General features: G+C 49.3%; 55 protein-coding genes and 1 pseudogene (2 of these 56 cut by a window edge). 24 read left to right on the top strand and 32 right to left on the bottom strand.

Translation table 11 applies throughout. From position 1 onward, the window contains the following. The 5 genes from bla to IE064_RS11215 form a co-directional block, all read right to left on the bottom strand. A protein-coding gene (bla, locus tag IE064_RS11195; protein WP_189617892.1) for a class A beta-lactamase crosses the window boundary here: on the bottom strand, nucleotides 1-694 show its 5' portion. The gene continues 194 nt to the left of window position 1, outside the view; only the first 694 of its 888 coding nucleotides appear in the window; it begins with the start codon at nucleotides 692-694; the stop codon falls past the left edge of the window. Nucleotides 695-939: 245 nt separating this feature from the next. Further along, entirely contained in the window at nucleotides 940-1446 is a 507-nt protein-coding gene (locus IE064_RS11200; RefSeq protein ID WP_189617893.1) for a DUF8051 family protein, read from the bottom strand. A gap of 724 nt (nucleotides 1447-2170) precedes the next feature. Continuing rightward, complete coding sequence (locus tag IE064_RS11205; protein WP_229800003.1) at nucleotides 2171-3082, bottom strand: esterase-like activity of phytase family protein; 912 nt, start codon at nucleotides 3080-3082, stop codon at nucleotides 2171-2173. 132 nt (nucleotides 3083-3214) lie between these two features. Further along, on the bottom strand, nucleotides 3215-4870 hold the full coding sequence (locus IE064_RS11210; protein WP_189617895.1) for a DUF8614 domain-containing protein: 1656 nt from the start codon (nucleotides 4868-4870) through the stop codon (nucleotides 3215-3217). Nucleotides 4871-5468: 598 nt separating this feature from the next. Then, nucleotides 5469-6101, bottom strand: a complete 633-nt coding sequence (locus IE064_RS11215) for a TetR/AcrR family transcriptional regulator (protein WP_229799987.1) — start codon at nucleotides 6099-6101, stop codon at nucleotides 5469-5471. Between the two features lie 67 nt (nucleotides 6102-6168). Here IE064_RS11215 and IE064_RS11220 point away from each other — a divergent pair, with 67 nt between their 5' ends. Next, on the top strand, nucleotides 6169-6888 hold the full coding sequence (locus tag IE064_RS11220; RefSeq protein WP_189617896.1) for an SDR family oxidoreductase: 720 nt from the start codon (nucleotides 6169-6171) through the stop codon (nucleotides 6886-6888). A 326-nt stretch (nucleotides 6889-7214) separates the two neighbouring features. On the opposite strand, the gene IE064_RS11225 is transcribed toward IE064_RS11220, so the two are convergent. The 3 genes from IE064_RS11225 to IE064_RS11235 all read right to left on the bottom strand — a co-directional run bounded on the left by IE064_RS11225 (nucleotide 7215) and on the right by IE064_RS11235 (nucleotide 9446). Next, complete coding sequence (locus tag IE064_RS11225) at nucleotides 7215-7802, bottom strand: 3-keto-disaccharide hydrolase (protein ID WP_189617897.1); 588 nt, start codon at nucleotides 7800-7802, stop codon at nucleotides 7215-7217. 61 nt (nucleotides 7803-7863) lie between these two features. Beyond that, entirely contained in the window at nucleotides 7864-8187 is a 324-nt protein-coding gene (locus tag IE064_RS11230; RefSeq protein ID WP_133038812.1) for a c(7)-type cytochrome triheme domain-containing protein, read from the bottom strand. Beyond that, entirely contained in the window at nucleotides 8187-9446 is a 1260-nt protein-coding gene (locus IE064_RS11235) for an alpha-hydroxy-acid oxidizing protein (RefSeq protein ID WP_133038813.1), read from the bottom strand. The genes IE064_RS11230 and IE064_RS11235 overlap by 1 nt, the downstream gene beginning before the upstream one ends. A gap of 306 nt (nucleotides 9447-9752) precedes the next feature. Between IE064_RS11235 and IE064_RS11240 the strand changes: the two genes are divergently transcribed. The 4 genes from IE064_RS11240 (at nucleotide 9753) to IE064_RS11255 (ending at nucleotide 16196) form a co-directional block, all read left to right on the top strand. Next, on the top strand, nucleotides 9753-11723 hold the full coding sequence (locus tag IE064_RS11240; protein WP_189617898.1) for an ATP-binding protein: 1971 nt from the start codon (nucleotides 9753-9755) through the stop codon (nucleotides 11721-11723). Next, nucleotides 11720-13060 carry a sigma-54-dependent transcriptional regulator gene (locus IE064_RS11245; RefSeq protein ID WP_189617899.1) on the top strand — a complete coding sequence of 447 codons (1341 nt, stop codon included), beginning with the start codon at nucleotides 11720-11722 and terminating at the stop codon, nucleotides 13058-13060. Before IE064_RS11240 ends, IE064_RS11245 begins: the two co-directional genes overlap by 4 nt. A gap of 262 nt (nucleotides 13061-13322) precedes the next feature. Further along, the gene (locus IE064_RS11250; protein WP_189617900.1) at nucleotides 13323-15152 is read left to right on the top strand and encodes a methyl-accepting chemotaxis protein; all 1830 of its coding nucleotides are present in this window, start codon (nucleotides 13323-13325) and stop codon (nucleotides 15150-15152) included. Nucleotides 15153-15344: 192 nt separating this feature from the next. After that, nucleotides 15345-16196, top strand: coding sequence for an EamA family transporter (locus tag IE064_RS11255; RefSeq protein ID WP_189617901.1), 852 nt, complete (start codon nucleotides 15345-15347; stop codon nucleotides 16194-16196). Nucleotides 16197-16199: 3 nt separating this feature from the next. Here IE064_RS11255 and IE064_RS11260 read toward each other — a convergent pair whose 3' ends face one another. From IE064_RS11260 to IE064_RS11280, 5 genes are all read right to left on the bottom strand, one after another. After that, complete coding sequence (locus IE064_RS11260; RefSeq protein ID WP_189617902.1) at nucleotides 16200-19148, bottom strand: ligand-binding sensor domain-containing diguanylate cyclase; 2949 nt, start codon at nucleotides 19146-19148, stop codon at nucleotides 16200-16202. A 189-nt stretch (nucleotides 19149-19337) separates the two neighbouring features. Beyond that, complete coding sequence (locus IE064_RS11265) at nucleotides 19338-19763, bottom strand: hypothetical protein (protein WP_189617903.1); 426 nt, start codon at nucleotides 19761-19763, stop codon at nucleotides 19338-19340. A gap of 256 nt (nucleotides 19764-20019) precedes the next feature. Further along, a complete protein-coding gene (locus IE064_RS11270; protein WP_189617904.1) occupies nucleotides 20020-20463 on the bottom strand; it encodes a GNAT family N-acetyltransferase in 444 nt (147 codons plus the stop codon). Between the two features lie 83 nt (nucleotides 20464-20546). Next, nucleotides 20547-20966 carry a GFA family protein gene (locus tag IE064_RS11275; protein WP_189617905.1) on the bottom strand — a complete coding sequence of 140 codons (420 nt, stop codon included), beginning with the start codon at nucleotides 20964-20966 and terminating at the stop codon, nucleotides 20547-20549. A 69-nt stretch (nucleotides 20967-21035) separates the two neighbouring features. Further along, nucleotides 21036-23228, bottom strand: a complete 2193-nt coding sequence (locus IE064_RS11280) for a M3 family metallopeptidase (protein WP_189617906.1) — start codon at nucleotides 23226-23228, stop codon at nucleotides 21036-21038. A gap of 403 nt (nucleotides 23229-23631) precedes the next feature. Here IE064_RS11280 and IE064_RS11285 point away from each other — a divergent pair, with 403 nt between their 5' ends. Further along, complete coding sequence (locus IE064_RS11285) at nucleotides 23632-25671, top strand: bifunctional 2',3'-cyclic-nucleotide 2'-phosphodiesterase/3'-nucleotidase (protein ID WP_189617907.1); 2040 nt, start codon at nucleotides 23632-23634, stop codon at nucleotides 25669-25671. 55 nt (nucleotides 25672-25726) lie between these two features. Here the strand turns inward: IE064_RS11285 and IE064_RS11290 are convergent, their stop codons facing one another. Next, nucleotides 25727-26173: a winged helix-turn-helix transcriptional regulator gene (locus tag IE064_RS11290; RefSeq protein ID WP_229799988.1), complete on the bottom strand. Its 447-nt coding sequence runs from the start codon at nucleotides 26171-26173 to the stop codon at nucleotides 25727-25729. A gap of 97 nt (nucleotides 26174-26270) precedes the next feature. Here IE064_RS11290 and IE064_RS11295 point away from each other — a divergent pair, with 97 nt between their 5' ends. Next, nucleotides 26271-26825 carry a flavodoxin family protein gene (locus IE064_RS11295; protein WP_133038825.1) on the top strand — a complete coding sequence of 185 codons (555 nt, stop codon included), beginning with the start codon at nucleotides 26271-26273 and terminating at the stop codon, nucleotides 26823-26825. A 62-nt stretch (nucleotides 26826-26887) separates the two neighbouring features. Here the strand turns inward: IE064_RS11295 and IE064_RS11300 are convergent, their stop codons facing one another. Both IE064_RS11300 and IE064_RS11305 read right to left on the bottom strand, forming a co-directional pair. After that, entirely contained in the window at nucleotides 26888-27130 is a 243-nt protein-coding gene (locus IE064_RS11300) for a hypothetical protein (protein WP_189617908.1), read from the bottom strand. Nucleotides 27131-27261: 131 nt separating this feature from the next. Continuing rightward, nucleotides 27262-27687, bottom strand: a complete 426-nt coding sequence (locus IE064_RS11305) for an HIT family protein (RefSeq protein WP_229799990.1) — start codon at nucleotides 27685-27687, stop codon at nucleotides 27262-27264. Nucleotides 27688-27859: 172 nt separating this feature from the next. On the opposite strand from IE064_RS11305, the gene IE064_RS11310 reads away from it, so the two are divergent. From IE064_RS11310 to IE064_RS11325, 4 genes are read left to right on the top strand one after another with little or no spacing between them, the layout of a single operon-like run. Then, a complete protein-coding gene (locus tag IE064_RS11310; protein ID WP_189617944.1) occupies nucleotides 27860-28708 on the top strand; it encodes a D-hexose-6-phosphate mutarotase in 849 nt (282 codons plus the stop codon). 13 nt (nucleotides 28709-28721) lie between these two features. Then, complete coding sequence (locus IE064_RS11315; RefSeq protein ID WP_189617909.1) at nucleotides 28722-31817, top strand: intermembrane phospholipid transport protein YdbH family protein; 3096 nt, start codon at nucleotides 28722-28724, stop codon at nucleotides 31815-31817. 14 nt (nucleotides 31818-31831) lie between these two features. Then, on the top strand, nucleotides 31832-32026 hold the full coding sequence (locus IE064_RS11320; protein WP_189617910.1) for a YnbE family lipoprotein: 195 nt from the start codon (nucleotides 31832-31834) through the stop codon (nucleotides 32024-32026). Nucleotides 32027-32046: 20 nt separating this feature from the next. Continuing rightward, complete coding sequence (locus IE064_RS11325) at nucleotides 32047-32367, top strand: YdbL family probable chaperone protein (RefSeq protein WP_133038830.1); 321 nt, start codon at nucleotides 32047-32049, stop codon at nucleotides 32365-32367. 219 nt (nucleotides 32368-32586) lie between these two features. On the opposite strand, the gene IE064_RS11330 is transcribed toward IE064_RS11325, so the two are convergent. Continuing rightward, nucleotides 32587-33099 carry a GNAT family N-acetyltransferase gene (locus tag IE064_RS11330; RefSeq protein ID WP_229799992.1) on the bottom strand — a complete coding sequence of 171 codons (513 nt, stop codon included), beginning with the start codon at nucleotides 33097-33099 and terminating at the stop codon, nucleotides 32587-32589. A gap of 40 nt (nucleotides 33100-33139) precedes the next feature. Next, the gene (locus IE064_RS11335; protein WP_189617911.1) at nucleotides 33140-34048 is read right to left on the bottom strand and encodes a LysR family transcriptional regulator; all 909 of its coding nucleotides are present in this window, start codon (nucleotides 34046-34048) and stop codon (nucleotides 33140-33142) included. A 134-nt stretch (nucleotides 34049-34182) separates the two neighbouring features. Here IE064_RS11335 and aguB point away from each other — a divergent pair, with 134 nt between their 5' ends. Both aguB and aguA read left to right on the top strand, forming a co-directional pair. Further along, nucleotides 34183-35067: an N-carbamoylputrescine amidase gene (gene aguB, locus IE064_RS11340; RefSeq protein WP_133038832.1), complete on the top strand. Its 885-nt coding sequence runs from the start codon at nucleotides 34183-34185 to the stop codon at nucleotides 35065-35067. A gap of 10 nt (nucleotides 35068-35077) precedes the next feature. Further along, a complete protein-coding gene (aguA, locus tag IE064_RS11345) occupies nucleotides 35078-36172 on the top strand; it encodes an agmatine deiminase (RefSeq protein ID WP_189617912.1) in 1095 nt (364 codons plus the stop codon). Between the two features lie 74 nt (nucleotides 36173-36246). Here the strand turns inward: aguA and IE064_RS11350 are convergent, their stop codons facing one another. From IE064_RS11350 to IE064_RS11380, 7 genes are all read right to left on the bottom strand, one after another. Further along, nucleotides 36247-37011 carry an energy-coupling factor ABC transporter ATP-binding protein gene (locus IE064_RS11350; RefSeq protein WP_229799994.1) on the bottom strand — a complete coding sequence of 255 codons (765 nt, stop codon included), beginning with the start codon at nucleotides 37009-37011 and terminating at the stop codon, nucleotides 36247-36249. A gap of 25 nt (nucleotides 37012-37036) precedes the next feature. Beyond that, a complete protein-coding gene (cbiQ, locus tag IE064_RS11355; RefSeq protein WP_189617914.1) occupies nucleotides 37037-37807 on the bottom strand; it encodes a cobalt ECF transporter T component CbiQ in 771 nt (256 codons plus the stop codon). Beyond that, complete coding sequence (locus tag IE064_RS11360; RefSeq protein ID WP_189617915.1) at nucleotides 37804-38409, bottom strand: NikL family nickel/cobalt ECF transporter subunit; 606 nt, start codon at nucleotides 38407-38409, stop codon at nucleotides 37804-37806. Before IE064_RS11360 ends, cbiQ begins: the two co-directional genes overlap by 4 nt. Further along, on the bottom strand, nucleotides 38396-39055 hold the full coding sequence (gene cbiM, locus IE064_RS11365) for a cobalt transporter CbiM (protein ID WP_189617916.1): 660 nt from the start codon (nucleotides 39053-39055) through the stop codon (nucleotides 38396-38398). Before cbiM ends, IE064_RS11360 begins: the two co-directional genes overlap by 14 nt. Nucleotides 39056-39068: 13 nt before the next feature. Continuing rightward, entirely contained in the window at nucleotides 39069-39839 is a 771-nt protein-coding gene (locus tag IE064_RS11370) for a DUF4198 domain-containing protein (protein WP_189617917.1), read from the bottom strand. Nucleotides 39840-40055: 216 nt separating this feature from the next. After that, on the bottom strand, nucleotides 40056-40949 hold the full coding sequence (locus IE064_RS11375) for a DMT family transporter (protein WP_229799996.1): 894 nt from the start codon (nucleotides 40947-40949) through the stop codon (nucleotides 40056-40058). Between the two features lie 113 nt (nucleotides 40950-41062). Then, on the bottom strand, nucleotides 41063-41551 hold the full coding sequence (locus tag IE064_RS11380) for a CreA family protein (protein ID WP_189617919.1): 489 nt from the start codon (nucleotides 41549-41551) through the stop codon (nucleotides 41063-41065). Nucleotides 41552-41860: 309 nt separating this feature from the next. Here IE064_RS11380 and ppk1 point away from each other — a divergent pair, with 309 nt between their 5' ends. Both ppk1 and IE064_RS11390 read left to right on the top strand, forming a co-directional pair. Then, nucleotides 41861-43969 (top strand): polyphosphate kinase 1, encoded by a 2109-nt coding sequence (gene ppk1 / locus IE064_RS11385; protein ID WP_189617920.1) that lies wholly within the window; start codon nucleotides 41861-41863, stop codon nucleotides 43967-43969. A 50-nt stretch (nucleotides 43970-44019) separates the two neighbouring features. After that, nucleotides 44020-45468, top strand: a complete 1449-nt coding sequence (locus IE064_RS11390; protein ID WP_189617945.1) for a Ppx/GppA phosphatase family protein — start codon at nucleotides 44020-44022, stop codon at nucleotides 45466-45468. Nucleotides 45469-45509: 41 nt separating this feature from the next. On the opposite strand, the gene IE064_RS11395 is transcribed toward IE064_RS11390, so the two are convergent. Further along, the gene (locus IE064_RS11395; protein ID WP_189617921.1) at nucleotides 45510-45851 is read right to left on the bottom strand and encodes an FKBP-type peptidyl-prolyl cis-trans isomerase; all 342 of its coding nucleotides are present in this window, start codon (nucleotides 45849-45851) and stop codon (nucleotides 45510-45512) included. A gap of 91 nt (nucleotides 45852-45942) precedes the next feature. Beyond that, nucleotides 45943-46068, bottom strand: coding sequence for a group II intron maturase-specific domain-containing protein (locus tag IE064_RS11400; protein ID WP_189617946.1), 126 nt, complete (start codon nucleotides 46066-46068; stop codon nucleotides 45943-45945). Nucleotides 46069-46187: 119 nt separating this feature from the next. On the opposite strand from IE064_RS11400, the gene IE064_RS11405 reads away from it, so the two are divergent. The 6 genes from IE064_RS11405 to IE064_RS11430 are packed head-to-tail and all read left to right on the top strand — an operon-like array spanning nucleotide 46188 to nucleotide 49444. Next, the gene (locus IE064_RS11405; RefSeq protein ID WP_189617922.1) at nucleotides 46188-46604 is read left to right on the top strand and encodes a GFA family protein; all 417 of its coding nucleotides are present in this window, start codon (nucleotides 46188-46190) and stop codon (nucleotides 46602-46604) included. Further along, entirely contained in the window at nucleotides 46604-47080 is a 477-nt protein-coding gene (locus IE064_RS11410) for a GNAT family N-acetyltransferase (protein ID WP_229799997.1), read from the top strand. The genes IE064_RS11405 and IE064_RS11410 overlap by 1 nt, the downstream gene beginning before the upstream one ends. A gap of 49 nt (nucleotides 47081-47129) precedes the next feature. After that, nucleotides 47130-47666 carry a DinB family protein gene (locus tag IE064_RS11415; protein WP_189617923.1) on the top strand — a complete coding sequence of 179 codons (537 nt, stop codon included), beginning with the start codon at nucleotides 47130-47132 and terminating at the stop codon, nucleotides 47664-47666. Between the two features lie 48 nt (nucleotides 47667-47714). Further along, on the top strand, nucleotides 47715-48323 hold the full coding sequence (locus IE064_RS11420) for a class I SAM-dependent methyltransferase (protein WP_189617924.1): 609 nt from the start codon (nucleotides 47715-47717) through the stop codon (nucleotides 48321-48323). 5 nt (nucleotides 48324-48328) lie between these two features. Continuing rightward, entirely contained in the window at nucleotides 48329-48868 is a 540-nt protein-coding gene (locus IE064_RS11425; RefSeq protein WP_189617925.1) for a GNAT family N-acetyltransferase, read from the top strand. Between the two features lie 30 nt (nucleotides 48869-48898). Further along, entirely contained in the window at nucleotides 48899-49444 is a 546-nt protein-coding gene (locus tag IE064_RS11430; RefSeq protein ID WP_189617926.1) for a GNAT family N-acetyltransferase, read from the top strand. 49 nt (nucleotides 49445-49493) lie between these two features. On the opposite strand, the gene IE064_RS11435 is transcribed toward IE064_RS11430, so the two are convergent. The 5 genes from IE064_RS11435 to IE064_RS11455 all read right to left on the bottom strand — a co-directional run bounded on the left by IE064_RS11435 (nucleotide 49494) and on the right by IE064_RS11455 (nucleotide 54716). Further along, complete coding sequence (locus IE064_RS11435; RefSeq protein WP_189617927.1) at nucleotides 49494-50645, bottom strand: GGDEF domain-containing protein; 1152 nt, start codon at nucleotides 50643-50645, stop codon at nucleotides 49494-49496. Then, on the bottom strand, nucleotides 50572-51603 hold the full coding sequence (locus tag IE064_RS11440) for an IS630-like element ISSen5 family transposase (protein ID WP_189617928.1): 1032 nt from the start codon (nucleotides 51601-51603) through the stop codon (nucleotides 50572-50574). The genes IE064_RS11435 and IE064_RS11440 overlap by 74 nt, the downstream gene beginning before the upstream one ends. Before the next feature lie 82 nt (nucleotides 51604-51685). Further along, entirely contained in the window at nucleotides 51686-52372 is a 687-nt protein-coding gene (locus tag IE064_RS11445) for a 7TMR-DISMED2 domain-containing protein (RefSeq protein WP_189617929.1), read from the bottom strand. Between the two features lie 236 nt (nucleotides 52373-52608). Continuing rightward, nucleotides 52609-52899: a cytochrome c3 family protein gene (locus tag IE064_RS11450; RefSeq protein WP_229799998.1), complete on the bottom strand. Its 291-nt coding sequence runs from the start codon at nucleotides 52897-52899 to the stop codon at nucleotides 52609-52611. A 137-nt stretch (nucleotides 52900-53036) separates the two neighbouring features. Then, entirely contained in the window at nucleotides 53037-54716 is a 1680-nt protein-coding gene (locus IE064_RS11455) for an FAD-dependent oxidoreductase (RefSeq protein WP_189617930.1), read from the bottom strand. 586 nt (nucleotides 54717-55302) lie between these two features. On the opposite strand from IE064_RS11455, the pseudogene IE064_RS11460 reads away from it, so the two are divergent. The 3 genes and pseudogenes from IE064_RS11460 to IE064_RS11470 form a co-directional block, all read left to right on the top strand. Then, a pseudogene (locus IE064_RS11460) lies at nucleotides 55303-56014 on the top strand (aspartate/glutamate racemase family protein). A gap of 9 nt (nucleotides 56015-56023) precedes the next feature. Then, entirely contained in the window at nucleotides 56024-56668 is a 645-nt protein-coding gene (locus IE064_RS11465; RefSeq protein WP_189617931.1) for a LysE family translocator, read from the top strand. 101 nt (nucleotides 56669-56769) lie between these two features. Beyond that, on the top strand, nucleotides 56770-57671 hold the 5' portion of the coding sequence (locus IE064_RS11470; RefSeq protein WP_189617932.1) for a carboxylesterase/lipase family protein. Its footprint extends 640 nt past the window's final position; only the first 902 of its 1542 coding nucleotides appear in the window; its start codon is at nucleotides 56770-56772; its stop codon lies beyond the right edge, outside the window.

Here is a 57671-nt window from a genome sequence, read left to right on the forward strand (position 1 = left end):
GAGGCAACCCGGCGCGAATGCTGGCGGCACCGGTTGTATTACCTTTCAGCCATTCAACCAGTTGCAGACGCTGCGGAGCTGCAAGCTCGGAGCCTAATGTCAGTTGCCGCAGACTTTGAGCCATAGCCAAAGGCGAAGTGCTATCTCGCTCATCGCCTGGAATAGCCGTATTTAGTTCAGGCTCGATACGATCCAGACGAAACACCGGGTCGCCAATGCCACGGGCAAACTGTGTCACACGCGCCGTGCCTCCAAGCAAACTCAGCAATTTATTCATCGCGGTATTGTCGCTGTACTGCAGCGCCGCAGCACTTAGTTCAGCCACGGTCATCTCTGAATTGACATGCTTTTCTGTGACCGGATTATAGTTCACCAAATCTGTTGGTTTTATCGCCAGCTTGTGTGTCAATAACGTCTGTTGCTGCTCACTTTGTTTTAAGACCGCGGCAACAACCATCACCTTACTGGTACTGCACATCGGAAACTGTTCATCAGCGCGATAGAGTAGTTGTGCGTTAGTGCCGGTATCAATCAGCGCTACACCTAAACGCCCACCTGTTGTCGCCTCAAGAGCAGAAAGCTGCTGCTGAATCGCCTGCTGGGGAAGGTTTTGTGCTCTTATCGACACAGAGCTTATTAACAAAGCAACAGCGGCTAACATGGCCAACGTTTTATTCAAGCTGATTTTTTCCATTACATTTCTCTTTTGATACTAAAGGGTTATTGTCCGTAACGACACCTAAGCTTATTGGCGCTAGCGCAGTTATACAGACATTCACCTGAATAAACGCTTACTGCTTGGGAGCTGTTCCACCCAACCTGATAATGACGGTGTTTTGTGGAGCTACTGCCATTTTGCTGGTAATGCACTCAGCACGGCTACGGAGAAATATCCTCAAGGAAGCCCTTTATACTGAATATGTTATGGCGTTTTGACCGTTATTTTCGCATAGCGGATTTGGTAGCAAAGATAACAATGCCCAGCCCCAAAACCACCATCAAAACTAACACGCTGATAATAGTGGTCGCAGACATATTGATTGTCGCTGCACCACGGTTTGGCATCGCCATTTCGAGCAGCGACAGCAGTGTCAGAGGAATAGCTAGGATGAGCCCGCTAACTTCTATCACGAATAATGCACGAGGCATCTTATCTGGCGAGATCGGAAATATTTTGCCTAAATCCAGTGCATATACCAAAAAAAACGAGATGCCACATATCACCGATATCACAGCAGCCACGCCACTACCGACCACAGAAAAATAGGCTGAAGCCAAGCTGGCTATTCCTAACAAGGTCAGAAAAATATTGAACATTGCTAACACCCAAGGGGAGATATGTGAAAAATTTCTGTTTTCAATGGGGCCTCCGGGGATCAACATTGCCAGTAATCCGGTTGAGAGTAACAGCAGACCCGCTACTGCATAATTCAGGTAATTTTCCATGGAGCATTCTCCTGCTAAATAGCAGCGCATTGGGCAATGACCCATCCCCTTAAACACCAGCGGGACAACAAGCACTTTAGAATGATGCGTCTCTATTCCGATGCTTTAAAGGCGCTTACTGCTGCAATGACACAATATGTAAGTTGAAGCCGTTCCATAATACACTAAATTTCCTACATATTTTGTACAAAAAATCGCAAAATGTGCAGTGTCACTGTGCTGGTTTCACGCCCTTCCCTAACAGCGCTATGATGGTACGAAATAACGGCGACATGCCGCACCTTGAGGGGACGAACTGAAACCGGTTCTCCCCCACAAGGTGCGATAGCGTCATTGCAAATTAACACTGAGTTGGCGGGAAGCCAGACATTTTAGAGCGCCAAACTACCGTAAAAGTTATCGTCAGCAGCAGCGACAGCGTAGGTGGAAACACCTCGGCGCTGAAACTATCCAGCAATAGGCCACCAACTATGCCGCCCCCCGCAATCGCAAGATTCCAAGCGGTGACCTGGCCAACACGCCAAGCGAAAGCGTCAGAGGTCTACCGACCATAGCGTTAGCCGATGGCCGGTTGCAGTCTGTTCTGTCCGACTATGTGGAACGAACCGGCATCTTTCATGTGCTTTGGCCCGCGAGTAAGCATCCGTCGCCAAAGGTGCGAGCATTAGTGGATTTCCTTTGCGAGCGAGTGTTTCCGGTGCCGTTGTCCCACAACATTGGATAGTTATTTGGATGGCGCAAACAATGGTCGCCAACTGCCGCCATAGTTTTCATCTTCGGTGCCGATGCTCATATAACTGTTGGGAACGTTGGCAGCAGGCCCCGCCAGTGACTCCACTTTGAAGCCATCCACGATCCATTGGGCTTTAGAGTAGCGTACGGCAGTGACTTTTAACTGTTCAGCTGGCCCTGAAACCGTTGCAGCCTGATAAATAACCGATCTAAAAGGTCCTTGGTCGCCACCATCTTCAGTTGCCACGGCCCAAATCACGCCTTGTTTATCCAGATACAGGTCTGAAATCGTGCGTTTTTTATTGGCGTCAGTTTTCGGAGCCGTGATTTCAACAGGATGGTCAGCATATTGCTGCCACGATAATTGACCCGCCGCAGTGTCAAGGACCCCCAGACGCAAATAACCCCGTTTATAGCGTTTATTGCCTCCGCGTTCACCTAATACCACCAGCACGGAATCCCCCTGGGCGATACAGGCCATGCCTTCGAAATTGTCACCATGAATACCTTTGCCACCCGCCACAATTTTGGGCACATGGTAAACCTGCTTAACTATGGCTACATCGCTGCTGACAGCCACCTGAAATATCCGGCCAAATTTGCCGTCCCAATAACCAGATTCCGCCAGCAAGTATTCATTCGTCTGCCCGGGTAAATGACAGACAGATTCCAGATCGCTTGATTGACCATCTTGGTCTTTCCAGTCTGAAATCGTTAGCGGCGTATAGTTTAATATACCGTCAGGTTTTACCTGTAGCACCCCGAGGCGACTGCCTGGCTCATCCACTTTCTTATCCTGCACCACCAAGTAGGAATTAGCATCCATCTGCGCCATACCACTAAAGCCAAGTTCCACGGCGGTGGCAATCTTGGTACTTCCCAGCAGCACAACTGCTAATAGCATCCTGTTCAATGAAATTACCTCTATACACTTATATCAGTACGTTTGTTATTGCCTATCGCTAGGTATCAGCCCTAGACAATAAAAATCCGGATGTATTGAACACCCGGATTTTTAAAACTCGCCCAGAATAACTCAGATTTTCGCTGGATAAATCGGCTGAATATCAACAGGAACATCGCCTAAGCTAGCATTAACAGCACGTACACCGTCATCAATATGACCATACTTTGCCAGAAAAGCTTTGGCCGCGTTGTAATCACCGTCACCTTGTACCACAACCACGTCATGTACTAGGCTGGTTATCGCCTGTTCCAATTTGGCAAAATCAATCTTGTACAAACCATCAGCCTGACGGGTCAACGCACCTTTATCCACATAGTAACTGTACTGGAACGCCGCGCCGATACCGTGGGCTTCATGCACACCAAAACGCATAGAACGGAACAAGCCAGCAGCATACGTGGCTAACAGATTGTTCTTTTCCGCGACTGGCAGCTCACCTTTTTGCATTAGGAACAAAATATTATAAGCGCCCATCACGTCAGCTTTGCCTTCTTCAATACCGGAGTAAAGTTCCTGCAACTCGGCGGCAACCGTGGTGGCTTTGCCATTTTTTACGATGGAACCTGGGCCTAAAGAGTGAGACATTTCATGGAACAGCGTCTCATAACCGAAGTACTTTTGATCCAGCAGTTGCGCCTGTTCCGGCACCAGAATATGTGCAGCCATCGGCTTCATAATACGTTCAAACTTGGCTGCCATCACATTGTTCAACAGGACTTTCTTGGCACCTTTGGCTTCACGGACTTTTTCATCATTTGGTAGGTTGAAGGCGATAGTCTGCACACCTGGTACATTGTCACCACCGCCCTGGATCTGGTCCGCAACGGCAATTGGGGATGCAAAGCCACGTTTAAAATTCTTGTAGCTGTCAGGCACTGGCAGATTAGCTTCCATGTCGCGCAGATATTTCTTGAAGCGATCCAGCTTGGCAGAGGCTTCTGGGTCCTTAATGGTAACAAAAGCTTCAAAGGCGGTCTTATAACCGAACAGACCATCGGTATAGGTTTCATAAGGGCCGATGGCGACCTCGATTGGTGTGTCCTTGAGATCCATCCAGGCGATTTCAGAGGCAAAATAGTTGTCGGTACGGAAAGCATGTGCCCGTAATACCAGGAATTTTTTAAGACTAGGGTTATGGGTGATCAGCGCCGCATCTTCTAGCAACTTGGCGGCGGGCTCCAGCCATTGCCGATAATATTCAGAATAAGGAATGGCGACTAGCTTGTCTCCTTGACGACGGATGACCGTATAAAGGCTGGTAAAGGCGGCTTTATCTTCTGGATGTTTGGCGATCCAAGCGTTAAATTCCGCTTTGGTGAGATCTTCTGGATAAAACCCAGAGCCCAACGCATTGGTTTTGCCGCCAAAAAATGGATGCCCCGCGGCTAAGCTATCCCAAGGGCCAAAATGCTCATCAAACATGTTCAGCACTAAGGCTTTATCTTTGAGATTGCTGGAAGCAATCTGTTCGCGGATCTGCGGGTTATGCTCGTTTACCTGCCGCAGATAAATCTCGCTCATTAGTTTGGCAGCCTGGATAAGCTTGTTGACCACCTGTTTTTGCTCATCACTGAGAAAAGCGGTATTGGCGGTCATTTGCACCGGTACAATTTTATCGCGCTGTTGCTGCAGATTATAAATTTGCGGTTGCTCTGCAGTGGCGGCAGCCAGTGCCGGGAGTGCCAACAAACTGGTAAGCGCCAAGGCGATCAGGGACTTCTTCATGAATAACTTCCTCTCATACCTGTCGGTGACGTCTATCACCGACAACTGTCAAAAGTGACAGCACATTTATAGTTATGAATTGTCAGCAGCCATTGCCAACATTACTGCAACAGCAACTGCGTGCAGCAAGGGCTTCATTATTGAAAAAGCACAGACGACTGTCCAGTTTGGAAGATTAATGACGAGGCAAGAAAGTAACAACAGGATAGATAAAACACTGCCGGGAAAGCAGCGTTCTAGGCTATGACCTTATGCAGCAATAGTGAATAATTATTAATTAGTGATAAAACCATTTACTGAGCACTTTTTCAACTGGTGGTTTTAGGACGCCAGCGAATAAATTATCCTCCGGGCGCAGTCTGCCAGTATTCGAACATGTCTCTTTGGTGCCTGAGCGGACGTTACTAACGCAACGGTGAGTAAAAATGCGGGGAGCCGGTCAGGACAGCATTTATAGCAGCCATGCATGCTGAGCATGTCATCTTTCGCTTTAATTTCATATATTACTGATTTTCCATGTGTCCGAAATGCGATATGAAAGCCGCCCACAGTAGCGTCCGGCTTGCCGGATCTGGTGCCATTTCCGCAGAAAGGTATTTTAACGGGTCCTGAAGGTATCCAGATAGGCGTTACACATGATGGTGAGCTGCCGGAGCACGCTTTCGGTGTGTGGCGGAGCCAGATTCTGCTCAAAAACATTACGCACGGTGCCAAATATGACAGTAATAAGCGTCAGGTTGACGCTGCTGACATCCTGAAACGTCATGTCACTGGCGCTCTCAAACATCACCATCGTCGCACGGTTTACCCGGCTGGCAAACGTGTCAATCAGCGGCTGGTTATCCAGTTCTGCCACCGAGCGATAGAGCGCTTTTGTCACTTCAATGCGCTCTGTTTTGGCCTGCCAGTAGGTTGTGATTAATGCCTCGGTCATGGCGCTAACCGTCGCGCCACGATGGTTCCGACAGGTGATTTCAATCCTGTCGGCAAGCGCTGCTAAATAACGTTCATTCAGGGCATAAACCAGAGATTCTTTGTGGGCAAAGTACTGATACATCGTTCCTACGGACACGCCTGCCCGCTCGGCGACGCGAGTGGTGGTGAGACGATGTATGCCATCCGCTACCAGAAGCTGAATGGTGGCTTCAAAAATGGCATCCATCGTCACTGTTGCACGGGCCTGACGCGGCGTTCTGCGAGGCTTCAGGGAGTTGTGGTTGGAGATGGCCAAAAAGCGAATTCCAATGTGAATGATGCTTCATATATTAACTCTTCACTGCATACGGAGGAAATATTGGATGAATGAGCAACGCATCGCTCTGGTTACCGGAGCTAATAAAGGCATTGGTTTTGAAATTGCGCGTCAGTTGGCGCAGGCAGGCGTGGTTGTCATCATGGGAGCTCGAGACTTTGGACGCGGTAACGCTGCTGCAGAAGTGCTGAAGACGCAAGGCTTGCCCGTGCAACACTGTGAACTCGATATCACCCGGCATGACAGTATTGCCGCTGCGGTTTCATCAATTAAAGCTGAATTTGGCAGGCTGGACATTCTGGTCAACAACGCCGGTGTATTTGATCATGCAGATGGTCCTCCGGGTAAAGCTGCCATCGAGGCAGTCCGTTATGTGATGGAAACGAATTTTATCTCGACCCTGGCAGTCACCCAGGCAATGCTACCGCTGCTACGGGCCGCACCTGTTGCCCGGATAGTCAACGTGTCGAGTTCTTTAGGTTCGCTTACGCTTAACGGTGACCCGACCTCCACATATTATTCCTCACAATTTATTGGCTACAATGCCTCCAAGGCAGCTCTGAACATGCTTACTGTTCAACTGAGCGAAGAGTTGAGGGACACAGGTATAAAAATAAATTCTGTCAGCCCTGGGTTTGTAAAAACGGACCTTACGGGCTATGGCACAATGACGCCAGCAGAGGGGGCGCGGCTGCCGGTTAAATATGCCCTGGAAGGGGATGAATCCGGTGCGTTTATAGAGCCTGACGGCAGAACCCCCTGGTAAGTTGTGGGCCGGAAATATCGCAGTACTCTGTTTTCCGGCTCACCTGTCGAGCTTTCCTGGAGAGGATGGTTTTCTCATTTATAGTTATGAATTGTCAGCAACCATTCGTGCAGCAAGGGCTTCATTATTGAAAAAACACAGACGACTGTCCGGTTTGAAAAATTAGTGACGAGGCAAGAAAGTAACAGCAGGATAGAAAAAACTGCCGATACCCGAGCACCGGATATCGGCAGTCTCACCGCCGGGAAAGCAGCGACCTAGGCCACAAGTGCCTGAGCTACCACCTCCATTTCCCGACTGTGATCTGTAGGATTTAAATGGCGACTTTAGCGTGTTTTTAGCCGCACGTCCTTGATTTCTATAGTACCACTGCCCTTGTGCTGAAAGCCAATAAAGCCTTGGCTCAATTGTTTGTCTTTCAGGATCGCGGTCACATTCCCATTGAGTTTTACCTCAATGGTGTCGCCTTGCAGCGTCAATTGATAATGATTCCACTTACCCACAGTGTCCTGAATCGCTGTGACGGGCTGACGTTGTACGATAGCACCCGTGCGAAATTGAGCATTTTTGCTTTTATCCCAAATATTAGCTTCATAGCAGCTGTCGGCCTTAATCCGCTGTTCATCCTGACAGCGCATATACACCCCGGCGTTAATGTCATCACTGGGCTTGAAATCCAAATCCAGCACAAAATCACCGTAAGCCTTTTGGGTGATAAGGTAACTTTCACCTTTGCCACTGCTGATCAGTACACCGTCTTTTTCTGTCCAAGAAGAACCCGGCGTCACATCAACAAATTTTAGATCGGTCATGCCTGTTTCAGGAGCCATCTTAAAAAGATGGCCGGGCTCAAGTGCACTCGCTCCGGCCATTAATCCCAAACCAAGCATCAATAAACTTATTTGCAGTTTCATTACACACTCCCAACGGGCACCACTGTGGCAATGCCCGGAAAGTTATTCGTGGGTAACCATATTAGTAATGGCAAGTTTTGCAGTCGCGTTCAGCAGTTTTCCCGTCATGGCAGGCCCAGCAGTATTTGCCACTACTGTGATCTTTCAGGGTAAAGCTGTAACGGATAGGCTCAAATAATGCCTCACCATCTTTGGTACTGTGACAGTCGTTGCAGGTGTAAAAGCCTTCTCGTGCGTGAGTTTCATAAGAAAACACCACAGCGCCCTTACCTCCGCCACCGTATTGCCGATCCTGTCCGGCCGGGGTTGCCAGCGCTTGTGGCAACACCAGCCCAGAGGCAACCACAGCGGCCAACAGACCTGTATATGCTGTGGTAAATTTCATTACACCTCCTGCGTCAGGATGGCGGGATCGACGTTATTTACGTCAGCTACGCCTGTCAGCACCATGCTGGAGACCAGTTCGGTGTGGAAACGGTTGAATAGCATTTCAACCCCTTTTACGCCGCCGCCAAGGCTGGCGCGTAACATCGGACGTCCCACCAGCACTGCCTGAGCACCACAAGCCAGCGCTTTAAGCACATCGCCGCCGTCACGCACGCCACCATCCACCAGAATGGGCATCTTATAACCACGGTCACGAACGGCTTTTACAATGGCTGGCAGCACATGCATGCTGGCTGGAGTGGAGCTGAGAACACGGCCACCATGGTTGGAAACGATGATCGCACCGCAACCTGCTTCAGCACACATCAGCGCTTCATCAACCGTCATGATACCTTTGGCAACAAAGGGGATTTTGGCGTAATTAACGATTTCCTTGAGCTTTTTCAGATCCTTGGGCTCCACAGTTTTACCGGGTAATGCCCTGGCTGCACGTCCCGCGGAGTCAATATCAATAGCGAAGAAAGGTGCCCCCGCCTGCTGCACAATATCTAGACGTTCAAAGATCTCCTGCTGGGTACGCGGTTTAATCTGTGCCACGGCACGGCCTTTGAACTCACTCACCACTGTCATGCGGCGTTTGTAAGTTTCCAGTGGATCACCGATACCGTCAGCTGCCCAGCCGAGGCAGCCAGCGTTGGCGGCGCCTTCAATAATGCCACGGGCGTATTTTTCTTCGGTCATCAGTTCGCCGTCAAACGCCAGCTTATTGGCCGCACCCATGTTGTATGTCAGACCACCAGTGATACCAGTAAGAACTGGCATTGCCAGTTTTACACCAAGCAGGTTAATTTCGGTTTTCGGGTGAGAAATGTTGTGCACGGTACGCATGTTCAAACTCATGCCTTCGAATGCTTCGATATTGCGCACAAAGCTCTGGCGTTTACCGCCCATCCCTGGAACCGATTCACCGCAAGGTCCCTTACCATTACAGCGGCCGGCGCCCGCGATATCACAGGCAGCACAGGTATCCATGATCTTACGGGCATTACTGAGGACATCTTTGAGGTTTTTGGGTTCTTTAACATAACCGGCAACAGCTTTGGGGGCTTCCGCCGTAGCAGCGGCAGCCACTGCAATACCCTCTGCTGCATGGGCGGGAGAGGTTGCAGAAATGGCCAACGTACCAGCGGCAGCGGCCAGTGCTGCACCTTTAGTCAGAAACTCGCGACGATCCGCATTCAGCGCTTTGTTATTCATGTTTTGGTTCCTATGGTTGCTTATTAGCTCACGGCAGCCAATCTACCCCAGCGAACATTTTTCAGCGCAATAACAAAATGCAAAATCCGGCCAAAGATCCACTGTCTGGCAAAACTTTGATTCCCGCACATTGCTTTATGCATTTTTGCATAACGCTTTAGAACCAATAACTTAAATCCAATTTTTGCAAGGTATATGCACAATTACTGACATTCTGTGAGTTCATTGGCACAACCAAACAAAAAGGCTGCCAATTACGGCTGTTGCCGCTTAAGGTAGCGGGGAGTTGAAAGGTGGAGCCAAGTAATGCGGGTGATGTGTGCGGTATGGCAATGGTTAAAATACCTTGGACTGTGGCTGATTATGGTTTTGCTTAGCGCTGCCGCGCAGGCATCGCCACAAATCACCTTAAATGTGCACAGTAATACCCCGCCATTTGAGTGGCAAAATGAAAATGGTGAAGAAAGCGGCTTTAACGTTGAGCTGGCGCGTTATATTGCTCAACAACTGCATTACTCACTTAAAGTGAAACGACAAACGCTGAAGCAATCATTACATTCAGTGACCAACGACCGCTGGCAGTTGGCCGTGATTGCGGTACCCGCCGGACGTCAGCTCGATATCAATACAGCATTGCCACTACTTCCCACCTATGTCAGTGCCTACAACCGGCGTGGTGAAGGCGATGCCGATACCTGGGAAGCCCTTAAAGGTAAAAGGGTTGCCATCAAACAGGCGTCGTCGGTAGCCATGTACCTGCTGCAGTCGCCACAGGATTTCATCATGGTGCCAGTCGTGACCAATGAGCAAGGGTTTGCATTGCTAACCGCGGGTAAAGTGGACTATGTGGTGTCCGAGTTCTATTGCTCACGACGCATGCTGAGTAAATATCCACTAGCCAAAACTGCTGGCAAGCCGCTGCTTTACAGCCAGTTTTATCTCATCATGTCGAATAAAGACCCCGCCTTTGTCACTGCAGTCAACAATGTGATCAAGCACAGTTATAACAATGGTTACTTTGATGATTTATTGAATAAATGGGTGGGCTTCGGTAAAGAGAAAATTGAACTGGGTCAGGTACGCAGTGACTTTTTTCAGGGAGCGCTGCTTACCGCCATCATCTCCAGCATGGGAATGTTGATTACGCTGTATATCAGCTTGGTGCTGCGGCAAAAAACCAAATCGCTGAAACAAGAACTGGTGAATCGCCGTAAGGCAGAAGCAGAGATAAAACGGGTGTCAGCACAATTTCATTCAGTGCTGGATGGTTTGCCCCACGGCGTGTGCCTGCTGGCACGGGATCAGCACTTGATTTGGCACAATGGTAAATATCCCTGGGTGTTACAACCGCAACAACTGGTTCAAGCACAACCGGCGCTGGAACTGGCGCAGTTGGTGACCGCCACTTTTACTGGCGAGGACTCGCAAAATTGCGAGTTTACCCTCGACAATAAACGTTGGAAGCTGCAACTGCACCGTATTTCGGAGGAAATGCTGGTGCTGTTTATCGAAGACTGTACCGAGCAATACGAGCTGAAACAGACTACCGAGCTGTCTGCCCGCTTAGCGTCTTTGGGTGAACTATCGGCAGGAATTGCCCATGAGATTAATAATCCGGTGGGACTTATCACTCAGTCGGTGACCCTGATGCGCGATCTGCTGGAAGATCTGCGACTGAGCAGTGCCGATGGTAATTCATCAACAACCGCGTTTAACACACTGATTGCCGAACTGGATTACAGTTGCGAGTCGGTGGACGATGCCGCGGCCCGTATCGGCCGTATTGTGCGCGATCTTAAAAATTTCGCCCAGCCTGGATTGGAGATGCACCCCAAAGCCGTCAGCATCAACAAAGTGGTGGAAACAGCGCTACGGCTGACCCATAACAACGTCAAACGGCTGCAATTAACGCTACAACTGGATGATTCACTACCCAAAGTTGAAGGTGACGAACTGCAACTACAACTCGTGTTAGTCAACCTGATCCAAAATGCCTGCCTGGCGATGGACAAAGCCGAACCACAGTTGCAGATCTGTACCGGTGTTGAAAATGGCAGTATCTATGTCACGGTGGCTGATAACGGCTGTGGTATGGACCCACAAACATTGGCGCGCATCCGCGAACCCTTCTTCACCACCCGGCGCAGTCAGGGCGGCACCGGTCTGGGGCTATCTACCAGCAACAAGATCCTCGCCGAGCATCAAGCACAGTGGCAAATCCGTTCCCGTCCGGGAACGGGCACCGAAATGAAATTGTTGTTCAGGAGTATTGGATGAAACTGTGTCGTAATATTCTGGTCATCGATGACGAAACCCGTTGGCTGCGTACCATCGCCATGGTGCTCAATCGCCATATTCCCGAGGCTCAGACGCATACCTGTGAAAACAGTCGTCAGGCGCTGCAACTGATCCGTGATCTGGATATTGCACTGGTGCTACTGGATCTGAATATGCCCTACCTGGACGGCCGCCAGCTACTGCGTGACATCCGCGAACACACGCCATATGTCAGAGTGATTGTGGTGACCGGACTCAATGAAACCGAAGTTGCAGTGGAGTGTATGAAGCAAGGCGCCTATGACTTTATTGCCAAAACCAGCTCTACTGAGCAACTGTTGTTGTGTGTACGTCGGGCCATGGAGGTGATTACACTGGAGCGCAGTTATCACCGTATCAAGGATGGTTTTTTTAATCGTCGCAGCCTCAGCGCTTTTAGCGACATACTGACGACCGATGTCAAAATGCACGATTGCTTCACTTATGCGGCAACGCTGGGTGACAGCAATGACCCTATCCTGCTGGAGGGTGAAAGTGGAACGGGCAAACGTCTGTTCTGCCAAGCATTGCAACAACTGTTTTGTCCAGAAATGCCGCTGCTGGAACTGTCGTTGGCGGAGTTAACACTGACCCAACTGGAGCAGCGGCTGTTTGGCGACAGCGAACACCCCGGACTGTTACAGGCATGCGGCAACGGCATGTTATTACTGACACAATTGGAGGACGCATCACCTCAAATCCAAAGTGTTATCACCCGTTTGTGCCAACTGAAACGTTATTTTCCGCGCGGCTCGCTACGAGAGAAATCGCTAGCCTGTCGTCTGCTACTTAGCAGCCATCTGTCGCTGGAGCAATTGGAACAACAAGGATTTTCTCAGGGGTTGGTCTACACCCTACGCCCCCAGCGGATAAAACTGCCACCGCTACGAGAACGTCAGGCAGATATCGGTTTACTATTACAGCACTTTACCGAACAGGCCTGTCAGGCGCAGGGGCGAGATTATCTGGCGTTACCGCATGAACTGGCACAGCGTTTAGAACGCTATCTGTTCCCGGGCAATATCAGTGAGCTGAAATCCTTGGTATACAGTGCTGTCAATGTCAGCAGTGGTAGCGAACTGGCGATGGCACCATTTTTTCAGGTATTAGAACAACCCGCACAGTCGCCGCTAATACAACGCCTGACATTTCCAGAAAATCTGCCCACCATCGGCGAAGCCACACAACAGCTGATCCATGAGGCGCTAATACGCACCAATAACAATCAGAGTGCTGCCGCTAAACTGTTGGGGATCACCCAAAGCGCCCTCAGCCGCCGATTGAGTAAATCCACCTAATAAAGCACAACTATCGCCTTTTAATTAATGCTATATTATCAACCACTAAATAAACATGTGTCACAAAAGTTACCAAAAACATTAAATCACAAGATAATTTGGATAACACGCACATTTACCCGTTAATGGCACAGTTAATATTAAACTCACCCTAGTAACAAAAAATAATATAAGTATATGTAATTAATAATTTTTTAGGGGATATTCGATGTTTAATGACTGGAGCGTAAAGCTTAAATTAGGAACAGGTTTTGGAGCCGTATTGTTATTGACCCTCCTCGTTGGTGGCATCGGTCTGATGGTGATAAATCAAATTGAGAGTCAGACTGAAAAACAGCAACATATCATCATTTTTAACAATCATATCAGTCAATTGGCGAGCGGTCGCTTAGGCTACCTCAAAGACTTTAATGGCGACATCGCCGCTCATATCGCCACTGAATTACAGGCCGCTAAGACGCTGGTAGATCATGACTTGCAACTAAAACGTAGCAGTGACAGCAGCCAACGTCTCAATCACTTGGCGCAACAACTACAGCTATATGATGATTCTTTCACGCAACTTAAACAATCTGTGAGCGCCAGGATTACCGCTGAAAACCAGTTACAAACGCACATCAATCATGCCAGTGAACTATTGCGGCAGTTAACAGCCGCAATTCCTGCCAGTGATGACAGCCTGCAACATCTGGCCGCGCAACTTGGTAAGCGCTTTTATCAGGCGCGCTTTTTAGTGATAGAACTGCTACGAGGGGATGATATACAGGGAAAACTGCAAGATACCGCGGCTGAGTTTGACACCTATATCACCCAGTTACAGACTCAAGCATCTTCACAGCAACAGTTACTTACTGATATCAGTGACAGTTTCAAACAATACGTGGCAATTGCCAGTACCCTACCCGGCCTGATGAGCTCACTGGCAAAAAACAGTGCCGCACTGGAGCAAGATGAGCAGACACTGGTGGACACCGCCAATCAGGAGAGCGTAGCGCAGGCTAATCTGCAACAAAGTATCACGCACTCTGCCTATATTTACGTGACCATCGCCACTTTGGCCGCCTTGTTTGTCGGCTTCAGCGCTACCTTGGTGATAAGTCGCGGCATCAACCAACCCTTACAGCAGGTATTGGACGTTGCCAAACGCATTGGTGAAGGCGATCTGACGGCGCAGAGCAACGCCAAACGCAAAGATGAAATGGGGCAACTGATGCAGGCAATTGCTGCCATGACTCAGAGTCTACGGCAGCTTATTAGTCAGGTGAAAGAAAGCGCGGTACAGCTAGCATCATCGGCTACCGAGTTATCGGCAGTTACCGAGCAAACCAGCATTGGCGCGCAACAACAGAAACAGGAAACCGATCAGGTTGCCACCGCCATCAACGAAATGACCCTGACAGTTGCCGAAGTCGCCCGCAACGCGGAAGAATCTGCCAGTGCCGTAGAGCGAACTGACCAGCAAACCGCCGCTGCGAATCAGGAACTGGACAACACCATCGCGCAGATGCAGCTGCTAAGCCAAAAAATGCAGCAATCATCGCAGGCGATGGATCATGTGGTGAGCAGCAGCGAGCAAATTGGCAGCATCATGGATGTGATTAAAGGGATTGCCGAGCAAACTAACCTGCTAGCGCTGAACGCCGCGATTGAAGCCGCCCGAGCCGGTGAATCTGGTCGTGGTTTTGCCGTGGTTGCTGATGAAGTACGGAATCTGGCACAACGCACGCACAATTCGACCTCAGAGATTGAATCGCTGATTTTAGGGCTGCAACAAGGTGCCCGTGAAGCGGCTACCCAAGTGAACGACAGCCATGAAAGCACGCAAAGCGTCGTACAGCATGTGAATGTGGTCGGTTCAGCGTTGCATACTATTACCGAGCTGACCCATCACATCCGCGATATGGGGCAACAGATTGCGACCGCAGCTGAGGAACAGACCACCGTGGCAGAAGATATTAACCACAATATTCTGAACGTCCGTGATGCGGCCGATCAGGCTGCGGCGGCCAGTGAACAAACAGTGGCCTCCAGCAATGAATTAGCGCGGCTTAGCAATGAGTTGCAGCGAATGGTGGCAGGCTTCAGGGTGTAATGTCAGTTAGCAGTGAATGACTGTCATGGTCATTCACTGTTTTACCTCAGTGGAAGTGCCGACAATTTCGCCATTAGTCAATCATGAATGCCAATCACTTCTGTTAAACTGCCCCCACTTGTGTGGTTCTGTTCGATACAACAAAATCGAGGCTTTAGGCCGACAGCCCACTGACTTTTTCAGGACGTTAACATGGCATTGCTGTGGCTGATCACTGCACTCTGGGCTGTTTCCTTTTCATTGATAGGCGCTTGTCTCTCAGGACAGGTAGATGATTACATTGCGGTTACCTCTAGAATGTTGTTAGCGCTAATGATATTTCTACCGTTCTGGCGGCCAGTTCACTGGCGTCAGGCGTTGATAATGATGGCCACCGGTGCTATTGAAATTGGTATGACTTACCTGTTTCTGTATCGCAGCTATCACTATCTAAGTGTGCCAGAGCTGCTGTTATTTACCATTTTCACGCCAATTTACGTGAGTTTATTTGCCGACCTGTTTGCCAAACGCTGGCCCAAACAGTTATGGGCTCCGGCTTTGCTCGCAGTAGCGGGTGCGGCAGTGATCCGCTGGACCGAACTCAGTGAAGATTACTGGAAAGGGTTTTTGCTAATCCAGGCCGCAAACGCCTGTTTTGCCTTTGGTCAGGTGTGGTATCGCCACCAAAGCCTGCAAAATCAGCTGCCCCATCGCGCGCGTTTTTTTTGGTTTTTTCTCGGCGCCGCCGTCATCACCAGTGCCGCCATGTTAGGGCTGGCAGACTGGTCAAAACTGCCATGGACGCCGCAGCAGCAAGGCGTATTGCTATGGTTGGGCGTTGTCACTTCTGGGCTGGGTTATCTGGGCTGGAGCTATGGTTCAACCTTAGTGAATGCTCAGCAACTGGCGGTGATGAATAATATGCTGATCCCTGCCGGGATCATGGTAAACGTGTGGTTCTGGCACGGACAAGTTAACGACTGGCCAAGATTAGTGTTGGGATGTCTCTGCATGGCGGTCGCATTGTGGCTTTGTCGGCAACGTCAAAGCGCGATAACCAAATGACGGTTAAAGATAACTTTCAACACGGTTACGACCGTTATTCTTGGCGCGATATAGTGCATCATCGGCGGCATTTAACAGCTGCCACGATTCCGTAATATCATCAGAACAGGCGAGCCCAATACTGACTGTCAATCTCAGCCCTGGGGCAATATCACTGCAGTCCATCGATTCCACTGCAATACGCAACCGTTCACAAACCTGCAACGCCTGCTGACTGGTAGTGGTTGGCAGCAACAAGGAGAACTCCTCGCCGCCCCAACGCGCGGCGATGTCAATGCCGCGGCAGGATAACTGCAGCTGTTTTGCCAAACGGATCAGCGCCTTATCACCAACACTATGGGAATACTTGTCGTTGATCCATTTAAAATGGTCAATATCGATAAATGCCAGCGTCAAAGGCTGCACCAGTCGTTTTGCCCGCATAAATTCCTGTGCTAGGTGTTCATCGAAGGCTCGGCGATTGGCTAATCCCGTCAGTGAGTCCTGCTTGGCTTGAATTTCTAACGCCAGCGTTTGCTGCTGCAACTTATCGAGCAATACCGACTTTTCCTGGTTGGCGCTTGCCAGATTTTCAGCCTGCCGCTGCAGTTCTGCGGTTTTGTTGGCCACCTGCTGTAATAGATACTGCTTGGAACGCCGCAAACTAGCGGTACGCCAGTAAGTGAACCCAACAATCAACAATATTGCTACTGCTAATGCGATATATTTGGCGGGTAATGTCTGCCACCAGAATGGCAATTTCACTATGGTCAATTTTGCTGACGGACTCCAGTGTCCACCAGGATTGGCGGCCTGAATATCCAACACATAGGTCCCAGGTGCCAAGTTGGTAAATTCCACTTGGTTCTGGCCGGTTTTATCGCGCCATTCCTGCTCGAAACCCTCCAGTTTAGTGCGATAACGCAGCCGGGTTGGCATAATGAAACTGAGGCCGGCATATTGAATTTCCAAACGTTGTACCGCAGCCGCCACCGTCAACTCGGCACTCAGTGGTACCGATTCGCTATCCAGGGTGATGTGCTCTATCACGACCTGCGGTATATGTTCAGCAAACTGTTGCAAGCGCTGGGGTCTTACTGAGGTAACGCCCATGGCGGTCGCCATCCACAAAGTACCGTCACGACTCGCCACCATTGTAGGATTTGAACCACCGTTAGCCTGCGCACTCAGCATGCCATCACTTTCGCCATACAGCACAGTTGCCAACGTTGCCATCCGGCCATCGGCCACCGCATTGGCATCCGCTTCATTAAAGCGCAAAATGCCACGATTACTGGTCATCCAGATATTGCCAAATCCATCGATCAGCAGTTGGAAAAATTTGTCAAAGGGCAACCCACTGCGACGACCAATCAGGTTGATTTCACCGGTGTCCAGCCGCAAACGTAATAAGCCACGGTCAGTGGCAACCCAAAGCAATCGCTTCTCTGGCTGCGGATAAAGGCCAAAAGCATATTCTGCCTGATCAAATTGATGGATAGGCATTTCAGTGAACTTGCCATGCTGATAGATGGCAATGCCAGTGCCGGTACCAATCCACATTTTGTCGTCACAGCGCAGTAATTCCACTACAAAGTTGCCCGGTAAACCATCCTGAGTCGTGAGGTTATCAATTTTACCGTCGTGCCAATGCGCCAGACCTTGTGCCGTGCCGATCCAGACGCTGCCATCAGGGTCTTGCAGGAGCGCCCTCACCTCGTTGGAAACTAATCCAGAGTTACGATCAGCAAGCAAGTGAGTTTTGCCATTCTCATAAATAAATACCCCCGCAGTATAGGTGCCAATCAGTAATCTCTGCTTATCCATGGGCGCCAAACTGAGGATAGATTCGCCTGCCAGCACATTGTCAACGACTTGGCCTTTTTCGGGGGAATAGCGACTCAATCCGCGGGAACTGCCCACCCAGATATCACCATTTTCAGCTTCTAGCAACGCTCGAATATAGTTACCGACCAAACCCTGCTTGGTGGTAATCGTTGAAAACGGTGCATCCCGCAAGCGAAATAAACCGCCATTAGTACCAATCCAGATGCTTTGTTCCTTGTCCTCAAAGATATCCAGCACCCGGTTACTAGGCATACCTTGACTCGCATCCAGATGTTCTAACCCATAAGTCTGACTCAAGCGGAAAATACCCTGCTGGACCGTGCCCATCCACAGGCTTCCCTGATGATCGAGTAACAACTTGGACACCGCCACATTTTGTAATTGCGGATGCAGAAACTCGAAGTTTTCTCCCACCTTGCGACGTACACCAGTTTCGCTGGCAACAATAAGTCCTTCTGCGGTATTCAATAGATCAAAAATAGGCGTTTCATGCAGCGCCGCGATAGAGGTAAATTTTTTGTGGTCCCATAGCACCAAGCCTCCAGCAGTACCAATCCAGATACTGTCATCTGCGGCCTTAGCAAAACTATAAATTGTGTTGCTGGGGAGTCCCTGCGCCGTCGTCCACTGCTGACGGGTCCCATCAGCATCCTGACGGAACATTCCGCCACCCTCGGTGCCAATCCACATGGTGTTGTGTTGGTCCACCCAAATACGGTTGATCAACACGCCGACAGGTGGCAACGGAAGCCATTTGCCATTTGTTACTGTCGTCAGCCCACCTCTGGCACCCCCGATAATCAACCTTCCGTGCTGATCCAGATAGGAGGTCCGAGTGCCAACATCCGGTAATCCAGTGGTGTTATCACGACCAAACATCTTGAATTTATTACCATTAAAACGGGCAACGCCTTCCCAGCTAGTCAACCATAAGTAACCTTCAGGGGTCTGAACTATGCTGTTAACAGTGTTATGGGGTAACCCTTGGCGCGTCGTCCAGATCTCGTTGAAATAACGATTCAGGGGGGCAATATTGCTGGCGTCAACAGTCTCTGCTGCGGCAGCCAGTAATTCAAAAGCAAAAAATAGCGTGGCAAATGCCAACAAACGGATACAGTTTGTCATGGTTGGAGATGACCTGTTCTGCTCATGGAGTGAGTCCGTTTACATCTTTGCAACTTCCACTAACAATACCTTTTTTTGCCCCATTGGCATAGGCAATTACTTGTCATTAAACGCAATTATTTTGAGAAAAAAACCATAAAAAAAGCTGCAGTGCAGCTCTTTTTGTACTACGACCATTATCCACCAGTGCTATTTAATCGTTGCCGGAACCATAATGAAGATAATAGCCCCAAACAGATCTATCAACAGAAACGAAAAAAACAGAATGCCATTTAACTGCCTTCCTTTCAGGGGCGCGCCTTTTGAACATTTAGGGCTGAAGGTGAATTGAGGATGCAACGTTTTCAATAACGGCAAGTTAGCATCACGGATCACTTCATCACGCCGCATCATCAACAACAGGATCACCGTAACAAAAGCACAAAGGCACAGAACAACAGCAGAATTATGTGGATCAGATTTTAAGGCATATGCCCCGCCAATGGCCGCCGTCTGAATCGCTATCAACCACTGCACACGGTTCCACATGACCTGATCCAGATGAATAAAATGCGACATCATGATCGACAAAGTACTGTCATCGGGTCTGGTTGTTTGCTGCGGTTCGATCATCATTTTCTCCTGCATGTATCCCCTATATCGCTAGTCAGCTAGTCACGTTGCGCCACCAGACAGTGCTAACAGCTCATTTCTTTCACGACATTGTATCCGAGCCAAAGGTTTTGAGAAGCCAGGATTTAGTGAAATTATTGATGAATCACAAGTGATTGCCATTAAGTCATCGGCTACGGCAACACCACTGCATTACAGACATACTGTCGATAAACTCATTTCAAGATTGGTGATAACGGCAATCTTTGTAACTCACGGCTTACAGGTGTAGAACCATCGGCTGATAGATTAATCCGGCTTTCTCCGCCACCTCGCCGTGACACTCAAAACCCGCTTTGCGATACACAGGAATAGAATAGAGTGATGCGTTCACTGTGACCGCCTTGGCGGTGGCATGTTGCAGTATTGCCTTCAATAACTGCTTACCTATTCCTTGTAGCTGAAAATCAGGATCAACAAAAAACATCACCACATGACTAGTAGCGCTAAGCTCTATCACGCCGGTAATATGTGCCGCATCTGTTGCCACCAAAATAATGCTTCCCTGTTGGAGCCGCTGTAAAAAAGCTGTAGCAGCGGCCACGGTAGCAAAGGTCTGCACTCCAGCTGGCGGCAATGAGGCCGCAACGGTTTTACTGAATGAACGCATACAAACAGCGCTGACGGCATCAACATCTGCCGCCGTCATACGTCGAATCAACATGTTTACTCCTTTTTTCACCAGCGCCGTTTTTACGCCAACATTAACACTTGAGTCCATACGCCAACCGCTGGAAATCGCGTTAATTACTCTGGCTGACGGGGAAACTGTTTCACACCCGCGGGGATCTGGAACCAGTCCTGTTTTTCGCTAATCCAGGCGTGTATTGTCGGTTGGAGAATGCGCGTGTCATCCAGATTCGCCGCTTTCAATTTGATTTGCTCTGGATGTGCTGGGTTAACGTGATATATGCGGTTGCCACAAACGGGACAAAACATGGCAGCATTAATATTACCGCTGTCGGCTTTACGCTCCCAACGTTTCATCTCGCCGTGAAAGACCACGTCTTTTGCGTTGACCAAAGCGGTAATGCTAAAGGCGCTGGTAGACAGCTTTTGACACGCTTTGCAATGACAAGCCACAACCCGTTGTGGTGGTGCCAGCAATTCGTAAGTTACATTACCGCACTGACAGCTTCCGTGAATCGGATACTGAACTTCATCCATGATAACTCCTTAATCAGAATACAAAAAAACACCCGCCATCAGGCGGGTGTCGATACCTTTAAGGCGATATCAGTCTACCAGACCACGACGCTTCAGTAATGCATCAATAGTAGGCTGCTGACCACGGAAGTTGATGTAATCCTGCATCAGATCCTGACTATTGCCTTTTGACAGCACATCCTCGCGGAATTTGTCGCCATTTTCGCGAGTCAAACCACCATGCTCCTTCATGTAAGAGAAGGCATCAGCGGCAAATACCTCTGTCCACAGGTAAGCGTAGTAACCTGCAGAGTAGCCACCAGAAAACGCATGGCTAAAGTAGCAGGAACGGTAACGCGGCATTATGGGTGCATAGTAGATACCGTGTTTTTCCAGAGCGGCTTTTTCAAACGCGTTGACATCGGTGATTTTGCTGCCAGCCTTCACTGAGTGCCATTCCATATCCAACAACGCGGCACCTAAGTATTCCACGGTGTTGAAGCCTTGATTGAAAGTGGCGGCATCACGGATTTTCTTCAGCAGATCCGCGGGAATTGGCTCGCCAGTTTTGTAGTTTTTGGCGTAATTTGCCAATACTTCTGGATTGATGGCCCAATCTTCATTGAACTGTGACGGGAACTCCACAAAGTCACGAGCAGTAGACGTTCCTGCCAAGCTCGGATATTTCACTTTGGAGAAGATACCATGTGCGGCGTGACCAAATTCGTGGAACATGGTCACCACTTCGTCAAAGGTCAGTAGCGTTGGCTGTCCGGCTGCGGGTTTTGGAATGTTGAGTGCGTTATATACGACAGGCTTGCCATCCAGCAGATAGTTCTGGGTGACAATCTCATCCATCCAAGCACCACCATTTTTACCCACGCGGGCATAAGGGTCCAGATAGAACAACGCCAACGGGCTACCGTCTTTATCAAACACCTGCCATACCTTGACATCTTCCTGCCATACGGGCAGATCGGTACGTGGCTTGAAGGTAATGCCATACAGTTTGTTCATGGCAAAGAACAGGCCATCATTCAGTACGCGGTTAAACTCAAAGTAAGGTTTGATCTGTGCTTCATCGAGATCATATTTGGCCTTACGCACTTTCTCGGCGTAGTAGTTCCAGTCCCATGGTTTGAGTTCAAAATTACCACCTTCGGCTTTGATCTCCTTCTGGATATCTGCAGCTTCATGCTCAGCCTTAGCAACAGCTTTAGGTGCCAGATTGTCCAGCATGCTGTATACCGCGGCAGGCTTACCGGCCATCTGATCAGCCAGCACATAGTCGGCCCAAGTGTCATAACCCAGCAGTTTGGCTTTCTCGGCACGCAGCTCAGCCAACTTCAATACGATTGGACCGTTAGTGCTCTGTGCCCGATTTGCTGAGGTTTCCCAGATTTTCTGGCGCAGTTCGCGGTTATCTAAGTGCATCAGTAATGGCTGACGGGTGGTATTCACCAAAGAGATCAGATATCCCTCTTTACCTGCTGTTTTGGCAGCGGCAGCGAGACCATCTATCTCATCGTCACTCAGACCTTTGAGCTGTGCTTTGTCGGTAACCAGAATTGTGTCGTCTTTAAATGACTTCAGAATATTCTGTGAAAACTCGGTTGCCAGCTTGGACAGTTCGCCATTGAGGTCACGCAGTTTAGCCTTATCCTGATCGTTCAGTTTGGCACCAGCACGGACAAACTGGTCGTAATAATGCTGGACTAAGCGCTGATCCACTTTGTCAGTGAGCTTATCCTTAGCGTCATATACCGCCTGCACACGGGCAAACAGTTTTGGGTCCATATAGATGTTGTCAGAGTGCTCGGTGAGCATTGGCATTGCCTGCTCTTCGATCTTCTGTACTTCATCATCAGCTAACAGGCCGGAATACTGGAAGAACGCCCGGCTGGTACGATCCAGAATGGCACCGGTTTTTTCCATCGCCACAATAGTATTAGCAAAAGTTGGCGCTTCTGGATTATTGGCAATTGCCGCAATCTCTTCGCTGTGTTCTTTGATGCCCGCCTTGAATGCTGGCATAAAATCCGCTTTGGTGATCAGGTCATACTGCGGCGCCTGGAATGTCAGCGGACTTGGTTCAAGCAATACGTTTCCCACTTTCTTAGTGTCTTTTTTGGTATCAGCCGGTGCGGCAATCTTACTGGCATCACTTGCCAGTTGCTGTGCTGCAACCTTAGCTGCTGTTTTGGGTTCCTGCGCTTTCTGCTCACCACAAGCGCTGAGGATCAGCGCTGCGCCGATGGCAGTAGCAATTACTGTTTTATGCATTGTGACTCCGTTTTTCTTATGCTGTCGCCTGTTTATGATTATGAAAAGCCACTCATCGCGGCCGGGCACGACAACCTAGATTGATTCCCGCACCAACCTTACCAAGTTTTGCCAAGTAGGAACAATCACTGAACTGTAAGAATTTTCTGTCCAACACGGTCGCCGATATCCCATGCCGCCGACATTAGCCTATTATGCTGAAAATTCTCAACAAAACCGAAGAACATACCGTGTTTATAGGGATGACTGTAAAACAGCGATTCCTATGTCAGCTTCTGTTACAAAAATTCCGGTAATTTTAAGAAATAACCGCTAAGTTTACCTACCTCTGGTCACGTTTCATCGGCAAACTACGCCCCTTGAGCGAGCATCCATCCGTCTAACATAATTGATAAGACTTTTTATGTATAAAACATCACTACTGACACTGGCGATTGCCTTTAGTTTTACAGCCTTCGCACAGCAGACCGAGCAGTTCCCAACCGTCAAACTGCGAGTATTGGAAACCTCTGATCTGCACGCCAATATCATGGATTACAACTATTATGCGGGCAAAGAAGATCCAACCATTGGTCTAGCACGCACCGCCAGCTTGATAGACGCGGCCCGTAAAACCGCCGACAATGCAGTGCTGGTAGATAATGGTGACCTGTTACAAGGCAGTCCGATGGGAGATTACATGGCCCATACCGGCTTGCAACCTGGGCAGATACATCCGGTATATAAGGCAATGAATCTGTTGGATTACACCGTAGGTAATATTGGTAACCATGAATTCAACTATGGTTTGGATTTTCTGCATAAGTCGCTGTCTGGCGCCCGTTTTCCCTATATCAACGCTAACGTTTACTGTGCGGCAGCACAGTGCTGGGATGGCATTAAGCAAGGTCAACATCTGTTCACACCTTATTTGATTAAAGCTACGCAGGTGACGGATACTGCGGGTCACAGTCACACATTGAATATCGGCTATATTGGGTTTGTGCCGCCACAAATTCTGCAGTGGGATCAACAGAATTTGCGCGGAAAAGTGCGCGCCGACAGCATTATTGAGACCGCTAAAAAGCTGGTGCCCGAGATGAAGGCTAAAGGTGCGGATATCATTATTGCCATTCCGCATTCGGGGATTGGTTCAACTGAGAATCCGGGAGATCCAATGGCTGAAAATGCGGTTTATGCCATCACGCAAGTACCCGGCATAGATGCAGTACTCTTTGGTCACAGCCATTCGATTTTCCCGGCGCCCCGTTACAGTGGTTTGCCCAATACTGATATCAGTAAAGGCCTGATGAACGGTATTCCTGCCGTTATGCCAGGGCGTTGGGGGGATAACATGGGACAGGTCGATTTTACCCTGCAGTTACAGCAGAACCGCTGGCAGATTGTCGATGCCCGCGCCCAAGCCATCCCAATCTACGATGGCATTCGCAAACAAGCGTTAGTCACCGCCGATGAACATATTCATCAGGCCGTGGCTGCCGAGCACCAAGGGACTCAAGCGTATATGGAGCGCCCTATTGGCGCGGCGGCCACGGATATGTACAGTTATCTGGCGCAAGTGCAGGATGATCCTTCCGTCCAAATCGTGGCGGATGCGCAGATAGCAGAGGTGAAAGCACAGTTACCAGAAACACTAAAAGGATTGCCGGTATTATCTGCCGCCGCGCCATTTAAAGCGGGTGGGCGTCACGGCACCACCAGTGATGCTGATCAGTACATCCAAGTTGCCAAGGGCACCTTGACCTTCAAAAATGCCGCCGATCTTTATCTGTTTCCCAACACCATGGTTGCCGTCAAAGTCACTGGTGCCGAATTAAAAGACTGGCTGGAATGTGCGGCGAATCAGTTCAACCGTATTGACCCTCATAGCAGCAAGCCGCAGCAACTGATCAACTACAATCATCCCACATACAATTTCGATATTATCGATGGCGTCAGTTACCGAATTGACGTAACGCAGCCAAGCAAATTCGACCGCGAATGCCAGGTTGTAGATCCACACGCATCTAGGATTGTTGACTTAAGTTATCGTACAGACAGCGGCAAACTGCTGACGGGAAAAGCAATGGCTGAACAAACGTTTATTGTGGCAACGAACAACTATCGGGCATTTGGCGGAAAGTTTGCCGGCACTGGCAGCCAACATGTGGTGATGGAGTTACCAAGCAGTAACCGCGAAGCCCTAGTGAATTACATCAGTACACAGTCCAAGTTTGATGCCGACAGCGGTCAGTATCAAACCATGGTTAATCCGGCGGCAGACTACAACTGGGACTTTGCCGATATTCGCAGCGATATCCCGCTAGATATCCGCTTTACCACTCAAAACAGCGACAAGGCCGATCATTTTATCAACGCCCATCGACATCGCCCCATGCGCAAACTGCAGGTTGATGAACTGGGATTTGCCGTGTATCAAATTGATTTGAGCGCTAAGCGCTGATAAAACAGACAACGCCCGTTATACGGGCGTTTTTCTACTACCAACAACCGTCAATTCAGCCAAGATAACGCATTGACGGACGTGGTGTCATGGCGTCTGTCTGGGCATCATATTGCTGCTGCGCCTGGAACATCTGCTCCACGTTAGCCTCTGCCCACTGCGACACCTTTTCAATGGTGTCGGCAAAAGACAACCCCAATTGAGTTAACTGGTATTCAACTGTCACCGGCACAGTGGCGTAGACCTGCCGCACAATCAACCCATCACGCTCCAACTGTTTCAATTTCTGCGACAACACTTTCTGCGAGATACCGTCCACTTGTCGTTTTAATTCATTGAAGCGCAACGGTTTACCATCACGGAGTAATCCTATAATCAATAACACCCATCGCTCCGCCAACCGTTCAAAAAACCAGCGAGCCGGGCAGTTGCGAGAATAGACATTATAGGAAAGTGCTTCGGTCATGGTTTCCTCCAGATAACCAACATACTTTAAAGCCACTTATTGTATACCTGGTTTCCAAAATATACCATGAGGCTGGCCAAAGGTTTCTGAGTCCTAGGCACTGTCGAATAACCGAGAACAAAGTGAGGAAGTTATGGCGTTAACTGCAGTAGTGTTCTTTTCAGGGTATGGTCATACCAAACGGGTTGCAGAATATGTTGCTAAAGGCGCCAACGCGCAATTGATCGCAATTAATGAGCAGGGAGAAATCAGCGATGCTGATTTTGACACCCTCAATGCTGCCGATGCCATCATTTTTGGTGCGCCCACCTATATGGGAGGAGTGCCGTGGCAATTCAAGAAATTTGCCGATGCAACATCTAAAATCTGGTTCACCAGCGGCTGGAAAGATAAAGTTTTCGGCGGATTTACCAACAGTGCCAGCCTGAATGGTGACAAGCAAGTCACACTGATCTCACTACAAACGCTAGCGTCTCAGCATGGTGGCTTGTGGGTAAGTCTCGGTCAATTGCCGTCTAATACCATGGCCGCTACCCGTAACGATATTAATAATCTCGGCGGTTCAGTGGGACTGTTGGTGCAATCACCTTCTGATGCTGGCGCAGACAAAATCCCTGAGGGTGATTTAGAAAGTGCCCGTCTATATGGTGAACGCGTTGCAAATATTGCAGCCAGATTGAAGAAATAGTTTATTAAGGTTCATGCCAATAAAAACCGGGACTGGCACTATGCGCCCGGTTTTTATTGGCTTCAGTCAGCAAAACGCTGTTGATAATCCTGCTGCGCAAACTGCAACAACGCTTCAGCACTGTCGATGACTTTCGCCGCCCGCAACAACTGCAGCCTGCCAGGCTGAGCGTAATCAGTAAAATGCACTTCGTCATCACCTTCTATCACCACATAATCACAGCGTTCGTGTTGCGCACACCAGAGCGTTCTGGCTTCAGCGCTGTGTTCCCGTTGCGAATGCTCGATTTTAAACACAGGTTTCATCGGTTTCCCCTGCCCGTCTGTTATTCCCCGATTATTGTAAAAAATGATCGCACTAACTCGAAGGAGGGTTTAGTTACCAAAGTCACCAGGAGCCAATCAGCAACGGATTCTGTGAGCTGTGACATTGTTTATCATTCAGCCAACAGTGCCCGGATACGGGCAGCAATGGCTTCAATTTCGGTGTGGTCACCGGAGACTTGCGCATGTGGCTTTAATCCCTTCAACGGCCCTGGCAGCAGATGGAAGTGGACATGTGGCACACTTTGCCCGGCATAACTCCCATTGTGTTGCACTAAACTACTGCCTGAGACCCCCATGGCCTGTTGCAAGGCGGTGCCCACTTTTTTAATGGTCCGGAAACAGGCCAGAGCCGCGTCATCCGGCAACTGGTATAGCGTTACCGCCGGAGCCTTTGGTAATACCAACAGATGCCCTGACATTTGCGGCATAATATCCATAAATGCCAAAGTTTCGGCATCTTCATACACTTTGATACAAGGGAGTTCACCCCGGATAATCCGAGCAAACACGTTGTTGTTGTCGTAAGTCAAATCCATCTCAAGTGATTCCATTAGCAACTGAAGGCATGCAGGTTTACCAGATCTTTAACCATTTGCCCAGCCCATAAAGATCAAATGCTTAAAGGATGCAGCAAAAGTCGTTAAGCTATAAGGAGTAATCATGACGGCGACCTTAGGCAGTTATAGGCAGTTAATAGAGGGAAATGCTATGGCGGTGATAACAACCAGCGTCCACGCTAACGGACTTGAGTATATCGAAGTAAACAGCAAGCTGTGCTACGCCAGGATACTGTTGCAAGGTGCGCAAATTGACAGCTTTATTCCTAAAGGCCAGGCACCATTGTTATGGGTTTCCAGCGCTGATGACTACCAGCCTGGGAACGGCATTCGTGGCGGCATACCCGTATGCTGGCCATGGTTTGGTCAGCACCCAAATGCCGATTGGCCACAACATGGTTTTGCCAGAAATCGCCAATGGCACCACTTCAGCACAGAGGTTCAGGATGAGATAGTCACGCTGAAATTGGTATTGCCGCTGGCAGCGGCTGACCGGCGTTTTTGGCCACATAACACCCGCGTAGAATTACACTGCCGATTTGGCCAACAATTGCGCGTCAGTCTGGTTAACATCAATTTGGATGATCACCCGGTTACGCTGACGCAAGCACTTCACAGTTATTTTCCAATTGGTGATATTCATCAGTTGATTGCTAAAGGGTTTAAAGGCGCACACTACATCGAGTTTGGCAAAGGCCCTTATGTGCAAACCGAAGACAACGTTCACTTTGAGCGGGAAACTGACCGGGTTTATAACGGTCTGGGAGCGGTGCAGCAATTGCATACTCCGCATGGCACCATCGTGGTTAAAAGAGAGCATAGCCACTCCGCCGTGTTATGGAATCCTTGGGTAGAAAAGTCACGGCGATTGGCGCGTTTTAACGATGATGATTACCTACAGATGGTCTGTCTAGAAGCGGCTAATGTACTGGAGGACGCGGTAACGCTCGCCCCTGGTGAGCGTCATGAGTTGACCACTGAAATCAGTTGGCAAGCATAAGCGGTCATCAGCCATGATGAGCGGTAAGCGTCTGCTTTACCTATTGATAAGGTTGTTGATAGGTGGCTTTTTGCTACTCTCGCTGATGTTGGCAACAGGCTGGTGGTTGCTCACGCAGAAGCAGACTTGGTGGTTACCGCAACTCAACCAGCAGTTACAAGGGAAAGGACTGCAAATCACCCAACTTAGTTGGCAAATACCGGCTTTAGATACACTGACACTGCCGCAACTAACACTCAATTATCAAGGCAACCAGCTGCACTTTGAGCAGTTGCAGATCCGTCTGCAACATCCAGTAACCCTTCCGTTACTATGGCAATGGTATTGGCAAGATGATCCGCTGTTAGCTATGGGCAGCTCACAATGGCTGTTAGAAAATATCCGCGCAGTAAGCTACCAGCGCGCCAGACTGTTATTGACGCCACAACTGCTGTTACCGGAAGATGGTAACAATGCGCTGCCATTACCTGTTGCCGCTGGGGTACCAGACATCCAGCTCAATAACACTGAAGTGGCTTTTACTAATGCCACATCTAATAGTTTACGACTGCGACTGCCACAGGTGACGTTAACCCGTGACGGAAAATTTGCCAGTCAACTGCAATGGCAGCAGCAAACACAATGGCAACAACTCATGGCGATTAGAGGTGATCTGCAGGCGCAGCTAGCAACAGATGGCGGCGCACCACAACACTCCTGGCACGCTCAATTATTCCTCACCACTGATGCGCTGCAATCAGCGGTTGCACAGTTGGCTGATGACGAAAATGTCCAAGCATTGCAGACCGCATACCCTTGGTTACAGACAGATTTCCTGCAAAAGTTACCACGTATTGGCGGTAGGCTTGAGGCAGACGTTCAACTGGGGTTACAGCAAGGTAATAGTCTGATGTCCGTCTGTTGGTCAGCACCACAGTTATGGTTGCCAGCAGTTGGTCGTTTAAACCTCACCCCCCAAGCAACGGCAGAATGCCCGGAAAATAGTGTATCGTTAACCCTTAACGCCACGGATAAACAACAGCAATTAACATTGGCTCCCATGCAACTATCGCTGCAAACCTCAGCACCGCAGCGACAGGCGCTAATTGAGTGGCTCGCAAGCTGGCAAGCGGCGCCGGAATTGTCAGACAGCCGGCAGACTGTCGAATCGTTATTATCACAACTAAGCCAAGTTATCCAGCAACCCACCACCGCGCCTACGGCAGGCTTAACGCTGGATATCCCCGAGGGCGCATCGCTGGATCTAACGCAACACGCACTGACACTGCCAGCAGTGCAGCTAGTTCCTTCATTGGCAAGTGCCAGCGACTGGCTGACACTCAATATCAAACACCTGATATTAGCGCCAGCCACCCGCCCATCCATAGGCCTGATGCCGCAAGATAGCGATACCCTGCAGCATCAGCTGTACCAACTGTTGCCGAAGTTACCGCCGCTGCAGTTACAGGCCGATTGGCAACTACAGCTTAACTTGCCACAAGGGTTACGGTGGCAACAAGCGGATTTTAGCGTGCGCAGCCAAAGCACTCACGCCAGCTTAGCGGGCAAACTACAACTCAAAGGTGACAGCGCTGAACTCTTGGTTTCTATCGCTGAAGATGCGCACTTACAAACCCAAAAGTTACAGATCAAAACCGATAAACTGGAGATGAATATCGCCAGCAGCGATAGCCGCAGCACGCAACCCCTACAATTCAAACTGACACCGCAGCAATTACAGTTGACCTGGCCGGAACTTAAGCAACAATTGACCGCGTTGAATGCCGCTGCCGATACGCTTCAGGCCAGTATCGGCGAACTTAAGCTGACATTACCGGGACTGTCTCAACAACAGTGGCACTGGCGCGAAGCTAAGGCTTTAACACAACTACAAGCCTTGGCATTTAAACAGCAGCTAGCATTCAATGCCAAAGCTATCCATGTCAGCCAACAGCGCCAGAGCAAACTCGGCTCACGCACAGAAACCCTTCTGAATCTCGACAACGCCGCACTTACCGAACACTGGCAATGGGATGGCAATCATCTCAGCAGTCAGGAACAATGGCAGTTGGACCGACTGCAGTTTACCAGCCAGCATCAGTTACGCCCTGATCTGCAATCTGTGGACGCTGCAGGATACCATCTACTCGGTCATTGGCAAATGCAGGCAAAATTGGCTGATATTCAAGCATTAGCGGCCAAAAATCTGGTGTTATCCGGTGACTGGCAGTTGCATGGCAACGCTCACCTTAATGCCGACATTGAACTGCAACAACGGGGAACAGCATTTACGTTGAGTGGACAGTTCCAGCCACAACTCCATGATGTCATGGGCAGTTATCGGCAGTTACCGTTTGAAGGATTGCAGGCGAGCAGCGCTTGCCGTTTCGTGCTGGATAATGCCAGCAACCAACCCACTACAGCAGCGGTTAACTGTCAACGACTGGCACTGAACATGGCGGCATTTAATCCGGGCGTAGTGCTGGATAATGTCAACCTCGAAGGTGATATTTCACTCACGCCCGAATTGGATATGCAAAAGCGTCAACGGGCGAGCAACTGGTTGCTACCGGGGTTTAATGATGCTGATATCCAGTTGTCAGCCAGTGCCAATGCTCTTGGCGGACAACTATCATTGCCGCGTTTTCGTCTGCAACTGCAGCAACCATCGGACGCCTATCTAATGCTGTTAGGGCTGGATCTGCATCAATTACTACAAGCCAATCCGCAACAAGGCATTGATGCTAGTGGCTTATTTGACGGTGTGTTACCACTTGCCATCACCAATAACCAGCTATCGGTCAGCGGCGGACATCTAGCATCGCGCGCGCCCGGAGGAGTTATCCGTATCGGTAACAATCCCGCAGTTCAGCAGATGCGTGCCGGTCAGCCCTATCTTGATTTTGTGTTTTCTACACTGGAGGAGTTGCAATACCAAGAAATCTACAGCACCTTTGATATGAACACCGATGGCAACGCCACGCTTAATATGATGATCAAAGGCCACGGTAAGGGTGTTGAACGGCCGATTGAGTTAAACTACAGCCATCAAGAAAATCTGCTGCAACTGCTTCGCAGTCTGTCGATCGGTGACCGATTGCAAACGCAGCTTGAAGCATCCATGCAGTGAAACAGGAACCGGATATGAATCGTCTCCCGCGTGTAACAGCAAGTTGTTTACTGCTGGGCATCTTGCTCGGCGGTTGTACCCCTACGGTCAAAATAGAACCACCGGATAAACCGATAGTGATCAATCTTAATGTCAAGATTGAACACGAAATCCGTATCAAAGTGGATAAAGCACTGGATGATCTGGTGTCTAATGACGAACTTTTTTGATCCCAATGAGGAACTGACAGATGAGAACCCGAATAATAACCCTGCTCTGCGCAACGCTGCTGAGCTTCTCCAGTTTCGCCATCAGTTTACAGGACGCCAAGGATCAAGGTTTAGTTGGTGAGCAGTTAAATGGTTATCTGGCGGTGGTGAAACCAGCAGCAGGTGTTGCAGAGCTAGTGAAAGATATCAATGCCAAGCGGCAAGCACAGTATGAAAAAATCGCCAAACAGAATGGCATTGCGGTCGCCGATGTAGCCAAGTTAGCTGCGGCCAAAGTGATTGCCAAGGCTGAAAAAGGCCACATGATCCAAGATAATAGCGGCAACTGGATCAAAAAGTAACGGCACGGTGCCAAACGTTATTCCAGAGGGTAAAGACAAACTGAATCACTATGCCATATTGGCATGAATTCATGGTATTAATTCATGAGCGATTTTGTCAAGTATGCGTGAGAATACTCACCTCTGAAGTGCTTTTACTTTGCCTCCTGCGTATGTGGAGGCTTTTTTTTGCACGCTTGTTAAAGCAACAACACGCGGCGAATATAAGCCAAAGCCCCGCTAGCCTAACGTTAATGGTTTTTGCCAAAACATGGCTGACCCCGTTTCCGGCCGCAGCTGATAAGGTGCAAAGCCCGCCTTGAGATAGGCATGACGAGCGACGGTATTGCCTTCCAGCACTTCCAGCGTCACTTTGCAGCAACCGCGTTGTATCGCTTGCTGTTCCACCGCCTGTAACAACAGTTGGCTGAGCCCGCGTCCACGCCACTCACTGTGTACCACTAAATCATGAATGTTGAGCAGTGGCGCACATTTAAAGGTAGAAAATCCGAGCACACAGTTAGCGAGCGCGACCGGAGTTTCTCCGGCAAAAATCAATAAGCTGAAGACATAATCAAGCCGTGCCATGGTGGACACCAAGTTGGTGACGACGGCATTAGGTAAAGCTGCGCCACCGCCCGTTGGCTCACTAGCATAGTGCTGCATTAATGTCACAATAGCCTCAGCATGCCGTGGTTGCTGATAGTCAGCCACCTCCACCTTAAACGCTACTAGCCCTTGCGCATGGTCCAAGATAATCCCCTTTATTTATAGGATACTGTTGCAGATCACTTTACGCCGTTACCAGTTGCCGCATCAACCTCTTCAGCCATTGTAATGCCGGTTGTGACTGCTGCACCGGATGCCAGACACAATTGAGATGATAGCTGGGCATTGCTGCTGGTAACTGCACTTGCTGCAATGCTGCGCTAGCCGCCAACATAGTGGCGACCCGTTGAGGTAGTACCAAAAGATGATCGGTCTGACTGACAATGGCAGCCGCCGACATATAGCTCTGGCTGTTGACTGATATTTGTCGTTTTAATCCCTGCCTAGCTAAAAACCGATCCACGATGGAGTCTCGGGTGCCCAGCGGCGAGTGAAACACATGCGGCGTTGTCACCAACTGTTGCAAATCCACAGCGCTAGTAATACTGGGATGCCCTTTGCGCACCAAACCACTTAACGGTTCGGTCAACCAGGTTTCACGGCTGAGATGTGGCGGCACTTTCATGTATTCGTCAAACCCCAATACCAAGTCTATGTCACCATTGGCAAGTTCCGCTTCCGGCAACTGATCGCGCAGAATGGAGATTTCAATATTGATGCCGGGAGCGAGCTGATTCAGTTGGGCAATCAGCGGCGGGATCAACACACACTCGACATAATCCGTAGTGCTGATAACAAATCGCCGCTGAGAACTGGCCGGATCAAACGGTTGCGGCTCACTCAACTGCTGCTCTAACAGTCTCAACGCCTGCTGCACACCGGGATAAAGTGTTTCAGCTCGCCGACTTGGCAACATCCCCTGAGGCGTACGGACCAACAGTGGATCGTTAAAAGCTGCCCGCAAGCGGTTCAGCGCATGGCTCATCGCCGGCTGACTGATAAACAACCGCTCCGCCGCACGGGTGACATTACGTTCCTGCATTAAGGCATCAAATGCCAGCAGCAGGTTGAGATCCAGCTGATTCAGCTTCATCTTAAATTCACCATATGAATAGATAGATTTATAATATTCATTTGATGGATACATAACAACTTCATACACTTTGCGCTATTCTGGGGAACAGCACTTGCTTACCCCCTTGCCTCTTACCAAAAGGAGTCGTTGTTATGGCAAAAGTGAAAGTTGCCGCCACACAGATGGCCTGTTCCTGGGATATTGAATCCAACGTGATCCGCGCTGAAAAACTGGTGCGGCAAGCGGCCGCTGAGGGCGCACAGATCATCCTTATCCAGGAGCTATTCGAAGCCCCCTACTTCTGCATTGACCAGAGCCCAGAGCACTTTGCCCTGGCACAGACACTGGAAGACAGCACTCTGATCAAATACTTCCAGAACATTGCCAAGGAACTGCAAGTGGTGCTGCCGCTGTCATTTTTTGAACGTCGAGGTAACGCCCATTACAACTCGCTGGTGGTGATTGATGCCGATGGCAGCTTGCTGGACGTATATCGTAAAACCCATATTCCTAATGGCCCGGCATATCAGGAAAAACAGTTCTTCACCCCAGGTGACACCGGCTTCATGGTATGGCAAACCCGTTATGCCAAGATTGGCGTAGGCATATGCTGGGATCAGTGGTTTCCAGAAACCGCTCGCAGCCTAGCATTGATGGGCGCTGAACTGATTTTCTTCCCAACCGCCATCGGTTCTGAACCCGCTTATCCTGACATTGACTCTCAGCCACACTGGACTCGCGTACAGCAAGGTCATGCCGCCGCCAATCTGGTGCCGGTGATTGCCTCCAACCGTATTGGTACGGAAAAAAGCAAGTTTATTGAAGGATTGGAGATGACTTTCTACGGTTCTTCCTTTATTGCCGATCAGACCGGGGCGTTAGTCGCTCAGGCCGACAAAACCAGTGAATGTGTGCTGGTGCATGAGTTCGATCTGACAGAAATCGACAAACAACGCATCAGTTGGGGTCTGTTCCGTGACCGTCGTCCAGCCATGTACGAAACCCTGCTGACCTCTGATGGCGAAAACGTCTGGTAAGGAATATTCCATGAGCAGTAATACCTTACAGGGAGCACCACAACAGCACGGCTTTTACATGCCTGCGGAATGGGTGCCACAGCAAGCCGTGTGGATGATCTGGCCTTATCGCCCAGATAACTGGCGCGAGGATGGCCATTTTGCGCAGCAAACCTTCGCCGCGGTTGCCAGCGCTATCAGTGCTGCAACGCCGGTGTATATGGCGGTACCCAAGCTGGAAATGGCCAAAGCGCAGGAAATTATGCCCGCCGCCGTCAAACTGGTGCCCATCGCCAGCGATGACTGCTGGGCGCGTGATACCGGACCAACTATCGTTATCAACGGTCAGGGGCAATGTCGCGGCATTGACTGGGGGTTTAACGCCTGGGGCGGAAATAATGGTGGTCTGTATTCGCCTTGGGATCAGGATGAACTGGTAGCACAGCAGATCCTGGCCGAGCACGACTTTGACCGTTATGCCGCACCGCTCATCCTCGAAGGTGGCTCCATCCATGTGGATGGTGAAGGCACACTGCTGACCACCGCCGAATGCCTGCTGAATCCTAATCGCAACCCGCACCTGAGTCAGACTCAGATTGAAGCCTGTCTAGCGGAATATCTGGGCGTCAGTCAGTTCATCTGGTTACCACAGGGTGTCTACATGGATGAAACCGACGGCCATATTGACAACATGTGCTGTTTTGCCCGTCCGGGTGAAGTGATCCTGCACTGGTGTGATGATGAAAACGACCCGCAATATCCGCGCTCTCAGGCCGCTTATGCGGTGTTGCAGAACGCCATGGATGCCAAAGGTCGTAAACTGACCATTCATAAACTGCCGCAACCTGGGCCGCTTTATTGCACTGAACAAGAAGCCGCAGGTGTCGCTAAAGGCTCTGGTGTACCACGTGAAGCTGGTGGTCGTTTGGCCGGTTCGTATGTGAACTTCCTCATTAGCAACCAGCGGATTGTATTCCCGCTGCTGGACCCGGCAACGGATGACATCGCCAAAGCTAAGCTGCAGCAGATATTTCCTGAGCATGAAGTGGTGGGCGTTGATGCGCGGGAAATCCTCTTAGGCGGTGGCAATATTCACTGTATCACCCAGCAAATTCCCAAGGGCTAATTTGCTGATATCACATAAAAAAGCCAGTCACGCTATTATGCAAGGCTGGCTTTTTTATACAAAAACGTGACGGTTCAGTGATGCTCTTTAGCACCGTGTTTGCCCGCTTCCACCTCTGATGAGGGATGCACATGCAGATGCTCATGAGCATGTTGGTGTGGATGTCGGTGCATCACCGCCGCATCCAGTTGCCCTGACTGTAAGATAACTGCCCGGTTTGCCAGTCGCTCCAGCACCGCCCGATCATGAGACACAATAATCATTGCCTGCGGCAACGCCTGCAGATGTTGCAACAATCGTTCTTCTGCGGCAGCATCCAGACCGTTGGTGGGTTCATCCAGCAACAATATTTCCGGTGACATCGCCAGCACGGTTGCCAACGCTACCATGCGTTTTTCTCCGCCAGATAACCGATAGGTTATCCGCTCGGCAAACTGCGCCATGCCCAGTGATGTCAATGTCGTCTGGGCTTTAGCAATCGCTTGTTCAGCAGTTAATCCCTGATTCAACGGTCCGAAGGCCACGTCTTCCAATACGGTGGGGCAAAACAGCTGATCGTCAGAATCCTGAAACAGCAAGCCCATCCGCTGCCGCACCCGCTGAAAGCTTTCTTCGCCGACACAGTGCTGACCAAATGCGGTGATGCTGCCACTATTGGGTTTTGCCAAACCGACTAAGACTCTAAGCAAAGTGGATTTCCCTGCACCATTAGCACCAATTAACGCCAGACGATCGCCTGGGTACAGCTCAAAATTCACTTCACTGAACACCGGCTTTTGTGCATAAGCAAATCCCAGCCCGGCAACTTTGAGTAAAGCGCTATGGGAAGTCTCCGTCACGCGGTCATCTCTTTGTTTGATATTCTCAGAAACCATATTGCCACCACTGCCATTCTAGCGGCAGTAAAAACAGTAACACGGCCAGGGTGAGTACCGCAGTGTCACGGCGATGCCATTTAACCGGGGTCAGCAAATGAAACTTACCGTTAAAACCACGGCAACGCATGGCACCACTTATACGTTGCGCCCGCTCCATGCTGCGAACCAATAGCATGCCCAGCAAGTGCCCATAACTACGCCAAGTGTGCCAGTTGCTACCTGCGACAAACGCCCGCGCTTTCATGGCGGTGCGCAGCCGTTGGTGCTCATCGAATAACACACCGATATAACGCACCGTCATCATAAACAGCTGTACCAGTTTTTCGGGTATCCCTAACCCCGCTAGCGCGTAACCCAGTTTTACCGGTTCCATCGACCCGACTAATGCCAGCAAAGCAAGCACTACGGCATTACCGCGCAGCAGGATCACCAAGGCTTGGATTACCCCCTGATAACTGGCTTCCATTCCGGCAATGGCAAACCAAGGTTTGCCAGCAACAGTGAACGGTAAAAACAGCACTACCAGCACCATAAACCCTTCAAATGCCAGCAGGCGCTTAATGATAAGTCGCCACTGGCAGCCAAGCAGTATGGTCAGTAGCAGCGCCAAGGCCAATAATGCTATCAATGGCCATAATGCGGATAAACACAAAGCACTCAACGTAAAAAACACCGCAGCTAACAAACGGGTACGGGGATCCAGCGCCGCAAACCAGCTCGGCTCAAGTGCCTGATGTTGCAAGGAGAAACTAGTCATTGCTGCTGTTTACGGCTACGCCACCACAGCGCACCACCCGTAAGGCCAAAGATAAAACCAATGCCGCCCAGCAGATCAGACAATCTCAGCCGATCGGCATAGCGCTGCAATTCCATCCGCAACGGCCCAACCTCTTTGGCGACTGCGGTTTGCACCAATTGCTCTAGCGCGGCTTTATCAATCGCGCTATTTGCGACCGCTGCGGGGCCGCTAGTGACGGCATTATGGGTAACGTTGGAGGTAACGCCAGCAGTAGGATTGACATCTGGAGCAGCGACTTCAGCGGTTTTTATCTCCCAGTGCGCCACATGACCGTCTTCGGTATCGGCGACTATGCTGTAATCTGCCGCGCCCGGGACTTTAATCCGAAAGTCGCCCTTGCTGTCGGGACTCACTTCTGCCACCAGTTGATGCTGCCCATCAAATACCTTGATATGTGCGCCACCCGCGGCGATGCCACCAGCAAAATAAGCATTGCCAACAATCTCGTTACCTTCCGCCCACGCAAAGACTTTTAGCAAATGAGCCGACACCGGCATACTACAAATTCCGGACAGGCTAAACAGCAACCCAAGCAACAGGCATTTATTAGTTTGTCGCATGAGATTCCTCCGCCACTAAAGGCTGTGGTAATTGTCTCTGCAACAATTCCGGGGCTACTTTGGCAACAAACCCCACAATCGCGCCAGTGATCAGTGACTCCACCACCAGCAAAGGCAGGTAAGTCACTAGGATAATTTTCCCCGCGGCCAGGTACTGCGGCCCAGTCAACACCAAGGCTAGACATACCAAGGCCCCCGTTCCAGCAACCCCAATGGCTCCAGCAACCATACCACTCATAAATAGCTGCCGCCGGTTATTGGCCAGCAATGCTTTATTGAGCCACGGTGACACCAGGTAGTAACTGAGTAAAGCGGGCAACGCAATGTTGAGGCAATTAACCCCAAGTACCAGCAAACCGCCGAAGCCAAAAAACACCGCTTGTAATAACAAGGCGACCAGCAAAGCCGGCACTGCTAGCCACCCCAACATCAATCCCATCAAGCCATTGAGTAACAGATGTACACTGCTCGGGCCTGCTGGCACAGCGACTAACGATGCCACAAAAAAACATGCAGCCAGTACGGCAGCTTGTGGTAAACGCTCGTAATCCAATTTACGAATGGCATAAGCCACCGCCGCGGTGGTAACCAGCGCTCCGGTAATCAGCACTGGTGCCGATAGCACACCTTCGGGGATATGAGCCATGACTATGTGCTCCTTACTTCATGTCGCGGGTAAATACCCAGATAAGCCCGCCACGTTCTACCGGGACCTCTTTGCCTTCCGGATTTTTCATCGGCTTTTTGCCTTCCAGTAATGCCGCAAATCCCCACCAACCGGCCTTTGGCATCACATAGCTGAAGGTGCCATTGGCATCAGCGCGGACTACCTGGGTGATATAAGGATCTGCTGGTGGTGTAACACTGCCATCATTGCACCATTCCACTTCCACTTCAGCAAAAGGTACGGGCTTGCCATTGCGTTTCACGACCCCTTGAAACAGGTTACCCGTCCACAGACCAAAAGGCCGAGTCAATGGCACGATTTCCACCGGTAAACCGACTTCTGCATCCCAGTTATCTTCCATACCAAAGGCATCCACGACTACCTTGGTGTAGTGCACGATCATCTTGCCTTCAGCGGGCTCCCAATAGGGGGCGGGTTCCACATAAAACAGGTAATCCCCCGGACGTTTAATCTGGTACAACGCATTAAAAGTTTGCGCACCCTGTATTGATTGGGGCTGTAGAGAAGCTAATAGATCCTGTCGTCCTTCTGGGCCGACAACGCCAAATTGCACCGGCCTCGCCATATTCATTAACGGCCCTTGTGACATAGGGTGGGTAAATTTCAGCGACAGCGATAATCTGCTCTCGCTGGGGGTCGACACAATATCGTGTGACGGGATCAATTCCTGAAAATGGGCACTGACAGTAAATGAGCAGAATAATATGGCAGTCAGCAACAGCTGAGGCAGATTTCGCAACATCAGAAACTCCGGAAAGTTGCATCGGCGGCGAGCGGCGTCGATATTACAAAAATAAAATTCGTAATACACGATAGCACTCAGCCGTGACTGACGTCATCTATAAGCGACTGCTGTAACAGCACTAACTTGCAAGAATCCAACCTGGGTCACACTCCAGCGCCCGCTTGCCGTAGCATCGTAATAATTTAGATACCACCACAAGTGTTAACGCTGAAGTCAACCTTTGACGCGCCATTTAGGCAACATACCGGCAGCGAAGATACCGAGAAAAATCAGCCCAATACCAGTGAGATGATACCAGTGCACTAACTCACCCAGCAGCGATACTGATAACACCACGCCAAATACCGGCATCAAGTAGATCGACATACCAGCCGGAGCGGGTCCCAAGCGGTCAACACAAGCGTTGTATAACAGATAAGCGGCAACCGAAGGGATAATGCCCACATACGCTAGCGCCAGCAGTGCGTGTAGGTTCCATTGTGGTATAGCTTGTCGGCTAGATTCCCACGCATAAAATGGTGCCAGTAACAGCAAGCCAATCAACATCTGTAGCGTCATTAACCCAACACGACTTATCTGTGGTGGTACACATTTCAGCCACTGGGTATAAAACGCCCAGCACAGCAAAGCACTGAAAATAATCAGGTCGCCCTGGGTGAACTTAAGTGCCAACAATAGCTGCCAGTTGCCCTGACTCACAATCATCAACACCCCGCTAAAAGACAGCAGCATGCCGACTATCTGCTGTCGCCGTAGCGGTTGCCTGAAAAACAACGCTCCCAATAACAAAATAACCAGAGGTACACAGCTATTAAGGATCAGGCCATTAGTGGCGGCGGTGGTTTGCAAGCCTATATATAACAAAGTGTTAAACGCGGTAATACCGGTGACAGACAGCCCGAGGATCAGCCACGGATGCTGCAGATAGTGCCGCCAATCCCGCTTCAGCGCCATGGCAGAAAAAGGTAACAGGATCAGCAAGGCAATCACCCAGCGATAAAATGCCAAGGTGATCGGGGGAATATCGTGCCGAATCGCGCGGCCGACAATAAAGTTACCCGCCCAAAACAACGGTGGTAATGCGATAAGTAATACATTGACAGCCATAACCCGCCATCTGCCAGGCGATGGCGTCGTCGTTAATACATCCATTGGTATAAGTTAGGTTGACCTTCCGAGGTTACAGACTAAGTCGTTTAGCGATATTTGAACATCCCCATTCAAGATTTACTGGTGGCTTCCGCTGGATGTGGCCGCTGTTCCCAGGCATCGGTACGCCACAAAGGCACACTGGACAGCGCATGTTTATGGCTACCATTGGTTTCCTTGGTGGAATATGACAGATAAAGCAAGGTCTGATGTTCGCTGTCATAAATACGTCTCACCTTGAGACTCTTAAACAGCACGCTTAACGACTCGGTAAAGACCACTTCGCCAGACTTACTCTTGTCGATAGCGTCAATATCCGCTTTGTGAATAGGTCCAGTTTGGCGACAGGCGATACTCATATCAGATGGATCTGCCAAATTCAGATTGGCTTCAATGCGGCTGATATGGCAGGTCACCCCCGGCACTTTGGGGTCGGTTATCGCATCGATCACCACATCTTTAGTGGTAAACCAGCCCAGGCTGACTTTGCCCACATCATCGCCACATCCGGCCAATAGCCACAATGACAGCAGCATTCCCATAAATCTGTAACTTTTCATATGGTTCCTTCTCTTTATCGCCCCAAAATGGCGGCCTAGCGGGTGCCATTTGCTAAGTTTGCCCAAAACTATCAGCGCTGGTGCACGACGTCATATTGCCGCAACAAAAATGTCATTTAAGCAAGGATTTGTCATCTTTCATTCATAAAAGCTTGCTAGCCTTGCGCTGCAGAATCCGTTGCTCTATCGGCGTCCCGCATATCTGTGATTCAAGACGCCTTTTGCCGGATTGCATCTGCTATGTTAATTCTGTCCGGCAGTCGGAACTGGCTATGGCCACGCCGGAATTATGCCCTTAAGGAGTCTGCGGTGTCCCCTTCCACTGAAAAGTTTTCTCTGGATAAAGAGTTATCCTGGCTGTCATTCAATGAGCGAGTATTACAAGAAGCCGCAGATAATTCCGTGCCGCTGGTTGAGCGTGTGCGCTTTCTTGGTATCTACTCCAACAATATGGATGAGTTCTTCCGGGTCAGAGTTGCTGAAGTCCGCCGCGCAACCTTACTTTCCAGTCTCAAGGATGGTCGCAATTACAGCCGCCATCTGATGGCTAAAATTCAGACCAAAGTGCTGGCGTTGCAGGAACGTTTTGATGCCATTTATGTAGAATTGATGCGCGAACTGGCAAGACGCAATATATTCCTCATCAATGAGCAGCAATTGAGTGAATTTCACAGCCTGTGGCTGAAAAATTACTTTAGAGATCACCTAAAGCGCCACATTACCCCGCTGATTATTCACAAAAATTCCGATTTGGTGAAACACATTAATGACGACACCACTTATCTGGCCGTCTGTTTCTATACCAAAGAGCAGCGTCAATATGCCTTGGTGGAAGTGCCGACCAAGAATGTTGAACGTTTTGTGCAACTGCCACCGGAAAAAACAAAATCACGCAAATACTTAATTTTACTTGATAATATCATCCGCCATTGCATGGATGCGCTATTCTCGCCATTTTTTGAGTATGACAGCATGGACGTGTACTCGATGAAGTTCACCCGCGATGCTGACTTTGACCTCAACGATGAGCTGGAACAAAGCCAACTGGAAAAACTCACCAAAGGCTTGAAACAGCGGCTAACCGCAGAACCAGTGCGACTGGTATATGACCGTGATATGCCGGAGCACATGTTGGCGATGCTGACAGAACAGCTGAATATCTCCAACACCGAATGTATTATTCCCGGCGGTCGTTACCACAGTTTTAAAGACTTTATCGGTTTTCCAAATCCTGGCAGAAAATATCTGGAGAACCCGAAAATTTCGGCCTTGGACAGTGTGCTGTTCAACCGCAGCCACAACTACTTTGAAGCGATCCGCCAGCAGGACATCTTGCTGTACTACCCGTACCATAAATTTTCCCATTTCACCGAGCTGGTGCGCCAAGCGGCCTATGACCCGGCGGTGAAATTCATCAAAATCAACCTGTACCGCGCGGCCAAAAAATCACGGGTGATCCAGTCGTTGATCGATGCCGTTAAAAATGGCAAGCAGGTCACCGCCGTTATTGAGCTACGCGCCCGTTTTGATGAGCAAGCCAATATTGAATGGAGCCGGGTGCTGGCCGAAGCTGGCGTTAGAGTGCATCACGGTATTCCCAGCCTGAAAATTCACTCCAAACTATTTCTGGTCGGCCGCGAGGAGCAAGGTGAACTGCAGCTCTACAGCCATATAGGCTCAGGTAACTTCAATGAAAGTACTGCCAAGATTTACACCGATATTTCGCTGTTTACCGCCAACCAAGATGTTGGTCGCGAAGTCGCGCAGGTGTTTGAACTAATTGAACATCCTTATCGCCGTTTTGACTTCAACCAGCTAATCGTCTCGCCTTATAACGCCCGCAGTAAATTACTGGAGCTGATAGATATCGAGATAAAAAATGCCAAAACCAAACGCAAAGCAGCGATTACGCTGAAACTCAATAACCTGGTGGATGAAATGCTGGTGCAGAAGCTGTACGAAGCATCCGCTGCTGGCGTCAAAATCAAGTTGTTAATCCGTGGTATGTGTTCGTTGATCCCGCAAATCCCCGGCATCAGCGATAATATTTCAGTGATCAGTATTGTCGACCGCTTCCTAGAGCATTCTCGTATTATGCTGTTTTACGCGGGTGGGCAAAACAATCTCTACCTGTGTTCTGCCGACTGGATGGCGCGCAATATCGACAACCGGGTGGAAGTCAGTGTGTTAATTCAGGATGCACAGCTAAAACGCATGCTAATGGATATTCTGGCGATTCAGTTCAGTGACAATACCAAGGCGCGTATCATCAATAAAGATCAGTCCAACCCCTACCGTGAACGCGGCAACCAGCGTAAGGTGAGATCGCAGATTGCGGTTTACCAGTATCTGGTTAATTATGAGAAGAAATGCCTGCAATTGCTCAGCCAGCAGATGGCTGATGAGACAAACAGTTAACGGGAGAGGAGCATTTGAGCGAGGTTGCCAAGCACTTTGTTGCCGTGGATATGGGCTCCAATAGTTTTCATCTAGTCATTGCTAGGGAGCAGGACGGTAGCATCCAGATCCTGCATAAAGAAAAACAGTTAGTACAGTTGGCCGATGGACTGGATGACAACAACATTCTCAGTGATGTAGCCATTAGCCGAGGCATAGCCTGTTTACAGGAGTTTAAGCAACGCTTTTCCAGCCTGCCGTTGCCACAAGTCAGAATGGTCGCCACTTATACTTTGAGGGTGGCAAAAAACCGCGAAGCATTCCTGGAAGCCGCGCAAAAAGTGCTGCCCTACCCCATAGAAGTGGTATCGGGTCACGAAGAAGCGCGGCTTATCTACAGTGGTATTGCCCATACACAAGTGTTAGCGGCACGTAATCTGGTGATTGATATTGGCGGCGGCTCTACTGAAGTGGTGCTAGGCAGTCGCAGTCGTGCCAGTTCGTTATCCAGTCTGCGCTGTGGCTGTGTCAGCTATAACCAGCGTTTTTTCAAAGATGGAGTCATCAGTGCAGCGGCCTTTAACGCCGCACTCAGTGCGGCCGACAAACAGTTTGCCTCACTGTCCAAAGAGTATTTCAGCGGTGACTGGGATCTGACGCTCGGCAGTTCCGGCAGTGTCAAAGCCATCTGCGAAGCGTTGTTGCAGTTTTACAGTGACGATACCGTCACCATGGCGCGACTCAAGCAGCTCAAACAACAGCTGATTAGTTGGGGGCATGTTAACAACATTGTGCTAGAAAATGTTGACAGCAAACGTGCCCCACTGTTGCCCGCCGGACTGGCAATTATGATCAGCTTCTTTCGGCGGTTACCGGTAACCTCGCTGGAGTTTGCCAACGGTGCACTACGTGAGGGTGTATTGTATGAGTTAGCCGGTATCGGCACCTTCAGCGACATCCGACAACGTACGGTAGACAGCATGGCGCAACTCTATCACATTGACCGACAACATGCGGAGAAAGTACGTTTGACGGCGATGACACTGTTTGACGGAGTGGCCGACAGTTGGGGGCTAGCGGATCAGCGACATACGCTGGAATACGCTGCCATTCTGCATGAAATTGGTATTCATATCAGTTCCCGTGCCCATCATAAACACGGGGCTTACATCATTGCGAACAGCGATATGCCAGGATTTGGTGAACAACAACAACAGTTGCTGGCGCGCTTAATTGGCAACCAGCGCAAAAAACTGGATCTGGAACGACTGACACAGTTGGATGAACCAGAAAAACGCCTTTCTATCCGCTTGATTGCCCTGATAAGACTGGCAGTTTTGCTGAATCTAGGGCGTATTGCCAGCGGCATTCACATCAGCAGTGTCAGCACTAGCGAACAAGGGCTGAATCTGGCCTTAAAAGAGCCCAAACACCGCATCAGTCTGTTTGTAAAAGATCTACAACGGGAACAGAAACAGATGGCAAATGTGGCGTTGGACTTGCAATTCAGTTTTGCCTGAACGCACGCACAAGGGGCTATTTTTAGCCCCTTTATTGATAGTTAATCGTCACGGGTTAACACTTCCAGCAGTTCAATCTCAAAATTGAGATTGCTGTTTGGCGGGATCATATTCGCTATCTGCCGTTCACCATAGGCCAACGATGCCGGCACCCACAACCGCCGTTTACCGCCCACTTTCATACCGCTGATACCTTCCACCCAGCCAGCAATGACCTTTTTGTGACTTAACACCGTCTGAAATGGCTGACCTCGCCCATAAGAGGAATCAAATTCAGTACCATCTTCCAACCAGCCTCGATAATGTGCGGTGATCAGTGCACCGCGCACTGCGGCTTTGCCGTCACCTAGCTGGATATCTTCTATTTTTACGTCTGTCGTCATCCGTTATTCGCCTAATCAATTGACTCAAGCAAGCCATTATATCTTGCAAGCGGCGATACCACACGCAACAGCAACTTGAACATGCCCCCAATTAATTTTGTACTTTGGTGCGCAGCTTTCGCCACACTCGCCAGTAAGCCATTCTTACTCTGCGACGGCTCCAATGATCCAGTTCTAGGCATCGTTGATCACCGCTGGCGATACCAAAGTAATTTATCCAGCCTCGTAGATACTGAGCTCACCCGACTATTTATTGATATACTGAGCAGTCTTAAGCTTTTGTTGTTAGGAGCCACTCAAGGCTCCTTTTCTTTTCCTTCACCGAGAGGATAGCGGATGACTGTCACCAAAGGTTCCTGTTTATGTGGCGCCGTCACTTTTGAAATTGACGGGCATTTTGATCGATTCTTACTCTGTCATTGCAGCCGTTGCCGTAAAGATACCGGCTCAGCCCATGCCGCCAATCTGTTTTCTTTCAGTGCCCAGTTGACATGGTTAAGTGGCCAACAGGATGTCACCCATTTTCGGTTAGCAGGAACACTGCACGGCAAGAGCTTTTGCCGCCACTGCGGTTCAGCACTGCCAACGCTGCAAATGGATAATAAATTGCTGGTCGTCCCCGCAGGCTGTCTGGATACCACGTTGGGAATTATGCCAGAAGCGCACATTTTTACCGACAGCAGAGCCGACTGGGATCGCCATCTCGCGACACTGCCAGAATTTGCAAAACTTCCCGGTAGGACTGATGAATAATGGTAGCGATCCGTGCCTACCAACAGTCGGATGCTGATGCTGTTTATCAACTGTTTTATGACACAGTACATACCATCAATTGCAGAGATTATTCTCTGGCGCAATTGCAGGCGTGGGCACCTGAAACCGCTGATAAACGGCGATGGCAACAGCGTCTACTGTGTAATCAGCCTTTACTCGCTTATGCCAATGAACAGATACTGGGTTATGCAGATCTACAACCGGACGGTCTTATCGACCAATTTTTCTGCCATCATGCCCATCAGCAGCAAGGGGTTGGTTCCGCATTAATGCAAGCGTTGTTTATCAAGGCGCAACAGCTGCAACTGCAGAGGATGTATGCGCATGTCAGCATTACCGCCAAACCCTTTTTTGAGCGCTGGCATTTTCAAACAATCCGCATGCAGCAAGTCACCATCCGTGATCAGCAATTGACCAACTATCTGATGGAAAAGTCGCTGGTGTATCTTTATTAACGTCAGCTAACATCGGGGAAGCGCACAGTAGAAATGAGCAGGAGATCTTATGTCGCAGTTATCCAACTACCATCTGATGGCCCGTTACAACCTCTGGATGAATGCTAAGATATATGATGCAGCCGCGACCTTAACACCGGCCCAATTACAGCAGCAGCGCGGCGCCTTCTTCGGCTCTATCATCGCAACACTCAATCATCTGCTAGTGGCTGATATTCTGTGGCTACAACGCTTTGCCAACCAGTATGACAATGGCAAGCTAGCGGCAGTGGCAGCGTTAACGCCGCCTTCTCAGTTAGATCAGATACTTTATCCTGAGTTGTCTCCATTAAGTGCGCAGCGACAATGGCTAGATCAACAGCTGTACGACTGGGTAACGACGTTAACGGAGCTGCAACTGGCCGGAGTGTTAACCTACCGCAACAGTAAAGGTGTGCTACATCGTAAGCCGTTTGCCGCGGTGCTACAGCATTTTTTCAACCATCAGACCCATCACCGAGGACAGCTATCCACGTTGCTGTTTCAAGCAGGTATTGACGTAGGCGTTACGGATCTGCTGGCTTTGATTGATGATGAAGGCGTATAACATGCAAACGACGAGTAATCTATGGCTATCAACGCAGGAACCAGGGGCATGAGCAAAGACTATTTCTCCCATAAAGCACATATTTATGAGCAGGATAATAACCGTGTTGATAACGTTGGTAATATCGCCGATGCCATCCGTCAACAAGTTACATTGTCATCGCAGATGCACTTACTGGACTTTGGTTCAGGCACTGGGCTGTTGCTGGAACGATTAGCCCCGCACGTAAAAAAAATTACGGCGGTGGACATTTCAACGTCAATGCATCAGCAGTTGGCAGAAAAGCAGGACAAACTGCCGTGTGAATTAGCGATTATCCAGGCAAATCTGGAACAAGAGGATATTGATGGTGCGTTTGATGGCATTATTTCCTCCATGACGATGCATCATATTCGAGATATTACGGCGATGTTTGCCAAGTTCCGACAGATGTTGCTACCGGGAGGCTTCATTGCCATTGCCGATCTGGATAAAGAAGACGGCAGTTTTCACACCGATGACACTGGGGTCTGTCATTTTGGTTTTGAACACCAGGAAATTGCCGCCGCCGCACGCCATGTGGGATTTACAGCAGTAAAAATCCGTAACGTCAGTATTGCCCGCAAGCCCCATGGTGATTATCCGGTCTTCCTGTTGACAGGACAGCTTGAGCAATGACTTCGGTGAGTCTTCTGCCATGGCGTTTAGCACGTCTACAGTTGCGCCAATTACGCCCGGATGATATTAGCCCGTTTCATGGGTACCGTAGCGATCCCCGCGTTGCCCGGTTACAGGGATGGACGCCCTATACCTTATCTCAGAGCGAGGCGTTTATTAACGAACAAAGTCGCTTAGTCTTCCCACAAGCGGGCACCTGGCAACAATTGGCGCTGGCGTTAGTAGCCAATGATCAGTTAATTGGCGATGTAGGCATCTGGCTCGCAGACACGTTTACCGAGGCAGAGTTTGGCCTGAGTATCACTTATAACGCTCAAGGACAGGGTTATGGTACTGAAGCCGTTAGCGGAATCATTGCGTTGCTATTTGCGGCGACACCAGTACAACGCATCATCGCCTGTACGGATCATCGCAACACTGCCTGCATCAACGCATTGTCTCGCGCAGATATGACGCTTGAAGTTAGTCGTGAAGCGCAGTACAAAGGTGAGATATGTCAAGAGTTGCAGTTCGCCATCCGTCGTCAAGACTTCCAACAAAGATGACAATTGCAGGGTACAAGTAGAAGGGTCAACATGTTCGTGCTCAAGCAGCAAGTGCAGATTACCAGCCCAAGATTATTGCTGCGTCCTTTTGTTACATCGGATATCCCCACTATCGCCATGCTGGCAAATGATCGTGACATAGCCGATAACACACTCAATATCCCCTACCCCTACAGTGAAGACGATGCGCGGCTCTGGTTAGAGCTACAGGCTCAACAAACACAATGCGGCGATAGCCACACATGGGCCATTACCTTAAAAGATTCGGGTGTTGTGGTTGGTGCCATCAGTTTAACCTTACTGCAGGCACAACAGGCAGAGACCGGCTACTGGATTGGGCGGGAATTTCGTAACCTAGGGTATTGTTCAGAAGCGCTGCAAGCCTTAATCAGAGTTGCGGCTGATACCTACCACTTAACGAGCATTAGCGCAGTGCATTTACGCAGTAATCCTGCATCAGGGCGAGTCATGCATCATGCTGGGATGCAACACATTGCTGCAGATGTGCGACCTGATAGCCAGGGGAAGCGCGTGCCGGTAGAGATTTATTGCTTAGTATTGTCATCCTCTCACTAACAATGCGCTGAAACCGACATGATCAACAACCGCCATCGGTAATACTGCGTCAAAGTGTTGAGACTGATGGGGGCGAGATTCCTACAGTTGCCACAGCAGGAGCGACAAGATTTCTGCCACTGTCTTTAGCTATATACAACATATGGTCAGCCTCTAAAAACAATGTCTCCAAGCAATTCTGCTTTATGTCAATGAGACAACTGGCGACCCCGAAACTGGCGGTTATTCGGATCGGCTTATGTGTAACTGTCAGCGGGTTACACTCCAGCAGAACACGAAGCTGTTCTGCATATCTGACAGCTTGAGGTAACGCAGTATCAGGCAATAGAATTGCCATCTCCTCGCCGCCCCAACGGGCCAGAATATCGTTTTTCCGCTGCTGCTGACTCAGCAAGACCGCGACCTGATGAAGCGCCTGATCCCCCACTTGGTGGCCGTAGTTGTCATTGATAGCCTTAAAATGATCAATATCTATCATAATAAAACTCACCGGCTTACGATGGTTTTCTGCTTGCTGCAGATATTGTCCAGCAATATCCTCAAACGCTCGACGATTGTGTAAGCGAGTCAGCAGGTCATGAGTGGCCAAATACTGTGCGGTAATCTTCTCTTGCTCGATGTTTCGTAACCGAGAAGCTAATACTGTTGCGAGGATCATGGCTTCGAATACCACCCCGATTTCAGCCCCATGAAAGCCCCAGGAGGTGTATGAAATAATCCCCCACACCGATAAGGCACTCGTTAGCAATCCAAACATACTAAAACTCACTGCCAGTAACAGATAACGGGCATCAATTGACGCGGCAACATTCAACAACGCTACCACTATCATTATCAACGTCGTCAGCGTTACAAAGCTAAAGGCAATCCACGACATGAGCAGGTGTAATTGCAAAAAAATGGCGATAACACTGCTGATAATCCCCACCGCAACATAGAGTTTAAGCATTCGCGACAACGGTGATTGCTTACGGCTTAATGGCAGATAACTGCTCAAGAATATCAACCCACATACGCCGTGTAACACCATAAAAAACAATGTGCTGTAGTTTTGTAACTGCGGCGAGTTGGGATAAAACCAGGAAAAGGCAAAACCTTCATAACCTAAATAGCTGATCCGAATACTGCTACATTTTCGCGATGCCGTGTCCGTTGCCGGGGAAAGGCGAAACGGTTTCCATAAAATGCCATACCTTGCCAAGAAGTTCCCGCATGTTTCGGCAACTGTGATTACGGGTTACCGTTTCATGTAGTGCCAACCATAAGCGCTCTATCTTGTTGACCCAAGGTGAGTATACCGGTTGAAACAACAACCTGAACTTGGGGTTGCTCTTGAGCCAAGCCAGGGTTTTACGGCTCTTGTGAATGATGTAATTATCTAGAATTAGCGTGATAGTTTTGGCTTTGCGGTAATGTCGTTTGAGCTTTTCCAGCACCGCAATAAACAGCTCCGACGCCTTGCTGGCGCTGCTCACATAAAGCACTTTTCCTGTCTTGGTATGCAGCGCTCCTGCCAAGTAGTGCTTGCGGTTGTTACCCGGGGTGACCACGCGTTTTTGTTGCCCTTTGGGCATCCAGTCCGCCCCGATTTTGGGGTTAAGGTCGATGTCTACTTCATCTTCATAGAATACCGGGTGCTCAGCACTGCTCTGCTCAAGTGCCTGATTTATGGCGGCCATTTTCTCAGCTTTGTATGGGTCTTTAATGCGCAACGTCGGGGCTGAGCGGCGCCAGACTATGCCTGCTTCGGGTAACAGGCGGCGAATGGTTGATGCAGCGACGCATAGCTTAAGCTGTGCATTAATCACCTTGGCAAGCAGCTCACTGCTCCAGCGGCTACGCTGGTAACCAAAGTCTTCCGGACAAAGCTGGATAAGCAGTGACAGACAGAGCAATATCGGGTTAATAGGCAAGACGGTTGGCCGCCCCGGTTTCTCTGATTTCAGTCCATCAATGCCACATTGGGTGTACCAGCCCAACCATCGGCCGATGCTGGAGCGGGCTGCGCCGGTAATGTGCTGAACTTGGGTAACCGGCAGCCCTTGATGCAACATCAACATCGCAATAAGACGTCGGGCAAAGTGCTTATCGTTGGTTTTTTGAATCAATTTTTGCATGCGCTTGCGCTCAGCGCGGCATAGTGGTGCTAAGATGGCCATTCCCAGTCCTCGGCGAGTGGTGGGTTTGTTTGGCGATAGATCTGATCGCTCAAACAGGACTGAGTTCCCTTCCTGTGATCTACTATTTGGAACAGTTATTTAGATTCATCACCACAAAACAGCCAATATAAAAAGAATAATAAAGAGCGACGATTTGCTTTAGGCTGATGTACAACAGCATATTAAAACCGACAAGCGCCAGTAAAAAACCGTATACAATCCCAAGCACAACATGGGTTTTGATCTGTTGTGAACGCGCTTGTTCAATACTTGTCAGGGCAATTGGCAATGTCAGCGGGTCAAGCGACTTTCCCCGAATAAAAATCTCACTCTCTCCGGGTGGTATATCAACATCAAACATATAACCAATCGTTGGCACCAAATGGTCACTGGCGGGTTCAGCATCTCCCGCATGCCAGTGTTTGAGCACTTGCTGGTGTTGTTGCAGATAAACGTCAACCGACTCAACCCACGTTTGTGCGGCAACCAAACTTTGCCGCAATTGCATTGAGGTTGGATTGGTGATGGAAAGTCTTACCCAAGCAGTTTTGCGGTTAATCCCGAAGGTGAGGAATGGCTGAGCCACCGCAATATAATCCCCGTTCTGGAATCTTTGTTGTACTTGAGCCAGAGATAGCTCTGTAACACTGTCGTCCTGCAAGTAACTAATGGCGGAGACGAAAGGCATTAGCGGCTTATGTTCTGATGCCTCGGCAGCTTGCCAGCAACACATCATCACAAAGATGATAAAACTGCGAAACATCATCATGGGTCAGTTAACGTTTTTCATTCTTGGAAAAATACCTTAGTTTACGAACTAACTAATTAGTCGCCAATAGCGTGATTAGCTCAGGTCTGAAAGCTGTTGCATTATCGGCAACGTTTGTTTGTTGAACCGCACAACATCAGCACTCAAAGGTGGAAATAAAGCAAAACAAGCTGGCAAAAACAAACCACCTTATCGCTAAGGTGGTCTGTAATTAACGCCATTTTATCATCGCACAGTTATGGGACGATAAAGTTCCAACGTGGGTGACAGCTGACACAAGCGTTTTCAGATTTCTGGTGTATTTTATGGCAGCTTAGACATTTAGTTTCAGTACCAAAGTGGCGATTGTTATGCACATTGGTTGGTTTCATATCTTTAGTTTTTTCTGCCAATTTCTTGGTGTTGTGACACTGTACACACTTCATCATAGTCACAGCTTCACGTGGCTGAGCGTCACCATGACAAGAGGCACACTTGACCCCTTTAGAAAAGTGGTACTGATCCAACAACATTTCACTTTTAGCCATAGCGCTTCCAGCAAAAACTGTCAACACCGCCACAATTAATACATTGAATATATTGAATTTCTTCATTTTGATTTTTCCATTTTTCTCATTCGGTAATACGCGTCCACATCATAGACGCCCTCTGCTAACAGCGCGTCTTACAGGCTGGCAACATATTTGCCTGCAAGGTAACCGAAGGTGTAGCAACGGCCTAATGACAAACCGAATACAGTTAACGGATAGTCAACGCCGCCGTAGAAACCCGCCGCCATGTTACCCACGATGAACAGACCTGGAATTTCTTTACCGTCTGCATCCAGTGCTTGGTGATGGGTGTTAACCAGCAAACCAGAACACAGGGTAGAGATACGCATGCGGCGGTGGATACCGTAAAATGGAGGTTTAAGTACAGGCACCATGCGGCTTGCAGTTTTACCGAAATCTTCATCTTTCCCTTTGGCACACAGTTCGTTATAACGCTTAACGCTGGCAACAAAGGTCTTAGGGTCACATTCCAGTTTCTTCGCCAGCTCTTCCAGTGTGTCAGCTTTGTAAGTGTTGGTGATGGACGGGAATACCCCAGGTTTTTCACCTGGCTCTTCAGGCATATACACTTTGATTTCTTCGGGGCTATATAGATGACCTGGCCAATCTTTGGCAGTTGTCATGTAATCTGCATCAAACACTTGAGAGTAGTGACCTTGGTTCACTTCATCTTTCAAGTAGTTATTCATCAAAGACATTTCAACAGTTTCGTTGACGAAACGCTCACCTTTACGGTTGACAGCCAAGAATGGCATATCGCACATTGACGCAGGGCCCGCATCGAAGTCATGCAGCATTTTGGTGTGGCCAACGGGTTCGATAACACCGCCCGCCCAGTAAGCCATTGCAAAGCCATCGCCCATACGATCTTGTTGCTTACGCTCGAAGTTTTTCAGATCAGGGATGAAGAAATCACACATGGCTTTGTTGTTCTGATAGTCACCAGCAGACAAGATAACGCCTTTCTTCGCCATATATTTGTGGTATTTACCATCACGGTCTTGTGCAATAACACCGACAACTTTGCCTGATTTTTCTTGGATCAGTTGTTTTGCTGGCATATTGTAAAAGAACTTCACGCCAGCCTTTTCGGCAGTTTTTGCCAGCGCACGCATACCATCGCCAGTGGTATAAGGTTTAGGGCCACAGAAAGAGGTAACAAAGTTCAAACGGTCGCCTTTGTCAGCAATACCGTGAATACCGTGTTGTGGGCCAGTACCTTGGTCAACCACCTGACCACCGCCCTTTTTGATACGATCAATCACCCAAGTAACCGCTTCACCTGAGTTATATGCCCATTCTCTCAACAGCCCAGGATGTGAACGGTGCTGGTTGTCCGCCATTAAACGGTTTACCAAAGCCTCGATAGCAGATTTATCACTGTTTTTCAGATCGATACCTGAACCAGTGTTACCTTGCGAAATAGCTGTAGCTTGTTTTTGCAGACAAGCTACGGAAGCACCTGATTCACGGGCAGACAATGCTGCAGGAACCCCTGATGCCCCGGCACCCACAACGACTACGTCAAAGGTTTGGGTAGAGGCGATTTCTGCATCAGAAATCTCTTTTGGTTTAGGCATGAATCCAAGCGTTGCGCCGCCAATTTCTGCATATTGCTGTCCGACGACAAGCGGATCGGCACTAGCAGTGCCTACGCCCAGACCAGCAACTGCTAAACCACCTGTTCCAACCGCCATACGGCTAAGGAAGGTACGGCGTGAGATGCCATTTTGTAAAACATTAGCTGTATATTGGTCGACTTCTTGTTTTTTCTGAGAATGGTCTTTACTCATATTGGGCTCCTTTACTCATTTTCATTCCCCCTAGACCCACGTAAGCAAACAGTGTTTACTGCTAACCATGACGCTGTCTTTGGTTATAACTGCATATAATTTCTTGTAAAAAAATTGGAGTGAGATCGTGAAAAAACTGATTAAAAATCACACATCCTGCAAACATTTTTAAATATATTACATATGACATATAACCAAAAGAACGATACTTTATGTCTTTGCAGCGCTTCGCAAAATCGTCCATTTTGCGAGCTGCTATTCAAAAGATTTCATTTGCTTTCATGAATATAAAAAAGTTGATAACACATCACAGAACCAGCGCATCGATACTCATAGGGCAAAATGGTTTTAAGGAGAACACCGCTTTAGCTGTTGAAGCAGTATTAACATTGTGAAATAACTAAACGGGGTAATGACTTCAAGATGCTAGGATAATAAGCTTGCTGAGAGCGGGATTGAGTAGATGATTATCGTTTAATCCGTACACACTTGTTCATCCTCCTCGGGCTTAAAATCCTGCGGCTGTATAACTGGTGTCCTAACGTCTTCTTTGTGTTAGCTAGCAAATTCATGAAACAGGTGTCAAATGAATACCATAGGTTTACTCGGCGGAATGAGCTGGGAAAGCACTCAAAGTTACTATCGATTGATAAATCAGGGTGTCAACGCTAGGTTGGGAGAATTACATTCAGCCCAATTAGTGTTGTACAGTGTTGATTTTTCGCCAATAGAACAGCTACAACATCAGGGCGACCTGGCAGGCAACAGCCCGGATACTGTGCCAAGCAGCACACAGCATCGAACAAGCGGGTGCCCAGGCTCTGCTTATCTGTACCAACACCATGCATAAAGTGGCCGATGAAATTGCTGCCGCAATCAACATTCCGTTACTTCATATTGCCGATGCCACAGGTGAAGTATTGCAGCGGCAAGGGATCAAAACCGTTGGATTGCTGGGAACAGCCTTTACCATGGAGCAGGATTTTTATCGAGAGCGGTTGCGACAGAAATTTGGACTTGAAGTATTAATCCCACCACCTCAACAACGCCAGTTGGTGCATCAAGTGATTTATGAGGAACTTTGCGCAGGTAAAATACTCTCCGCCTCAAAAGCAACTTATCTCGACATCATTGATGAACTGGCAACCCGTGGTGCCGAAGCGGTGATTCTTGGTTGTACTGAAATCGGGCTATTGGTGCAGCAACAAGACACCCACATCAAGCTGTTAGATACCACCACCCTGCATGCAGCAAAAGCCGTAGACTTTGCACTAGGCACGACTTCACCACAGGAGTAATTGCCTCTTATGTTTGGCACCCATGATATTGCACTATTTATGCTGTCAGGTTTACTACTAAATTTAGTCCCTGGCCCCGATTCGTTATTGATTATAAGCAAAAGTGCCACTCACGGTTGGCGAGCGGGATGTGTTGCCGCATTGGGGATTGGCAGTGGTTTGTTAGTCCATATTTTCGCTGCGGCGCTTGGTTTGTCGGCGATCCTCGCCAGTTCTGCAACAGCCTTTACAATTGTCAAAATCATCGGCGCCATCTACTTGATTTATATTGGAATAAAGGCGTTATTACAGAAAGCCAATCACGCCGACACCAACATGGCTCAAACACAAACGATGCCTGCCGAAAGCCTGCGACAAGTCTATGTCCAAGGCTTTTTTACCAATGCCCTTAACCCTAAGGTAGCACTGTTCTTTTTAGCCTTTGTGCCGCAGTTTATCAGCCAGGATGCAGATCATAAGGCTGTTGCCTTTATGTTTCTGGGGCTGATTTTTGAGTGCAACAGCATGCTCTACTGCTTATTGCTGGCAGTACTCGCCGATAGCGCAAGTAAACACTTGAAAGGGCGACAGCAACTAGGCATTTGGCTCAACAAGCTAGTCGGCACTTTGTTTGTGTCCCTTGGAATTAAGCTAGCACTAGCCAGTCGTGGCTAGACTATACGAGGTCGGCTAACGGCATCCCCACTGCTTGGCCGTTTGTTGTATCATGTAGCAATTTTTGGAGACGGGTCAGATTTTCCGTCAGAGGTTATTGCATGAAGCTGTTGAAAATTTGTCTAGCACTAGGATGTCTACTCAGTTCCCCGTTCGTCAGTGCCCAATCTGCCCCCATTGTCCAGATCCAGTCTGGAAGAATCGCAGGTCTGCACCAACAAGATGTGGATATTTTTTTGGGCATTCCTTACGCCAAACCACCGCTGGGAGAATTGCGCTGGCAGCGACCACTGACCGCACCCGCATGGCGTGGTATCCGGCAAGCCACCACATTCGGCCCCAGTTGCATGCAAGCCCCCCTGCCAAATGATGCCGCCCCACTTCCAGATAATTACAGCGAAGACTGTCTTACCTTAAATATCTGGCGTCCCAGCCAATTAAAAGGACCAACACCGGTTATGGTTTGGATCCACGGCGGTGGTTTTGTCAACGGCGGTAGTGCCTCCCCGGTATATGATGGTGCCGCATTTGCTCGTGCTGGTGTTATCTTTGTCAGCTTCAACTACCGACTTGGACGGTTGGGATTTTTTGCTCATCCGGCAATGGATGGCAATATGTTTGTCGGAAACTTCGGCCTGACGGATCAGATAAAAGCCTTACGCTGGGTCCAGGACAACATCATCCAGTTTGGCGGAGATCCCCGCAATGTCACCCTGTTTGGCGAATCCGCTGGCGGTTATAGTATCAATGCGTTGCTGAGCAGTCGCTTTGGTCGCGATCTGTTTCAAAAAGCGATTATACAATCAGGAAATGGTCGTCACAGTCTTGCAGGAGAGCAGAGTTGGCAACAGGCAAAAACCATAGGAATGGCGTTTGCGGCAGCTCATGGCATTGGCGGTACCGACAAAATGGCACTACAGGCACTCAGAGCCCTTCCTGCGACTGAAATTACTGGCGATCTTAACCTGTGGACAATGGCGAAAAATCATCAAACCTATTCCGG

This window comes from Shewanella fodinae (genome assembly GCF_014651955.1).
Classification (GTDB): domain Bacteria; phylum Pseudomonadota; class Gammaproteobacteria; order Enterobacterales; family Shewanellaceae; genus Shewanella; species Shewanella fodinae.

Excerpts from the sequence above, each read along its gene's own strand:
- IE064_RS11430 (WP_189617926.1), top strand. The coding sequence starts at position 48,899 with ATGTTCGTGCTCAAGCAGCAAGTGCAGATTACCAGCCCAAGATTATTG.
- IE064_RS11325 (WP_133038830.1), top strand. The coding sequence starts at position 32,047 with ATGAGAACCCGAATAATAACCCTGCTCTGCGCAACGCTGCTGAGCTTC.
- IE064_RS11320 (WP_189617910.1), top strand. The coding sequence starts at position 31,832 with ATGAATCGTCTCCCGCGTGTAACAGCAAGTTGTTTACTGCTGGGCATC.
- IE064_RS11440 (WP_189617928.1), bottom strand. The coding sequence starts at position 51,603 with ATGGCCATCTTAGCACCACTATGCCGCGCTGAGCGCAAGCGCATGCAA.
- IE064_RS11310 (WP_189617944.1), top strand. The coding sequence starts at position 27,860 with ATGGCGGTGATAACAACCAGCGTCCACGCTAACGGACTTGAGTATATC.
- IE064_RS11235 (WP_133038813.1), bottom strand. The coding sequence starts at position 9,446 with ATGAATAACAAAGCGCTGAATGCGGATCGTCGCGAGTTTCTGACTAAA.
- IE064_RS11375 (WP_229799996.1), bottom strand. The coding sequence starts at position 40,949 with ATGGCTGTCAATGTATTACTTATCGCATTACCACCGTTGTTTTGGGCG.
- IE064_RS11300 (WP_189617908.1), bottom strand. The coding sequence starts at position 27,130 with ATGAAACCTGTGTTTAAAATCGAGCATTCGCAACGGGAACACAGCGCT.
- IE064_RS11245 (WP_189617899.1), top strand. The coding sequence starts at position 11,720 with ATGAAACTGTGTCGTAATATTCTGGTCATCGATGACGAAACCCGTTGG.
- IE064_RS11260 (WP_189617902.1), bottom strand. The coding sequence starts at position 19,148 with ATGACAAACTGTATCCGTTTGTTGGCATTTGCCACGCTATTTTTTGCT.
- IE064_RS11285 (WP_189617907.1), top strand. The coding sequence starts at position 23,632 with ATGTATAAAACATCACTACTGACACTGGCGATTGCCTTTAGTTTTACA.
- IE064_RS11445 (WP_189617929.1), bottom strand. The coding sequence starts at position 52,372 with ATGATGATGTTTCGCAGTTTTATCATCTTTGTGATGATGTGTTGCTGG.
- IE064_RS11305 (WP_229799990.1), bottom strand. The coding sequence starts at position 27,687 with ATGGATTTGACTTACGACAACAACAACGTGTTTGCTCGGATTATCCGG.
- aguA (WP_189617912.1), top strand. The coding sequence starts at position 35,078 with ATGAGCAGTAATACCTTACAGGGAGCACCACAACAGCACGGCTTTTAC.
- IE064_RS11335 (WP_189617911.1), bottom strand. The coding sequence starts at position 34,048 with ATGAAGCTGAATCAGCTGGATCTCAACCTGCTGCTGGCATTTGATGCC.
- IE064_RS11270 (WP_189617904.1), bottom strand. The coding sequence starts at position 20,463 with ATGTTGATTCGACGTATGACGGCGGCAGATGTTGATGCCGTCAGCGCT.
- IE064_RS11295 (WP_133038825.1), top strand. The coding sequence starts at position 26,271 with ATGGCGTTAACTGCAGTAGTGTTCTTTTCAGGGTATGGTCATACCAAA.
- IE064_RS11210 (WP_189617895.1), bottom strand. The coding sequence starts at position 4,870 with ATGAAGAAGTCCCTGATCGCCTTGGCGCTTACCAGTTTGTTGGCACTC.
- IE064_RS11370 (WP_189617917.1), bottom strand. The coding sequence starts at position 39,839 with ATGTTGCGAAATCTGCCTCAGCTGTTGCTGACTGCCATATTATTCTGC.
- IE064_RS11230 (WP_133038812.1), bottom strand. The coding sequence starts at position 8,187 with ATGAAATTTACCACAGCATATACAGGTCTGTTGGCCGCTGTGGTTGCC.
- IE064_RS11240 (WP_189617898.1), top strand. The coding sequence starts at position 9,753 with ATGCGGGTGATGTGTGCGGTATGGCAATGGTTAAAATACCTTGGACTG.
- IE064_RS11225 (WP_189617897.1), bottom strand. The coding sequence starts at position 7,802 with ATGAAACTGCAAATAAGTTTATTGATGCTTGGTTTGGGATTAATGGCC.
- IE064_RS11360 (WP_189617915.1), bottom strand. The coding sequence starts at position 38,409 with ATGCGACAAACTAATAAATGCCTGTTGCTTGGGTTGCTGTTTAGCCTG.
- IE064_RS11465 (WP_189617931.1), top strand. The coding sequence starts at position 56,024 with ATGTTTGGCACCCATGATATTGCACTATTTATGCTGTCAGGTTTACTA.
- IE064_RS11455 (WP_189617930.1), bottom strand. The coding sequence starts at position 54,716 with ATGAGTAAAGACCATTCTCAGAAAAAACAAGAAGTCGACCAATATACA.
- IE064_RS11220 (WP_189617896.1), top strand. The coding sequence starts at position 6,169 with ATGAATGAGCAACGCATCGCTCTGGTTACCGGAGCTAATAAAGGCATT.
- aguB (WP_133038832.1), top strand. The coding sequence starts at position 34,183 with ATGGCAAAAGTGAAAGTTGCCGCCACACAGATGGCCTGTTCCTGGGAT.
- IE064_RS11315 (WP_189617909.1), top strand. The coding sequence starts at position 28,722 with ATGATGAGCGGTAAGCGTCTGCTTTACCTATTGATAAGGTTGTTGATA.
- IE064_RS11415 (WP_189617923.1), top strand. The coding sequence starts at position 47,130 with ATGTCGCAGTTATCCAACTACCATCTGATGGCCCGTTACAACCTCTGG.
- IE064_RS11205 (WP_229800003.1), bottom strand. The coding sequence starts at position 3,082 with ATGCTATTAGCAGTTGTGCTGCTGGGAAGTACCAAGATTGCCACCGCC.
- IE064_RS11280 (WP_189617906.1), bottom strand. The coding sequence starts at position 23,228 with ATGCATAAAACAGTAATTGCTACTGCCATCGGCGCAGCGCTGATCCTC.
- IE064_RS11255 (WP_189617901.1), top strand. The coding sequence starts at position 15,345 with ATGGCATTGCTGTGGCTGATCACTGCACTCTGGGCTGTTTCCTTTTCA.
- IE064_RS11405 (WP_189617922.1), top strand. The coding sequence starts at position 46,188 with ATGACTGTCACCAAAGGTTCCTGTTTATGTGGCGCCGTCACTTTTGAA.
- cbiQ (WP_189617914.1), bottom strand. The coding sequence starts at position 37,807 with ATGACTAGTTTCTCCTTGCAACATCAGGCACTTGAGCCGAGCTGGTTT.
- IE064_RS11265 (WP_189617903.1), bottom strand. The coding sequence starts at position 19,763 with ATGATGATCGAACCGCAGCAAACAACCAGACCCGATGACAGTACTTTG.
- IE064_RS11275 (WP_189617905.1), bottom strand. The coding sequence starts at position 20,966 with ATGGATGAAGTTCAGTATCCGATTCACGGAAGCTGTCAGTGCGGTAAT.
- IE064_RS11410 (WP_229799997.1), top strand. The coding sequence starts at position 46,604 with ATGGTAGCGATCCGTGCCTACCAACAGTCGGATGCTGATGCTGTTTAT.
- cbiM (WP_189617916.1), bottom strand. The coding sequence starts at position 39,055 with ATGGCTCATATCCCCGAAGGTGTGCTATCGGCACCAGTGCTGATTACC.
- IE064_RS11450 (WP_229799998.1), bottom strand. The coding sequence starts at position 52,899 with ATGGCTAAAAGTGAAATGTTGTTGGATCAGTACCACTTTTCTAAAGGG.
- IE064_RS11420 (WP_189617924.1), top strand. The coding sequence starts at position 47,715 with ATGAGCAAAGACTATTTCTCCCATAAAGCACATATTTATGAGCAGGAT.
- IE064_RS11200 (WP_189617893.1), bottom strand. The coding sequence starts at position 1,446 with ATGGAAAATTACCTGAATTATGCAGTAGCGGGTCTGCTGTTACTCTCA.
- IE064_RS11380 (WP_189617919.1), bottom strand. The coding sequence starts at position 41,551 with ATGAAAAGTTACAGATTTATGGGAATGCTGCTGTCATTGTGGCTATTG.
- IE064_RS11390 (WP_189617945.1), top strand. The coding sequence starts at position 44,020 with ATGGGCTCCAATAGTTTTCATCTAGTCATTGCTAGGGAGCAGGACGGT.
- IE064_RS11395 (WP_189617921.1), bottom strand. The coding sequence starts at position 45,851 with ATGACGACAGACGTAAAAATAGAAGATATCCAGCTAGGTGACGGCAAA.